This window comes from Shewanella psychropiezotolerans (assembly GCF_007197555.1).
GTDB classification, from domain to species: Bacteria; Pseudomonadota; Gammaproteobacteria; order Enterobacterales; family Shewanellaceae; genus Shewanella; species Shewanella psychropiezotolerans.
The window spans coordinates 917,672-975,342 of record NZ_CP041614.1 but is presented as its reverse complement, the minus strand read 5'-3'; the positions used below and the strand labels follow the sequence as shown (position 1 = coordinate 975,342).

The following is a 57,671-nucleotide window of genomic DNA, read 5'->3' as shown; positions in this document are numbered from 1 at the left end:
GCCCAATCTTTAATCAGACCTGGGTAAAGCTGAGTCAGCTCTTTCTTCTCGATTAACGCTTGCTTGAGAGATAACGCATCCTTGCCCACTGTTACAGCTTCATCGCCGTCGAGGGATAATTTAATCAGTAGCTCTTCGACTAAAGTTGCTGTATTAGTAAACCAGACTCCCAGCGCATCACCGGCTTGATAGCTCAGCCCTGACTCACCTAAGTCGATTTCGACGTGTCGTACGTCACGATCCGATCCCCGCCCTGTTAACTTCTGGCTCACGAGAAGCTCTGCTGTATAAGGTTTTTGCTTGGTGAACTCACTCACTACTGCGCCTGGTATGCCTGTACCAGATAGTGAAACAACACTCGCACCAGAGGTTTCGATCAACGGCTTAACGGCCTCTAAAACACTCTCTTGCCACAATTCAGAGGCAGATTCATAGTCGACATCACATTCAACCAGAGTCTGGAGTGGCTTAGCGCCTAATGCTGATAGGCGATCATCGAAGTCCTTACCTGTCTGACAGAAGAATTCATAACTCGAATCCCCCAGAGCCAACACCGAATAGTTTAGGTTTTCTAATTTAGGCGCTCGCTTAGATGCCAGGAATTTATACAATTCGATAGCATCATCGGGCGCTTCGCCTTCACCGTGAGTACTCACGACAGCCAGTAATATGGTTTCTTGCTTCAGTTGACGGACCTTGTAATCCCCCATGGAAGCAAGGTTAACGGCGTACCCTTGGGCTTGAGCCTTCGCTGCCAATTCGCTTGCAACCCCACGACCATTACCGGTTTGACTACCGTATAGTATGGTGATGGTTTGTGCCGGAGCGCTTTGAACGGCAGTTTCGCTACCAAGAAGATTGGATCCTTGCTCGGCGGTAGCAGATAAATATCCGCTCACCCACGCAAGTTGCACGGCACTCAGCTCAGCGGTGAGCTGCTTTAACTTATCCACCTGCCCTGTCGACAATGGCGAAGCGAGTGATGAAAGCTCTTTTAACAACATGGGTACGGCCCTATATCAGTGTAATGTCAGTTAGCTTAGCCCCTATAAAGAAAAGCAAAAAAGAATAAAATCTGATTTTTAATACCTTTTTGGAATATAGGACGGTTTATTATTGAACTATTGGGGCCAAGGAATCGATAAACAGCAGTATTTATAAGGATATTAACTTGAGTCACCCGGCTAGACCAAGACTGGATTATCTTCGATAGCCAGAGCACTTTTCTGAAGTTGAGGCGAAAATCAGTGATTGCATTCAGCATAGATACAGATAAGTTAAGAGATAATAAATCTTTTAACTTTCTGTTTTCATTTTATACTGACCAAATAAAGACCTCTAAAAACAACCCTATGAATAATCATTCTCAGCTCCAATCGTCATCACAGCTATTTGCACAGTCCCTTGCCCTAACTCTCACGTTATATAGCGGGCTGGCACTATCATCAGAGCACAGTGATCCAGAAGCGGTGCAACCAGATGAGCCGCTACCTAAGATCTATGCCACACAATTCCAAACGGAAACCTGGGGACTAGGAATAGGCGTAAGAAGGGGCGACATTCCCTTTGCTGTAGAAGATGACGAAGTGTACGATGTGCTACCACTGATAAAATACCGCAACGATTATTTCTTCATCAACGGCATGGAAGCGGGTGTGCACTTTTGGAAGAATGATGAGCATCAGGTTAACCTCTATACTCGCTTTCGTTTCGTCGACATACCCCAGGAGCTACAAAACGAGTCGCAATCTCAGGCCTTCGATTTCGGCCTACAGTATCGATTCCTCCAAGACGCCTGGGAGTTTGATGTCGCCTTCATGTCTGATTCGAATAAACGCAGCTACGGCTACACCCGAACCCAATATCATTGGGAGTATGGCAATTGGTATCTTAACCCCTATGCCGAGTTTCATTGGAAGAGTGCCGATTTTAACCAACACTATTACGGCTTAGATCAGTATGAAGCCAGTGGTGGGATTGAATTTAATGCGGGTATTAAGACCCGATATCATCTCTATAGCAACCTATACCTATTAGGAAAATTTGGTGTGGGTCGCATCGATGACGAGACGGTTAACCTACCGACCATGGATACTCAATATCAATTTGAATCCTTTCTCGGTTTCGGCTTCTTTCCAGATTTCAGTAATAAAAGCACTAAGAATAAGGCAACTAAGTCCGAATCGAGAGCCCCTAATAGCAGCGATAGTGAGTTTATACGCCTTGCACATGGTTGGGCCACGCCTTCGAACCTGAACGCCATTTTCTCCTGGCAAACCCAGACAGATCCCTATAATAATCAATTCACCTCTGTATTCTACGGTACGCGTCTCACCGAGACCTTGTTTAACTTTCCTATTGAGCTCTACTTCACACCAGGCTTGGTTTGGCACCACGACTCTCAAGTACAGAGTAATCTGGCCGAAGGCGTCATTGCCATCAAGGCCTTCTACACCTTCGAATTTGGCCCAAGATGGCGCCTGGGTGTCGCAGAAGGTCTGTCCTATGTATCAAGCGTCACCTATATAGAAGGCTCGGAGCTGGAAGAGAAAGGTTATAAGCCTTCCAAACTACTCAACTATCTGGATTTTTCCTTAGATGTAAATATGGGTGACCTATTTAATAACCGCGCCATGGACAAGATGTGGATGGGTTACAGCATACACCACAGATCCGGCATCTATGAAAAGAGCTCAGCCTTTGGCCGCATCGGTGGCGGCAGTAACTATCAGACCCTATATCTGCAATGGCATTTCTAATATAAAACAAACCAGCAATAGACGATTGGTTTATCTGGTATGAATCAAAAAACGCAAACCAGCTTGCATAAAATATCAGCATCTGGTTATATATTGCCAGATTCAAGAATATTCATGAGTGAGTAACAAGGAGTTGTTAATATGCAAGCATCGGCCATCAGTTCTTTCGCAGGTTTCGATGATAGAAGGATCACTCAGCCAAACATAAACCAGCACTGGCACAGACTATCTACAGCACAAAGATTCGCGTTCTATACCTTAGCAAAACTGGGCTATCAACTGTTATTCGTCAGGCAATCCAAGAACGAAAAGACAGCAGTGGCTAGGCAAGATGGCCAGCTGGTAACCATAGACAGTGAAGGTGATATCGACTTTAATCCCAGTCTGGTGTTACGTGAGAATAGATAATTAGAGTCTATAGATATTTTTAGACACAAAAAAGGAGCATCTAGCTCCTTTTTTGTGTCTGACTAAATTTTTTCTTATGCAGCATCAGCTTCAATACCATAGCCTCTGGAGAGCAATACCACGGCACTTCTTCCCAGCAGGTCATTGAATACGCCCTCCCCCTGTGGCCCCAAGTTTGATATTGCCGTATCTCTAGCCATATCGATCGCCTTAAACATGGTGATATCTTTACTCGAATAACCACACAGGCTAAAAAACAGACGCAAGATTGCACAGAAACGATGGCTTTCAATGGCTTTCATCCAAGATTTCTCTAATGCCGCTGATGTCGAAAAATCCAAGTCATTAATAAAGAGGCCTGCAATATTGGCATCTAATCGAATCAGGAACTCAGCTTTACGAGGAAAATGATGGCTGATGCCAGTGCGACTGATCCCGGTCGCCTCAGACAAGGTAGTATAAGACATGGACTCATAGCCGATCGATAGTACCTGCTGTAACGCCTCATCCAAAATCTGCTTTATGGTTTGTTCCGTTTGCGCTTTTGAACGTTTGGCCATGACAGCTCCCCCAATCTTGTTTCAGTACTTAGTACCCTAAAGTCCTGATAGATGCTATCAAACCAGATAGGCGAATACCTGAGTAACTCAGTTTATCAGCGAGATATCGGATACTTGTTCAGCTAAGGTTCAGCTTAAAAAGCGGGATTTACAGAATCATTAACATACTTAGCGCTTGTCGCCATATACTGAAACTTCTAACGATTTAAGCAAGAGAAGTAGAAGAGTAAGCAGGAAAACTCATCCAGAGTATCTCGAATCACTTGTTCAAATTAAGGCATTCAGCTTAAAAGTGGGATTTACAGAGTCATTAACATACTTAGCGCTTGTCGCCACATACTGAAACTTCTACCTATTTAAGCAAGAGAAGTAAAAGAGTAAGCAGAAAAACTCATCCAGAGTATCTCGAATCACTTGTTCGAATTAAGGCATTCAGCTTAAAAAGCGGGATTTACAGACTTTGCTCTTGTAGCCATAGATTGGCGCCATCTCTTCCGAGTAAACTCACTAAAGTCGACTCAAAATAGCGACGCAGGGCAGGCTTGCGCCAATACATATAGCTGGGAAGATGCAGCGATGCCTGAGTGCTGAAGCTTCTATGTATTAAGCTGGAGAATTCATCCAAAGTATCTTGGCTAGCTTGCTCGAGTTGAGGTAAAAAATCACCCATCAAGGCGTCGAATGTTTCAAAACGATTTAACTCCTCCAGGCTGTAGCGGCTTAATAGCTGAGATAATACAGGCACAGTCCAATGAGACATGAAAGACACATCTTTCATCACATCGATATTTCTTCTGTGATATTGCTGCCAGGCTAAATCCAATCTTAGTCTCTCTTTCGCCGAGCGCCAGACCAGATAGCAGTCCGCCACCCATTCATGTTGATAATCAGTCAATCCCTCCATCAGCCCCCTATCCACTAAATCTGCTGCTTGCAGATGACCGAGTTCATGCCATAGGGTCAATTTTCGTGGCTCAACTAAGGGAAAAGAATGCAGCTCACCAGAAAGATCCACCAATATGGTCTGCGGGATATGCGAGGGTGAAATTAAAATCAGGCCTGAGACTTGTGTGTCCACAAGAGGTAACACCATGGCGCCTCTTCGAGCCATTACGTGATTAAGGCCATCGATAGTTTGCGGCAATTGTTGCCTGACTTTAGGAGATAAGTTAGCCAAACAGGATTCCAACTCCGTCACCTGACACACCAGTGCTTGCTTCGCCCCAACATCGGTCCAATAAAAGCTAGCACTCAAAGCCAGTGCGAGCAAAATCACAGCTCAACCTTATTGTAGCCAATGATTTCAATGCTCAAATAGCCTCCACCAACCATAAGTTTAAATCTTACCAATTCGCCCAGAGAAACCTTCATAACACTCATATCTTAATCTGTAGAGCAGGCAAGTGAACCAGGCATGATTCCAACTCAGTTACCAGGCACACCAGTGCTTGCCTCCCCTCAACATAATCGGTCCAATAAAAGCTAGCACTCAAAGCCAGTGCGAGCAAAATCACAGCTCAACCTTATTGTAGCCAATGATTTCAATGCTCAAATAGCCTCCACCAACCATAAGTTTAAATCTTACCAATTCGCCCAGAGAAACCTTCATAACACTCATATCTTAATCTGTAGAGCAGGCAAGTGAACCAGGCATGATTCCAACTCAGTTACCAGGCACACCAGTGCTTGCCTCCCCTCAACATAATCGGTCCAATAAAAGCTAGCACTCAAAGCCAGTGCGAGCAAAATCACAGCTCAACCTTATTGTAGCCAATGATTTCAATGCTCAAATAGCCTCCACCAACCATAAGTTTAAATCTTACCAATTCGCCCAGAGAAACCTTCATAACACTCATATCTTAATCTGTAGAATTAATCTTCGATTGTACCCAACTTTATTGACCAATAGCAGTGAGAATATTTGGTGTTTTTCAACTTCTACTGGGGTAATTACGTTAGAATAAGTGCTCATTTTTCTCATGTTAGAGTTATTCGTGGTAGAAAAAGCCCAATTTTCGACACATCTATATCACCCAAAATACTGGCCACTCTGGTTCGGTATAGGCTTGATGCGCCTGACACAAATACTGCCCCTATCAATACAGATGAAACTAGGAAGTCTTATCGGGCGCTTAGCCAAAGCCGTCATGGGCAGTCGAGTCCACACTGCCAAGCGTAATTTGGAACTTTGCTTCCCCGAAATGAGCCCAAGTGAACGACAAGACTTACTGAAACGTAATTTTGAAGAAACCGGTAAGGCCATCTTCGATACCATCAACGCCTGGTGGTGGTCAGATGCTAAGATTCAACGCCACATGAGTATAAAAGGCCAAGAGCATGTCGAAAAGACACTCGCTGACGGCCATGGAGTGATCCTGTTCGCCGTGCATTGTCTGCCGCTGGAGATGGGGGCACGAATTTTTGGCCAATTTCAACCCGGGGTGGGCGTCTATCGTCCCCATAACAATCCAGTGATGGAATACCTGCAGGTCAAGGGGCGCTTGCGCTCCAATAAGGCTCTGGTGTCTAAACGAGATCTACGAAAGATGGTGCGTTGTCTGAGAAGTCCAGATGTTATCTGGTATACAGCGGATCAAGATTTCGGCCGTTCCAGTGCCACCTTCATTCCCTTCTTCGCCATGCAAGAAGCGGCAACTATCACAGGTGCCACCACCTTGGCTCGCTTGGGCAAGGCTAAAGTATTGCCCTTCAGTGTGGTCCGTAACGCCGACGATAAAGGCTACACCATAGAGATCATGCCAGCCCTCGATAACTTCCCCGGTGAGGATGAGATTGCAGATGCTAAGCGAGGCAATAAGATCATCGAAGGGATCATCGAGCGAGAACCCAGCCAGTATATGTGGCTACATCGCCGCTTCAAGACTCGTCCTAACAAGGATGACCCTTCGGTTTATTAGCCTCTGTTCTCAGTAGTTTCCACGCTCTGAGAACAACTGAATATCACCACAAGTGATCCCTAGGAGCAGATATGGCACTGAGTCAAACCGAACTTACACAGATAGCACTGGATATTACCTCGGGCTTGTCCAACCGCGATCGATTTTCCAGGCTGCTCGATACCATAAGGCAGAATCTAGATTGTGATGCGGCGGCGCTACTCGCCTTTCAGGGCGGGCAATTTACTCCGTTAGCCATAGATGGACTCAATGCCGATGTACTGGGAAGACGCTTCCTTGTGGATGAACATCCAAGATTAGAAGCCATTGCTCGTGCAGGGGATATTGTCAGGTTTCCCTCCGATAGCACACTCGCCGACCCCTATGACGGCTTGATCCCTAATCAAGGTGATGAACTTAAGGTCCATGCCTGTATCGGTCTCCCCCTGTTTGCTAATGAAAATCTTATCGGCGCCATCACCATAGATGGCTTCGACCCCCGCCAATTTGATCAGTTTTCCAATAGTGAGCTTAGAAGTTTAAGTGCCATCGCCGCAGTCTCACTCAGTAATGCCCTGATGATCGATAGATTAGAGAAACTTGCGGTGCAATCGCAAGACTCGTTACCTGCGATGCGGCTAGGCATAGACACCAATACAGATGTGGAGATCATAGCTCAATCCGAGATAATGCAATCACTCCACAATGAGATTGAAATGGTCGCCGCCACAGATCTCAACGTGCTTATCTTAGGCGAGACGGGCACAGGTAAGGAACTGGTTGCCAAGGCAGTACACCAGGGCTCCGAGCGTAAGGATACGCCACTGGTATACCTCAACTGTGCGGCTTTACCTGAATCGATCGCTGAGAGTGAACTGTTTGGCCATGTAAAAGGCGCGTTTACCGGTGCCATAAGCAATCGAAGTGGCAAGTTTGAACTCGCCGATAAGGGCACCTTGTTTCTCGATGAGATAGGCGAGTTACCTCTCACCTTACAGTCCAAGCTCCTTCGAGTATTGCAGTATGGCGATCTGCAGAAGATAGGCGATGATCGCAGTCGAAAGGTAGATGTGCGAATTATTGCCGCCACCAATAAAGATCTAAAGCAAGAAGTGTTAGCCGGACGATTTAGAGCCGATCTCTACCACAGACTCAGCGTCTTCCCCTTGATGGTGCCACCGCTGAAAGAGCGAGGCAATGATATCATCTTGTTGAGCGGCTTTTTTGTAGAGAGGTGCAGGCAGAAGCTAGGCATTAATAATCTCAGTTTAAGCCCGGCAAGCCTGAGCCAGCTCAAACAATACTCATGGCCTGGTAATGTCAGAGAGCTAGAGCATGTCCTTCATCGAGCGGCCGTACTCGCTAGAGCGCAATCTCGCGGTGGACTATGTCAGATATCGCCTCATCATCTGGAGCCAATAACCCAAGCCGATGAACCAAGAGTTTCCCGCCAAACCACCAAGGAGATCAACAAGTTTCATATAGGCGATAACAGCCTAAAAGATGCAACTGACGAATTTCAATCTCAATATATCAGGCAGGCATTAGCCGAAAATAACGGACAATGGGCCGCCACAGCCCGCAAGTTAAAGCTAGACTCTGGCAATCTGCACCGCTTAGCTAAGCGATTGAGGCTGAAATAAACTGGAGTTCAGCATAGAAGGCTAGATCTACTGGATAAAAAGCTGTTATAAAATAGCCTATAACAGCCAGATTAAGCGATAACATGAAAACGGAATTCAGTCTAAAATATTGTCTGCTAGCTTACTCTTTGTGCCTATACGCTTTTATCAGCCCGAACACCTTGGCTGAAGAGTTGAACCTGGAGCAGCTGGCTGCGCCTCTTTACCATCTAGAGCAGAAGATCAGTTACCAAACGTTAGACAATGGGCTCCAGATCAGATTACTCCCCATGGATAACACCTTGAGTGTGTCTATTGCCAGCCAGTTCAGTGTCGGCTCCAGGGATGAAGCGCCGGGACAAACCGGTTATGCGCATCTCTTTGAACACATGCTGTTTAAGGGCAGTAAAAATGCCCCCGGCGACAGCTACGCCCAGACGATGAGTTCACTCAGTGGGCAATTCAATGCCTCCACCTTCTTCGATTTCACCAACTACTATCTGACTATTCCATCTGCAGCACTCGAGCTCGCCCTATGGCTAGAAGCCGACCGCTTCATTCGCCCAGCCTTAACTCAAGAGACAGTCACAAATCAGCAGGCGACCGTGTTAGAGGAGATGGCTACCAGCATAGATAATCAGCCCTATGTACGCCAAGCGATGGAGTTTCTCTTAAAGCAAGCCCAAGGCACGCCCTATCAACACGCGGTCATCGGCTCTAAACAAGATATAGCGCAATCGACGCCAACCAGCCTGAACCAGTTCCATCAAAACCATTATCGCCCCGACGCAATGCAGCTCAGCATAGTCGGTGGCCTTCCGCCGCAGACCACAGAATGGATTCAATCACTCTTCGGTGACTGGGCTAAAGCTTCCACACCCATTAACGCTCATCAAGAGTACATTTTTGACAACAAATCTGTTCGCGCAGAGATAGTCGATAACCGGGGTCCCTGGCCCGCATTACTGCTTGCCTGGCATACGGTAGGACAAGCTAATCGCGATGCCGCCGCCGTCACTTTACTCGAAGGCTACCTGTTTCAAAATCGAAATAGCATCATCAAGCAGAGTGGCTTGAAGGATCCGGAGCAACTACTCACCTACTCGATACCCTTGTCCATGGAGCATATGGGAGTCACCAACCTGGTCATAGTGCCGAGGGCAAAGACCTCCCTAGACAAGCTGGCGGGGAATATTGAGCAGATGATAAATCAGCTAAGTAGCCAAGGAATAAGCGAGAGTGATTTGGACCACTTGAAGGCCGAATGGCTCAACCTTAAACTCAGGCAAGTCGATAGCCCTTCAGCATTAGCAAGAGCCCTATCGGCAACATTACCTCAAGATCGCCTTGTTCCTCTAACTGGCCCCTGGGAACGCATCAATGCGGTGACAACGGCCGATATGCAGAGGGTAGCCGGTCGCTACTTTAATCATGGCTATGTCAGGCTAGACCTGCTACCACCTTGGTATGTCAGATGGGGTAAAACCTTACTGGAATGGCTTCCCGGTGGGCTAACCGACAGCTTAGAGGATAGCGTCTTATGATCTGCTTTAATAAACATAGCATTAACTCGCCAAGATACCTGCTTAGCATCTTGCTGTTACTGCCGCTTCTAGGCTGCCAACAGACCAAGTTAGTGTTCACCGACGAGCAAGCACCAGTCACACCGACATTTAACCTACTCGAAGGAGCGCCGCAGCTACATAGAGTCAAACCTGAATTGAACTCGGGTACCGAGTCATGGGCACCTCAAGTTCATCCTCTGACGACTGATTTTACCCTGCACCTCTTCCCGCCTAGCCCATCAGAGCTTAATTATGTCGAGCTGGTACTGATAAATTCAGACCAGCCCTTTAATAACATAGATATTCTCAATACCGCACTCAATGAGCGCGCAATCTGGTTAGCGTCTCAGCATCCAATCTCATGTATCGAGAGCCTTCGAATAAGAGCGGGAATGCACAGCATTAGCATAAAGATGGCCTGCCCAGCTGAGGAATTACCACAATCACTGAGCATACTCAATGATAGTTGGCAGGATTCGGCATTTGAGCATGTTGATATCGATAATGTCCGTAGAAAGCTAAAGCTCAATAAGCATATCAATGCCTATAGCGGTGCAGAAATTGATAAAGTATGGGCCAATATAATATTAGGAAATAAGCATCCTTATAATCAGGCACTCAACAACTTAGTACTGCAAGATGAGCTAAGCCTTAGCAGGCTATCAAAGCTACAGCGAGAGATGCGAGCAGGCGCTAGATGGCATCTGTTTATGTCGCTGCCCGCGAATCATCGAGTATCCGATCTTGCCCAATCCAATATTCTTACTCAGGAATTCTTAATAGAAGGGGCTAAGCGGCTTGCTAAACTGTTAACCAGGTCTTCTCCTGTTGCAGCTAAAGACGGGCATGCAGGAAGAGAAGATGCTGCGGCTTTAGTCAAAGTAGCACAAGCGACAGATACAGCTGCAGAGTCTTTTATCAACACAGACAAGATAATCTACTTGATAGATGCGCCTGGAGCCGTGCAGACGCAGGTGAGAGTGGGATATAGACTGCCACTTTCAGCTTCGAGTTCTGGCTCTAATTCTGACACAATGAAGAATGACTTCTCGTCTAGCCATCCTCTAAGCTGCCAGTTACTCGCCGATTGGTTAGGTCGCAGTTTTTCCGGTCGCCTCTACTACGACTTAAGAGAAAAACGAGGGCTGACTTATGGCATCTATGGCCGCTGTTTCGATAACCCTCAGTCGCGTACACTCAAATATTATGGCAGCACACAACTGCAACACACAGGTGCATTTGTAGCTGGTATTTTAGCTCACCTTCAACTCACTACCGAACAAGAAGTTACAAGCGCCGAGCTAATGGCGTTGAAGACCTATGAAAAAAGTAAGTACACGCTAACCATGCAGTCCCAGTACTCGAGTAAGATACAGTATATTAAACAACTGACACTCAAACGCAGCAGCCAAGACTTAGCTAATATTCAGATTCAGATAAAAGAATTGACCGGCAAGCAGCTAATGCAGATGTCTCAGTCTATTTTCGACTCACCTCCCTACATCTTACTCAGAGGCGATGCCGATAAAATTAGTGGCGATCTAAAAGATAAATTACCCGACTGGCACATTGAAAAGGTTGAACCTTAAGCTACTTTGAGTAGCTCAGCTGCTATCGGATAACAGATAATGCCAATCGATATAAGAGCTAAACATTAACAGAATCAAGTCATATCAGTTGTCCCTACTTTAAAACGGCACAACTGATATACTTGCGCCCACCCCAATCGATATATCCAGTCAATATGAGCCTCTCTCCTCTCGTTAAATATCGGCAGAAACTCACTCAGCTAGATTTTAGCTTCGACCCTCAGCAAGAGCAGGCGGTGGCTTTACTCAATACCCTGTTCGAGCAACTCACCACACCTCAAGGCATAAACCCGTCTGACTCAATTAAAGGAGTCTATCTCTGGGGGGATGTGGGCCGAGGTAAGACCATGTTAATGGATCTTTTCTGCGACGCACTGGATGATGAGCTGACGCTTAGGCTGCACTTTCATCGGTTTATGGCGCGGATACATAAAGACATGTTAACCGAATCAGGTAAAAGAGATCCCTTAGTTCGCATCGCTAAACACATTGCCAAAGAGTGCAAGGTGATCTGTTTCGATGAGTTTTTTGTCTCAGACATAGGTGACGCCATGATCCTCGGTACCTTGTTCGAGGCCCTATACAAAGAAGGGGTTATATTAGTCGCCACCTCCAACATACCTATCCCCCGCCTTTATGAATGCGGGCTGCAGAGAGACCGTTTCCTGCCTACGATTGCTTTGCTACAGGCCCACTGCACCGAGTTTCACTTAGATGGCAAGGAAGATCATCGACTGCGTTCCCTGGAATTTAAGCAGATCTACTTCTTGGCTCAGCATGCAAAATTTAATGAGTTATTTGGCTCGAAAGCTGACGAGAACACCTATAGCAATGAATCGATACAGATCTTAGGCCGCAGTATTCCAGTCATCAAGGTCAGTGATAATCAGGCCTGGTTTAGTTTCGATGCCTTATGTGACGGTCCCAGATCTCAGCTGGACTATATTGAGCTGGCCAGTCGCTTCGATACCCTGTTTGTCAGCGATATTCCCGTGCTCGGCGGTCTCCCCAAGTCCTGGATCCGCGCCAGGGGCACAGAAGATGGCGCTATCGCCACCGAAACAGGCGAACGTCAACTCTCTTATGCTGTGGGTGATGACCCGGCCAGACGCTTTATCGCCCTAATAGACGAGCTTTACGATCAGCGAGTCAATCTCTACCTGTCAGCCGAAGTCCCCCTGGAGGAACTGTACAGTGAAGGCGCATTGAGCTTCGAGTTCAGACGAACTTTCAGCCGCTTACAGGAGATGCAGTCCACAGAATATGCGGCTAACTCGAAACGACTAGTGGCTTAATACAAACCAGGCCCCACATTTTCCCGCCTACCCAGCCCAGAGAAACAAGGTAAAGGTGTTGGTTTAATGCTATTTTTCCCTTCCAAGCCCCGAATTCAAGATAGTGAACTAGTATTGAAAGGATAGATTTTATCCAAGGGGCCACAATGATTCAATTTTCCAGTATCCGACACCAGATCTTACTCTTCGGTACCGCGAGTTTACTCGCGGTAACCTTGGCAATCATAGGCTATGGCTACCTGTCGAATCAATCACTGCGCCATGAAGTACACACCAGCGTACTCAATCAGGCTCAGGAACAAGTCATTGAAAATATTAATTTATCGGCGCAGCAAGAGGCGCTGAAAATCAATGCAGCCTTCGACCATGCCATGGATATTGCCACCTCAGTTGCAGGCGGCTTGTTCCCTGAAGCACCAGGGCTTAGTCGCGCCCAAGTCAACAGCATGCTAAAGAATTTAGTGGAAAATAATCACGACATCTTAGGTATCTATACAGGTTGGGAAGCCGATAAGTTCGATGGTTCAGATGCTGATAATACTGACAATAAATATTCACAAGCCGATGGAAAGTTTGCCCCCTACTGGACACGTTCGCCCTCGGGTAAGATCGATATCCAGCCTCTGAGTGACTTCTACACCGAAAAATTAACTCCTACCGGAGTGAGAAACTCCGAGTGGTATCTGTGCCCTATGGAGAGTCGTGCGCCCTGTGTTATCGATCCCGCCTCCTATAAGGTCCAGGGGGTAGATACCCTACTCAGCTCATTTGTTGCACCTCTCATTCGTAACAGTCGTTACGTTGGTATGGTGGGGGTCGATTACTCACTCAACTTCCTGCAGCAACTGGCAACTAAAGCGGCCGAAAATCTTTATGGCGGCGCAGCCAGGGTGATAATACTCAGTCCCAGAGGGCTCGTCAGTGCCGACAGTACCAATAAGGACAACATCAGTAAGGTCGCCACTAATACAGACATTACCGGCCTGATATCAACCAGACAGAAACAGCAAACATCTATCAGTGACACCAGTATCATCGCCAGTAAAACATTTGCGGTGACTGGGACCAATGCTCAATGGGAAATACTAATACAGGTGCCAAAAGAACTGGCACTGAGCAAGGCTTATGACATAGTCGAGCAGCTGGAAACAGGCTTTGCCTCTAACCTAAACGGCCAACTCGTCGTGGGCTTTATCTCAGCTCTTTTTGGCATGCTACTCATCTGGTTTATGTCCGGCTCTATCAACCGCCCCATTCGTGAGTTGGTTGATGTGGTCGCCAAGTTGACCCAGTCTGGTGGCGATCTAACTCAAGAGATAAAAATTAAACGCAGCGACGAAACAGGCCAGCTTGCCACACACCTCAATACCTTTATTGCTAATGTTCGCTCCATCGTCTCTGATGTTGCCAACAGCATGACCGAGCTAACCCTGAGTTCCGAGCGCAATGCCGCCTTGTCTGAGTCCGGCAGAGAGCAGATAAGCAAGCAGCAGATGGAGATAGAACAAGTCGTTACCGCAACTAATGAGATGTCGTCGACCGCCCACAGCGTCTCCGATAATGCTCAGGTCACGGCCGATTCAGTGTCTACGACTCAGGAATCTGTTTCCAGAGGCCAGGAGGTAGTCAAAGCCAACGCCGATGGATTACAGTCTCTGTCCGAGCATGTGAACCATGCATCCAATGAGATAATCGATCTTGAAAAACAAACCGAGAGTATCGGCTCAATATTAGATGTGATCCGCAATATCTCAGAGCAAACCAACCTATTAGCACTCAACGCGGCCATTGAAGCCGCCAGAGCCGGCGAACAAGGTCGAGGATTTGCCGTGGTCGCAGACGAAGTCAGAGTCTTAGCAACCCGAACCGCAGACTCTACCGACGAGATCCAACAGATGATAGATTCCCTGCGCAGCAAGAGTAAGCAAGCGGTGAATACCATGTCACAAAGCAGAGAACTCAGTCAGACCTGCCTAACCCATGCTAAGCAAGCCGTAATTGAACTTGATGAAGTCAATAATCAGAGTAGTAAAATTCAGGATATGGCACATCAGATTGCCAGTGCGGCAGAGGAGCAAGCAGCAGTGACAGAGGAGGTCAATCGCAACATAGTGGCCATCAATGACGCCGCCGAATCTCTGGCTCAAGGAGCGGTTTCGGCCCAAGAGGAAAGCAGCAGCTCTGCCAGACTGGTAGACGAAGTCAACGAAAAAATAAACCATTTCCGTTACTGATCCCCTCTACGCCCCGTCACCAAAGGGCTCGCAATATGAGCCCCTATCCCCGTAAAGATATTGCGTTCATATACACTATTTTTGTGAATTTTGTTTTAGATTTTTTCTAAACTATTTTCAACATAATTGTTGCTTTTTTATCGAATCGAACAAGACTTAAGAGGAGAACTACATAAGGAAGGGAGTTAGAAATGAGCAGAAAACTCTTGATATTATTATTTGTTTTAACAAGCATTTTAACCGCCTGTGGGCAAGATCCCCTGGTAAAACGTCAGGTCATTGCCATTGCGCCTATGGATCAAGAAAACCTATTTTTACAGGTAGATAAGCACATAAGCCTCACTCCAAGACCCAGAGAAACCTTCCCTTTCCCAATCAAACTCGGTGAAGTTGGCCCAGCCGATAGTCTCTACTCAGGTAAGCGCCAATACCCTTTCTACTGTATGACAATCGATGCTGGTTTGGGTCAGCCCCTTGTTGATAATCAAGAAGGCTATGGCGTCACAGTTTACGATGAAAACGACGAGATAATTGGTTATAGCAAAGACTGTATGGTCACCTCAAGAATAGACTATTTTTATACCTTAACAGGCACAGATAAAATACGAGCCTACGATCTCGACAACCCACCAGCAAGGGCTGAGATTGCGACAACTGAGATCGACGGTAAGCCAGTCCCGGAGATCTTCCGTTTAGAGAGAGGTAGCATCAACCGCTATATCTATTTTCTCACCATGCTAGTGTCCGAGACCAGCTTAGGAGTCAGAGACACTAAGCAATATTGGAATAATAAGCTCATCTATCAATTCAAAGGCGGAGCCAGCATAGGTTTTCGACAGGGACGTATGGGGGCTGAACGCCTCATTAACAGACGCCTCACTTTGCTCAGACAAGGCTACGCCGTCATAGCCTCCAGTGGCAACAATACCAGCTACAGCTATAACATGTTGCTCGCCGAAGATACAGCTAGAAGAGTCAAGGCACAGTTCACCTCCCTCTATGGCGATCCCCTCTATACCTTAGGCATTGGCGGCTCGGGTGGCGGACTCGCACAATACCTTATCGCTCAAAACAGCACTGGGGTTTTAGATGGGTTAATGCCAATTTATAGCTTTCCGGATATGGTGTCACAATCGATATTCCTGCTCGATTGCGACCTGTTACAGCACTACTTTAACGTCACAGATAACGCTAATAGTAAGTGGAAAGACTGGGAGCAGAGAGAAAATATCGAGGGTATGAATGGTATTAATGGTTTCGACCATCCCTATACCTTCTTAGTCCCTCTCAATCAACTGTTTGCAGGTGCCTGGCCCTCCATGCCCAATGGCAGCAGCGAGTGTGTTTATTCTTGGTTCATCGCCGCAACTTTCTTCTACAACCCTAAGCAAGGTTTCGTCAAACCTTACTTCTCCGATAAGGTAAAAGAGCAGGTTAACTGGACCTATTGGCAAGATTTAGCTCAGATTTATGGCACTGATCGTCATGGATTTGCACGAACAACTTGGGGTAATGAGGGTGTTCAGTATGGCCTGAGAGCCATGCAGAGGGGAGATATCAACATCGAAGAGTTCATTCACCTCAATCAGTATATCGGTTCCTGGGTGCCACAAGATAAAATGCGTAAAGAAACGGCATTTACTCCTTTTGGCATGAAGTTCCCCATCTGGCTAAGCCTGTGGAGTCGCAATAATATCACGGAGCCGAAATCCCATATTGCTAAACGAAAACCATCCGATCCACAAGCGATCGTCAATGGCTATAAATATGGACAGATATTCATAGGTAAGGCGGAGCTTCCTATCTTGGAGATCCGTCACTATTTAGAAGACGATCTCAATATGCACCACACCTTAGCCTCCTTCGAAACTCGGCTAAGAATCCAGGAATATCAAGGGCACAATGAAAATCAGGTGGTTTGGATATCCCATAAAGATCATATTCCTATCGATAAGGGCATAGCGTTTCTTGATCAATGGCTATTGGCCATAAGAGCCTCCGAAGATAAAGATCCTATCACCAGCAAACCCGCAGATTTAGCCGATGCCTGCATAGATTATCAGGGAAAGGTACAATTTGAGGGGGAAGATGTGTGGGATGGCGAATGGAACAATAAGCCATTAGGAAAATGCAGCAAAATATACCCCATATACAGCAATATTCGCGTACAGGCTGGGGGCCCTTGGGCCGGCAGTATCTTCAAGTGTGGTCGTATTCCTGTTGGCGATGCCATAGAGCGAGGTTTATACGGTAATGTCTCCATACAGGCTTACCAGGGTCAATTAGAAAATATATTCCCCGATGGAGTATGTGACTATAGTCAGGGAGATATAGGCAAGCCAGATCTCGGTTTAACGCCGACGTTACAGGCCCATAAGAATAAGCATTCCAATCAGTCATCTCTGCTTGGCAGTGGACAAAAATTGGAACGCTAATTGGATATTGATGTCATTGTTATTCTGCGGTTGATCTTAGTACTTCATGATAAGCCGCTTTGTATAATTGCTTACTTTGGGCTAGCTTACTCTGGGTAAAGTAAGCTTTAGGAAATAGTTCAGGGTCACATTTTACAGATTTCATTAAACATGGGGCAACTTAACCATACTCAGGTTCCCGCAGCCAAAATGTGGTGTATAGCGACTCAAAACTTAAGTTACCTACTCCTGATGGGGGGTAAAATTAGTGCTTAAATACTGTCGGCTATAGAGTACGGCTAAGCCTATCAAGGGCATTAACATGGTGAATTGGCCACCAATAAACACAAAATCGATTAAGATTAACGCCGACAAAAATATCATCTTCTCATCGAACTCCCGCTTCTGATTATCCCCGCTAAGTGTCAATGAAATAATGGCAATACCTAAGAGGAAGATAGCCGTATTGAGCACACTGGACAATCGTCTCTTCTCAAGCTCGACCTTGTAATTAGGGTCCTTGTGTAGTTCCCTCAAGGCTTCGAGCCTAGCTGTAACACTCGCTCGCGTATTCACGTTATTACTGCCTTTAATATCACCAGTTTTAATACTACTGGTATTGGCCAGATTAGCTTTAACACCCCGGCCTAAATTATTTGTACCTACCTCGGCCATAGCTGGATTAGTCACACTGGAAAACTCATTGTAACTACTTATAGTGATTATATTTTTTGTTTCATATGGCCTTTCTATCTGCCCTTGAGCCACTTCACGAATATCAGACAATGAAACTCTGTGATCTACTACGGCTCTGCCATAGGCCTGTTCAGTACCATATACATGGGCCTCATCAGACAGGGACACATCTTCAAGTTTTCCGGTGTAAAGGGTGACAGCTAGGTAGCATAAGACAATGGCTAAACCTAACACCAGGTTTCTTCTTATAAAATACATACCACCTCCATAGCTTTCGCTAATTATCCCAGATAAAAATACAGCTAGTCACCGTTAGCCATAGTATAGTCAAAGAAAACGAAACCAAACAAACCAGCAACCAAGTAGTAACATATTGATATCCTAACCTTAGAAAGACAATCTATTATGGCTGGAGGTAACAATTTGATGCATTGGTTGCATTAATCATAAATAGGTGGAATTCAGCTAGCCGTACACTAGATGACTATGGCAGCACTCCCTTAGCGCTAAAAATAATGGCAGCAAACAAAAGATAAAAAATAAAACCCTTTTCTGTTTTCCTTGCGTTTATAACTTCAGAACTCGTATTTAACTTTTTATTTCTAAGATTGGAGTCGAAAACCATGAATAAAACACTTTTAGCCGCACTGGTATCGAGCAGCCTTATCTTTGTCTCTCCCCTCATTCAAGCTGCAGAGCTAAGTTTCCCTCATTTGGAAACGGTGGGAAGTAGCCAACTCCAGGTTGATGCCGATATGGCTGAGATCAATGTCGAAGTCACAATTAAGGAGAAGACTGCCAAGGCCGCGAAAGACAGCTCAGACCTGGCCGTTGCCAAATTTATTGCCCGCTTAAAGTTGGCTGGTATTTCGAGAAACAAGATCCAGAGCGCCAACCTGAACCTGCAGCCACAATATCATTATCAGAAAGACAAGCCCGCCGAGTTAACAGGCTATAGCGCAAGCCGTAGATTAATTGTCACAGTCGATGATCTGTCCAACCTCAATAAGATCTTAGACTCGGCGCTCGAAGAGGGCATCAACCGAATAAATAACATAGCGCTCAAGACAAGCAAGGAGGAGGAATATATAGATAAGGCTCGTCTGGCAGCCATCAAGGATGCTCAGCAGAAAGCCAAGAAACTCGCCGAAGGGTTCGGTGAAAAGATCCAGGGGATCTGGGAGATCCGTTACTTAGATCAACGCCCGGTTCAGCCTGTGATGTTACGCATGAACGCCGGTCCTAGCTATGACGTAGCCGAAAGCTATCAACAAGGCCAAGTCACCATTCGAGACAGAGTCGAAGTGATTTACAAACTAAAATAAAAGCTAATACCCTCCTACTTATATAAAATTAGTCATCAATGAGCCCATGAATCGATTTTCATAGGCTCATTATAATGATCTTCCTTGATAGGTTATTTAAAAAAGGTCAGGCTATTACTACCCTCGACACCACTGAGAACCACATATTGCCCACTAACTAAAGTCAATCCCTGTGGGTTTTCAATCTCAGAGAAATCCATTGCAGCTTCCAAGTTATTATTTTCCATATCCATAACCAAAATCTGATTGCCACTGTGATTAAGCAGGTACGCCTTATTCTCAGCTACCACTAAACCTGTGATCATAGGATATTCACCAGCAGTATTACCTATTTTCGCTTCACTATTGAGTTCAAAATCTTCACCACTTAATCGTGAAACAATAAAGTTATTACGCACCTTAACTGGCAAAGTGATAGTGAGATACTCTTGCTTTTGTACATCCCACCCCAAACTACCAATGTAGTTATACTTAGCTCTAACCGTTGCAAATCGGCTACGCTTAAGCTCTTTCACACCGTCAGTACCATCCATAAATAACCAATAGCTATCTTCAAATTTTGCAGTTTCATCATAGGCCAGACGAACAAAACTCTTATGATCTGTGATAATTAGTACGCTCGAATCACTATCGAACACGACGCCAGTAAGGTTAGAAATCTCTACCGAGAAGGCGCCATCGATCAATACTGATGCCAGTACATTTTTCAAATCACCACTTAAGAAATAGACCCAGTTGTTGCTAGTCACAACAACGTACATATCACGAGTCGGACTATAGCTGACCCCGGTTGCAAGCCCTTTTATCTCTTCAGGCAAGATCACTGACTCTGAGGCGGCTAGACTCGCCATATTAGCAAATATTGGCGTATTACTGGAAACCATATCGGCAAAGTCGGGGCGCTCAATCGCGTAACTACCACGAGCAGAGAGGGATGAAAGCTTAGGCCAATGATCCATTGACCAGACGATCCTATCTTTATCGAAAGACATTCGGTACGGATCGCCTTGCCCTATGAAAGGGAACGGGCCCGTTTGGGTAAAAGCCTGCACAATATTAAAGCCAATCACCACCAAAAATACCATGACAGTCGTCTTGTTAAGGCCCGTCCAACGATGCTTATCCTCTTTTTCACTAAGCCGATCTCCTTGCAACACCAACAGCACAGAGGCAAACAACAGGACAACGATGAATACGACCATGACCCAGACATAGGTATGCACACCAAAAATTGCCGGACCGAAGCCTTGACCAATATCCCTAAGAATATGATTTGAACTGTGGCGGTAGCCTGCCCACAAACCATAAACAGATGCAAAGACCAAGGCACCTAAATACTTAGGTTTAAGGCCGTAACGCATGATAAATATTGCAATCAAGGATACTAACACCATGGCGGTACGTTCTTGCCAACATAAAATACATGGGTTATCTCCGAGGCCGTAACCCAGCACGATGCAAGCTATCCCCACGGGTAGTGCAATCAGAGCCAGCGCCGCTAGTGACACAATTTGATTCACTGTTGTTTCTTTCATTTTCATCATCTTATAAGTTCCCAGCCGGTACTAACATATCCCAGGTACCGAGTAACCAGATCAATACACTCATCGCAATACTCGCAAACAAGCAGATATTAGCCATGCCCTGTTTATGGGGTTTGAAAGCCACCAGAAAGGCGGTAAAAAAAATGAGACAGAAGAGCAGAAATTCCATAAATGTATCCACTTTGGTTTCAAGATTAATGAGCCGCGCAGGCTAAGCTGTCGACACTATGTTTCCAAACTAAGATAACAATTCATCCAAGACATAAATGAGACGCTGAGCAAATAAATATCCTGTAAAATCAATGCACTTTTAAAACTTGAGAGGAATATTAGATTTGACCAGATTTCGTGATCAGGCCATCAATAACAACATAAGTAAGTGTGATATAAATTTTAATGCTATCAGGTGTTTACTCAATAAAATCTCAACTAACAATGGCCATACATATGTGACAAACTAAAGAGGCGAATAAAAACGAGAAATAACCATTAATAAGGGGGTCTATGTGAAACTTCTATCGGTAATATTACTTAGCCTCTGTCTGACTAGCGTGGGCTGCAATAAACCCATAACCAAACAAGAGTCAGACTCGATTCATCGATATGTCGCAGACAATCTCATCGATGCCGAACTGTCAAAGGATGCCAAGCTTGCAGTCACCTTGAGCCGCACCCGTGAGTTATCGGTGTGGAATAACGCCTCAAAATCTCTGTTGCATCAATGGCAGGTAGAAGACTTCGATGAGCCCACTTACCTAGTGTCACTCTCCGGAAATAATAAGTATCTGGCGGTAACGGGAAAGCATCAAGTATCGATATTTGATCTCAAAAGCGGCCGACTCGAGGTCTCCTGGCTTGCACAGGGCTTTGATAGTAGTGCCAGTATCTCCAGCCTGTATTTGAGTCAAAGCGGAAGGCGAATTTTACTCGGTATGAATGAAGGTTCGGTGATCACAGTCGATCTCGAAAGCAACCAATTATCTATGTTTCAGCTCCATGACGGGCCTGTCAGTCATGTTGAATTTCTCTCTTATGGCGAGCGAATATTGTCGTCAGCCTACGATGGACATGCACTCATTTGGGCCAGTAGCAATGGACAGGTTATTAAGGACTTTAGCTTGGCCCAGCGTATCACCAGTATTAGCTTCGATGAGGCCGAACGTAGGATATTTATCGCCGATGTCTTAGATAAGCACATCATAGCCGACTCACATTCTGGTGAAAGTATCAGTCAATTAAGTTTCCTGGGACGCTATCGCTATTTTAGACAAGCGTTATTTGCCGACCGGGGCAAGACGCTCATCACAGCTAGCTCAAAACAGAAGATAATGAGCTGGGATCTAAACACAGGCAAGGAAAAGAAGCACTGGAACATCACAGTTTTTACCGCCGGAACCACAGTGCTCGATATGACCATCAACTCCAGCGGCCAGCTAATGACCCTAAGCTCGGATGGGGCACTGGAAATATGGGACTATTAATCCCATTCTCATAAAAATAGCAATCTAATTGAATTTAAGTGAATTAAAACAGATTTAAACCGAACGCTTGCTTCACGGAAGTTAACACTCGATGTGACTCTTCCTGAGCCTGCTCGGTTCCTCGCTTTAATATGTCAATCAGCTGCGCCTTATCATCGATAAACATAGCTCTGCGTTCACGAATAGGTTTCAAGGTTTCCTGCAGACACTCCTCCAAAATTTTCTTGGTGGTGCCATCCCCTAGCCCACCACAGCGATATTGCTCTTTAAGCCTAAGGATATAATCGATATCAGAATGAAACGCATCTAAATAAGTAAACACCACGTTGCCTTCCACCTTACCGGGGTCTTCCACTCGCAGATGGCCTGGATCGGTATACATGGACTTAACCGCCTTAGTTATTTCCCGCTCACTGGCACTAAGCATTATGGTGTTGCCCATAGATTTAGACATCTTGCTGCGACCATCGGTACTGGGCAAACGTGATACCTTACTCAGCAGGGGCTTACACTCGGTCAAGATGGCGCCGCCAGCTATATGATTCAGCCTTCTGACTATCTCATTGGTTTGTTCCAACATAGGTAATTGATCTTCCCCAACGGGAACCAGAGTGGCATTAAATGCCGTGATATCGGCCGCCTGACTGATAGGATAGGTTAAGAAGCCCGCCGGAATACTGCGACCGAATGACTTAGATTGGATCTCATTTTTCACCGTGGGATTGCGCTCTAACCTGGAGATAGACACCAGATTAGAATAATACATAGTAAGTTCAGCCAGAGCCGGGATGGCGGACTGCAGACAGATCCTGGTCTTTAGTGGATCGATACCAACCGCGAGGTAATCAGCCACCACATTAAGAATATTTGATGCGACCTTCTGCGGTTGATGACCGTTATCGGTCAAGCCCTGCATATCTGCCACTAAGATCGTCTGATGATACATATCTTGCAGTTTGACTCTCTGCTGCAAGGAGCCAACATAGTGGCCTAAGTGTAACTGACCCGTGGCACGATCTCCCGTAAGGACTTTCTCTTTTTCCGTGCTTAAATCGGCTTCGACCTGAACCGATTCATGTTTATCCAAACAGCTTGGTTCGACCGAATCGACTCGTTTAACCTTGGGATTAACATTTGATTTTACTTGCATAATTGACTCCTGATTAACACCACCGGAGACACTATGACTGAGATCAATTAGCTACCATCCGGCGGCTAATGAACATGATGAGATGTGCCGCTCTAAAGAAGAGAGCGCCACCAAGATAACTGAGGATTGTAACTAAGAGATATGGTTTTCATTACCGCAGGTTACCAAGCTCATTCAACGTGAACAAGCTAAACAGAGATTAAAGATCATTTACTTCTCTTTAATCTGTTCCTTTGCAGAATTAACTTTTTTATTCAGTTTTAACTTATTGGCTAAGGGCTCTATGGCGCCGCCTTGGAGTACTATCGAAAACAGCACGATAAAGAACACCATATGCACCAGGTCTATCGCCCCTTCGACGCCAGCGGCGGCTGGAATTAAGGAAAACACTATGGGTGTAGCCCCTTTGAGACCAATAGATGAAATAAACAAACGCTTGCGCCAGCTCGCTCCCCTAAAGGGCAGATAGCAGAGTTGCACCGCCAAGGGACGAGCCACTAACATGAGTAAAGCAGCAGGAATAAGCGACAGGAAGAACACAGAGAACAGAGTCTGAGGAAAAATCTGTAATCCCAATATGATAAACATCAACGACTGAGCCAGCCAAGAGAGGCTATTGAAGAAGTGCTTATTGACCTCCCTTCCTCGTTTAATGCCGTTACCTATCACCACGCCCACCACATAGGAGGCGATTAAGATGTTGCCACCGGCCAAATCGCTGCCATAGGCCGCGATGATAAAACTCGCCAGCACGAATACAGGGATCAGGCCATACTCCTCTAAGTGTATGGTGTTGAGCAGATAGACCGCGAGCCTGCCCACCAAATAAGCAATGACGACTCCTGCGCCTAACTGGATCAGCAGAGTCTGAGCTATTTCCCAACCCGATATCGCCTTCTCTGGTGCTAAAGCGATGCCAGTGAGAATGACCACCATGACTAGAGCTACCGGATCATTAGTCGCCGACTCAAATTCGAGCACAGTATCAGTCTTCTCTTTTAGCTTAAGCTTCTTAGATTCTAAGATTGAGAACACGGCGGCGGCATCGGTAGATGAGACTATAGCGGCAAATAACAAGCAGATAACCAGGCTCCACTCGGTCAGCGGATATAACAGGGCCGCTAGGATCAATGTGGTGAACAATACCCCGAACGTCGAAAGCACCCCACCCTCTTTATAGGCTAACTTGATGCTCTCATTTGAAGTGTTAATGCCACCTACAAACACGATAATATTCAGCGCAACTGCGCCAACCATAGAAGTGACTGCCAGGTTATCGTAAACGAAATCAAACTCACCATTGCCAAGTGCTAAACCCACACCCATGAAAATCAATAGAGAGGGGATCCCTAAGGTTTTCGAGGGGTGATGCAATAGAATGCCTATTGCGATCAACAGGGCGATTCCCAGCAGGAGTATTTCGTATGACATATCTATCCGAGTCCTCTAAGTAAAAAAATAAGAGTGAGAATTCAGACGACGGTAATACCAGTCTAATTCTATTTTACGTTTATGGGGTAATAGGTTAAGAGTGAAAACCTGAGTATAGGTTAACTTTTTATTAATAATACGAACAAAACAGTGATAAAAAAATGATGAAGACCTGTCACCAGTCAGTGACTTTGAGACGGTTATTCTACACTATTTATCGCCATTTTTTAAGATGTTAACCAGTAAATTAACGATCTATAATGTATCGTTTTTGGCGATTATAACCACACGGTAAACAGGTATAAGCTAAAAAAGGCGCCAGAAACTCATGTCTCTGACGCCTGATGATTCTAAAACCAATAGATATAAGTTCCAATAACTCGGTTAAGCCTTAACCTTCTTATTCAGGTAAGGCATGACCAAGAGCACCACTCCAACGATGAGGAATGGCACACTCAGCCATTGACCCGCACTCAAGGTCATCTCGTCGGCGTAAGCCGCCTGCTTAACCTTGACGAACTCTATGGCAAAACGAGCACTGAAAACAAGTACCAGGAACAGGCCGAAGATAGCGCCTTCTTTCTGCTTCATCTCGGTGAATTTGTAAATTGCCCAAAGGCCGATAAAGATAGCCAGATAAGCGAAGGCTTCGTATAGCTGGGCCGGATGACGAGGTAACATATCGACGCGCTCGAAGATAATTGCCCAAGGTACATTGGTCGGCAGGCCTAATATCTCAGAGTTCATGAAATTAGCCATGCGCACGAAGAAACCAAAGATTGCAGTGGCTATGGCCAATCTATCCAACAGGAATAGGAAGGGCATATCCACCTTACGGCGGTAATAGTAAAGCGCCAGAATTGCGCCTAAACCACCACCGTGGCTGGCGAGTCCTCCTTCCCAGATGGCAAAAATCTTCAGTGGATTACTGAAATAATAGGACGGGTCATAGAAGATAACGTGAGCCAGACGAGCGCCGACGATAATGCCTATTACACAATACATCAGCAAATTATCTAACGACTCGACGGGCAGCTTCTCCTTGATATAGATGCGCTTCATCACCTGAAAACCACAGGCGATAGCCGTAGCGAATAGGGCACCATACCAATGCACTTTAAGCCCCATGAAGGAGATCAATACGGGGTCGACGTTCCAAACAAAATGGTCCAAAATTCAGCCTTCCAGTTTCTTTTTAAAAGTAGAGAGATTTAGGTTGTTTGGGCAGTTTTACGCTGAACTTAGTGACTTGGCAAGTTTTCTTAAAATATCTCCATGGCTATTTGAGCCAGATGGGAGATTATGACTAAACTTCGATACCTTCTACTTGGCTTCTGCGCTCCAATAATGTCACATTTCTCCAAATGCCGTTCATCTTGCCTAACCTATCTCTGGTGCCTAAAACGCTAAAGCCACACTTCTTATGAATATGCAGACTCGCTTCATTTTCAGGAAATATCCCAGCCTGAAGCGACCAAAGTCCTGCGACTTCAGATTGATCAATCAACTCAAGTAGCAGACTAGTTCCCACTCCCATCCTCTTAGCCGAACTACTGATGTAGATACTCACCTCAGCGACACCAGCATATACCGCACGGTTTGAGACACTAGACAAGGCCGCCCATCCTACCAAGTTGCCATTTCGCTCTGCAACTAACCGACACTCCTTCAGCATAGCCTCATCCCACTCCGGCCAGCTTTTAACTTTTTTCTCAAACGTCGCGTTACCAGTTTTGATCCCTTGAAGATAAATACTCTGCACTTGCTCAAAATCGCTTTCAACAAATTCTCTAATCTGGACCATTATCTATGTTCTTCCTTCTGACCTTAATTAAACACAGCTTTATAATTCTTTATAGAAGAGTACTGTGGTATCTAGTCCGCCCGTTGAACTCAGCGCGAAACCTGGAATTTCACCCACTTTCACATATCCAAGCTTAGAGTACATGCTTTCTGCGATATCCCCCTTCTTGGTATCGAGTACCAACAAGCTCCGGCAAAGCGTACTAGCTAACACCTCAGCCTCCTGCATCAAGCGTTTTGCCACTCCTTGCCCCCTTGCTAAAGTGTGCACCATCAGCTTTTCTATTTCTGCCCTATGCAAGCCGTTCGCCTTATTGCAAACTGAAACTTGTACCGTGCCCACCAGCTTTCCACTCAAGTTCGCTACCAGTAGATAGCGGGTGCCCTTAGTGATATCTGCTTGCACTCCATACCAGTATTCTTGTGACTCTCGTTGAGAAAATGGACCAATAAAGCCCACCGATGCACCACTATCGACACAGTCACAGAGCAAAAGAACTAGCTGACTTTGAATGACGCTATCACTCACACCTTGAGTCATATCTATAATTTCAATAGTTTGACTAACACCACAAGCTTCACCCACTCAATATCTCCTTGTTAATAACCTCTACTCGATACTTGCTTCAGCAAAAAATAAGCCAACTAATACTAATACCAACATCAGAAAATAAGTGAGCGAGCGCAGGATGCTAATGCCTATTATTAATCGATAAGAAAATCCAGGAAGGGGGGAGATGTAATGAGAGCTGATTCGAATCAGGTGACAGCGGCTGAAACTAGAGTTAGTGGAGCTTAGTGAGCCAAACGTGATTCGGCTCACTATATTTTCAAAGTGATGTCAGTTTAGCGAGCAAGAGCACTAAATAGCTGATTAAACTTTTCTAAACCTTCGTAGATTAATTCATCAGATATGGTCAAGGCTGGCAAGAAACGAATAACATTACCGTAGAAGCCACAGGCAAGCAGAATGAGGCCATGCTCGGCCGCCTTACCTATGATCGCTTGGGTCAAGGCGGTATTAGCCTGCTCGCTATCACCGTCTATAACCAGCTCGATGGCGATCATGGCACCTTGATTTCGCACTTCACCGATCAAGTTTGGATAGCTGGCTTGCAAAGCAGTCAGCTGCTCATTGAAAATTTGACCTATTTGATCTGCACGATGAATCAGGTTTTCCTCTTCGATCACCTCAAGCACCGCAAGTGCAGCAACACAGCCAACAGGAGATCCACCATAGGTACCGCCAAGGCCACCAGGCAGGGGCGCATCCATTATCTCACTCTTACCCACAACCGCGGCGATTGGAAAACCGCCGGCAATCCCCTTAGCCATAGTGATCAAGTCAGGCTCGACATCGGCATGCTCGAAACTGAACATCTTGCCGGTGCGGCCAAAACCCGTCTGGATCTCATCGGCGATCAAGACGATCCCATGTTGATCGCACAAGGCACGCAATGCCTGCAGAAACTCGGCTGGTGCGGCATAGAAGCCACCTTCGCCCTGAACTGGCTCGACGATTATCGCCGCCACATCGCTTGGGGCGATATCCACCTTGAACAGATTTTCAATCGCCTTTAGTGAATCTTTTATCGCTACATCATGAAATGCCATCGGAAATGGTGCATGAAAAATATCACCGGGAAACGGTCCGAAAAGATGTTTATAAGGGCTAATTTTCCCCGTCAGCGCCATGGTCAAATTTGTACGACCATGAAAGCCACCATTGAAGGCAATAACACCGCGGCGGCCAGTATGCGCCCTGGCTATCTTGACGCAATTCTCTACCGCTTCTGCGCCAGTTGTGACAAAAATAGCCTTCTTCTCGCTTGGTCCAGGTGCAATCTGGGTCAGCTTCTCCGCCAACTCCACCGCAGATTCATAGGGGTTGATCATCACGCAGGTATGACTAAACTTATCCAGCTGGTCCTTGACCGCAGCGACAATCTTGGGATGACTATGACCGGTATTACACACGGCGATACCCATGCCGAAATCAATATAACGATTACCGTCCACATCCCAGAGCTCAGAATTTTTTGCTCTATCAACATACACAGGATAGACATTACCCTGACCACGGGCGATAACCTTAACCTTTCGTTCTTGTAAGCTACTGTTTGTCATTATTATAATCCTATTTTTTCAACCCTAAGTCCGAAAGCTAAGATGACGGCCTTTGCCCTATCGCTTCGCCTGTTCGACGGGCATAGCCCTAGTAGCACAGCGTCATCTCAGCCACACCAGCGCAGCGTCGTCTCAGCTGTTACTTATCTATTCCACCCATACACAGATACTTGATCTCCATATAGTCGTCTAAACCATACTTAGAACCTTCGCGGCCATTGCCCGACTGTTTAACCCCACCGAATGGTGCCGCGGGGTTGGAGATAATGCCTTCATTGATACCAACCATGCCGTATTCAAGCCCTTCGCCTACACGCCACACCCGGCCAATATCGCGGGAATAGAAGTAAGCCGCTAAGCCATATTCGGTGTCGTTGGCTAATGCAATGGCTTCCTCTTCGGTATCGAAGCTGATAATTGGCGTCACAGGCCCAAATATTTCATTAGCTGCCAAGGGCATATCATTGGTGACACCAGTCAGGATTGTTGGCTCATAGAAATTGTTACCTGCAGCGCTGCGTTTACCACCGGCAATAATTTTTGCCCCGGCGGCGACGGTTTCTTCCACGAGCTTATGCACGCCATCGACCGCTTGTGATGTGATCATCGGGCCTAAGTTAACGCCATCGGCCAGGCCATCGCCAATCTTAAGCTCGGCCACCGCACTGGCAAACTTATCGGTGAACTCCTGAAGCACGCTACTCTGAACGAAGATGCGGTTAGTACAGACACAAGTCTGGCCTGCATTACGATATTTAGACACGAGTGCGCCTTGGACTGCGGTATCGATATCGGCATCATCAAATACGATAAAGGGCGCGTTACCGCCGAGCTCCATCGACACCTTCTTAACCGTAGTGGCCGTTTGGGTCATCAATATTTTGCCAACCGCTGTCGAACCGGTGAAGGTGAATTTAGACACGTCCGGATGCTGAGTCAGTACCTTGCCCATACCGGATGAGTCCAACCCCACAACCACGTTGAACACACCGGCTGGCACGCCAGCCCGCTCGGCAAGTTCGGCCATGGCGAGCGCCGACAGCGGCGTAGACGGTGAAGGTCGCACCACGAAGGTACAGCCCGCTGCCAGAGCCGCTGCCGCTTTACGGGCGATCATGGCATTAGGGAAATTCCACGGCGTAATAGAGGCGACGACGCCCACTGGCTGCTTGATAACGATAATACGTTTATCACCGGCTGGTGCCGGAATAGTATCGCCATAGACTCGCTTACCCTCTTCGGCGAACCAATCGATGAAGGCTGCACCATAGGCAATTTCACCTTTAGCTTCGGCTAACGGCTTACCTTGCTCTAAGGTCAAAATACGGCCCAGGTCATCCTGACTCTCCATCATCAAGTTGAACCAGCGACGTAAGATAGCAGCACGCTCATTGGCCGATTTTTTTGACCAGGCTGGCAGGGCTTTTTTTGCGGCAATAACGGCCGCTTCCGTCTCGGCAATCCCGGCGTTACATACTTGAGCCACGACTTGGTCATTGGCTGGATTAATGACATCGAATCTCTCACTCCCACCATCCAACTGGCTATCACTCCACTGGCCATCTATGTAAGAGCTGAGCTTCACTAATCCTGAATCGTTAACTTGTTGCATAATCACTCCAGTGTGCTGTCATCTTGTCAATGGCACCCGTTTCTTCTCCAAAAATGAAACTGGTACTAAAAATTCATATAGCTATTGAATAGCAAATTTAACTCGGGTTAAATACAAAACAATAAACCTTATGTTTTATGTCTGTAAAACTATATGCGGTTAACTAGGTGGCAATTTGAAAAACATTAGCAATAAAATTAACAGTAAGCGCTCCATCATCCCAAAAGCTGTCACCGAATATGACCTACGCCTGCTGAGAATTTTTCGTACTGTGGTCGAGAATGGTGGCTTCTCTGCATCTGAATCAGAGCTCGGGGTGACCCGCTCAACCATCAGTGTGCACATGTCTAACCTAGAGAGCCGCATGAAGCTCAAATTATGCAGTCGAGGACGCGGCGGGTTCGCGCTGACTGAAGACGGTCAGGCGATCTACCATGCCTGTATCGAACTATTCGACTCGCTTAATGATTTCTCGAGACTCGTTAATAACTTAGGTGAAGAGTTGAGCGGCGAGTTAATCATACTGTGCGCCGATCAGCTCGATACACGTATGCAGCTAAAACTAGCAGAGGTAGTGAAGAAGATACATAAGGCTCAGCCACAGCTGCATCTGGTACTCGACAATGAAGCCCTGAAACACATCGAAAAATGCCTGCTTAAAGAGAAGGCCCACATAGGATTACTCCCCAGTTATCAGCAGATCGAAGGGCTGGATTATCAGACCATTTATAACGAACCCATCTACTTATGTTGTAGCCATGCTCATCCATTTTTCCAACTTAAAGATGATGAGATTAGCCTTGAGATGCTAACGCAGACACCCGCCATTCATCCCGGCATCGATATAGATGCAGAGGGCAGAGAGCAGTTAAAGCGACTCAATCTATGTGCCAAGGCTTATCAGTTTGATACCCGTAAAACCTTAATTCTCTCCGGCTGCTATATTGGCTATTTACCACTGAGCTACATTCAACAGGAACTCGAAGCCAAACAACTAAAGATTATTCATCGAGATAGCGCCTGTTATCAATTTAATCTTTCACTGGTGTCTAAACACAACCCACGCGAAACCAGTAAAATTGAATTACTCAAAGCAATATTCGATGAAGTATTTAATCGAGAGTAATCAAGAAACATAAACGCTTGCAGTAGTGACTCAGGCCAATAGACTCAAAAATAGGTGAGATGAAAGCTAGACCTGCTCGCTAAACGCTAACTTGATGCCGAAACAGATGAAGAGTCCACCGGCGAGCCTATTGAGCACATTAGAGATTCTGGTGCTTTGTTTCACTTTACGGCTCAATGACGATGAAGACCAGGCCAGAAAGTGGCACCAAAGCATGCCGTTGATATTAAAAATCAGGCCTAAGACAATAAAAGAGAGCGCTTTATTCGGTGCATCATGGGTAATAAATTGTGGCACGAAGGCTAAGAAAAACAGTGCGACCTTAGGATTAAGTACATTTGTCATAAAACCCTGATAGAAGATCTTCTTCAATGGCGCCTGACTCTGTTCTCTATTTTTGACCGCTGGCCCAGCTTTACTGAGCAGCATAGAGACCCCCATATAGATAAGATATCCACAGCCGAGGATCTTGATGATAGTAAAAGCCATCGCTGATGTCGCCAAAATAGCAGATAAGCCAAAAGCTGCCGCAAAGATATGCACTAAGGTTCCACTGGCTATTCCGCAAGCCGCGGTCGAACCCGCCCTAAAGCCTTGGGAGGCACTACGGCCTATGATGTATAAAGAGTCAGGTCCGGGAATGATGTTTAACATGATGCCTGAAATGACAAATAGCCAAAGTTCATTAATACCTAATTCCACAATATCTCCTTCCCCCGAAACAAGGTCACAGTCTAACTCAATATATGACAGCTATCATCAGCAGGTTTTCCATCATTTATGATCCCTATCAAAAAGAGCACTAGCTCAAAATAGATAAGCCATCGACAGCCCGTTACTTTATATAAAAGATGGGCGATATACGCCTGATAAAACCGCAATTATTTGTCATATTTTTGACGCGCAAGTAAACAAGAAGATGGACTTAATCTTATGATTATCAGTTTTTTGTTCGAAAAACACTCCATTTGATAGGTTTTCGCACTGGCCAGCATAGCTTGAAAATAGTGTTCATTTACAAAGTGATCAGACTCAAAGAGCTGTAAAGAAAGAAGTTACTTAGTCTAATTAACTGAAATGTAGTACCCCTTTGCTACCCTTTCGTCAGTCAAGTCACTTACATTAGCCCACCCTTTCATTATCGGCAGTAACTTTTGACTACGGGCACAAATATGATCAATGTATTGACACGCTTTAAGGCACAAAGTGGCAAAGAACAGGCGCTTCTTGAGCTCCTCAAGAGCTTAGTTCAACCGACTCGAAATGAACTGGGTTGTGTCAAATATGAACTTCACCAAGAAAATGAAAAGCAGGGGCGTTTCATTTTCATCAAGAGCTTTGTCGACCATGCTGCATTCGAAAAGCATCAAAATACCGGACACTTCAAACGTCTAAAAAAAGAGATGCCTGAACTCATTGCTCAAGAACCTGAAATTATCATCTTATCCCAACACGCATAACCGGATAATAAATCATAAGTTGTGGTTACTAAGTAAATTAGAAAGTTTGTACACATCCCTGAATGGTAATAAAGACGATGAAGATATATAATACCTTAAAATTCAACATATTAAATAACGTCAAGTGTGCGAATCAAAGTTATGGATAATCTGTTTTTCGACAACCCCACCAGCCATTACTTGCCTATTCAGAAATCCATCCGAATCCAGGGGCATGTGACCAGCATCTCATTGGAAAAGCTGTTTTGGGATCTGTTAGATCAGATTGCAGAGAGCCAAGGTGTGAAAAGAAACCAATTTATCGCGAGCCTATACATAGAAGCACTAAACCATCACGGTGATGTAAAGAATTTCACTTCATTGCTTAGATCGGCCTGTGTCCAGCATATCTTGTCGAAGGAGAATGTTTAACTGTAACGCCATACACAGGTTCACCTTAGACTCAGTAATTCCATGTCTAATAATTCCATACCTAGTAGCTTCGTATCGATCACCACCATTCTCTGTGGTAGGTTTTAGGCCATAAGTCATATTACAAACTAATCGATATTAGACTGTTTCCACTCTTGGATGATCTGCAGATAACTGCCATCTTGCTTCATCTGCTGTAAAGCCTGGTCAAATTTATCTCTGACATGGCTAAGGTGACTCTTCTTAGAGAAGGTCATATAGGTCGGCGTCGATTGCACCTCTTTTGTTAATCGCTTGATGTTCTTACACCGCTTTAGCGAACCACTCTGTATCGTTTTTATCTCTTTATCGACATAAAAAATGGTATCTTTCTCGGCGATAAGTATATCGATGTCTCCGGTACACAGCTTAAGTAACAAGGTTGAAGATTCTACATCGACACTCACCCGCTTGATCACCTTGGTCTCCACCGCATTATCGAAAATAGTCCCATAACTAAAATCTTTCCTCATACCAAAATGGTAATCACTAAGTGCTGTCAGGTCACCATCGAACTCAATATCAGAATCTTCCGCCACGAATAGCATCACCACTTCCTGCATCAATACCTCCTGACTATAATCGGCATAGACTTGCCGTTCAGGCCTGATGAGTACCTCAAATAAGCCGTCGATCTTGCCCTCTTTCAACAATTTAAGCGCTCTGGACCAGGGAAGAACCTTAAAAGCTATTGGCTGCTCAATGCGCCTAAAGACCTCCTCAACCAATTTCACCGAAATGCCATCGAACTGGACTCCACCTTGTGGATCGTCTCGGGTGAACTCATAAGGGGGATATTCGACGATGGCAATGTCGAGAGCATGATCGGCTCTCACTTGCAGGGCAAAGAGGTTGCACACAAGCAGTATGATTACCATGGTGACACCCATGATGGCTTTCTTCATGATTCACCTTAGTCAGCAATAAGCTAGATCACAGTGAGGTTTATGGATAGTAACTACAAGTTTAGACCAAATCCTTCTGTTACTATCACATACTGCTCTAGGCGGTCACATACCTTTCTAGGAAAAATAATCCCTCAGAAGTAATGAGGCTTCACTGTCTCTAATAAAGCCATCGATGAAGATCTAATACCAAGCCTATTTAAACTTGTTAAGCAGTTCGGCGTTAAAGTCCTCAATCGATACGATCAGGTTATGCTCACTGATTGCGGCTTGAAGATCATTAATATCTTTCTCCAATTTTCTCAGGGTAAGCGTATTGTTATCAAGCTGATAGACCTGTTTCTGAGTCTGATAATAGAAACTTAATATGACCAAGGCGTCGATATCATAGTTAGCAGCGGCGGCCTTGATCTTCTTCAGTCGACGATAGACACGGTTATGCAGCGCTTTGAGCCGCCAAACATAATAGACCTCTGCCAAATAGGGTTTGTCTTTGACCTGCATAAGCACCACAACAGAAATAATGGCAGCCATGACAACACCTAGTAAATTTAAGTGAAAATTCCCAGTCGCCTCACCGCTCATGTCCTTAGCATCAGCAAACAAGGCAATGAGCCCAGTTCCAAAAGCCAAGGATAGTAAGATGAGACTGGTAACCAGCGCGATTGTGACGACATTCAAGTGCTTACGATATACAACTTTATCTATCTCTTGTAACTTCATTATTTGACCCTTTATTTTTCAGGCTTAAATTTTAAGTTGTTAACCCTCACTTGTATAGCTTGAGCTTGCACCTTTTAACTCACTTCTATTAAATGAAATGCAGATGTCCACAATCGGTTTCGGAGTTCCCATGCAATACTAAATCATCGCCATGTTCAGCGTCCTCATATTGAGCGTTACAGCCAACGCGAGCGAGCAATATATCTGTGCTCTAGACAATCAACAGAGAATTATTGAGGTGATCTACAGCAATCCATCTGAGGCTGTCCCCTGTCAGGGGAAATACCATAAGCATAACCAGATAGCGAGCCTAAAGAGATAAACAAAAGACTCGCCTTCTCCCCAACATCTTGTTAACAATAACTATCTAGTAAAATATGTGTCCCAAGATCATGTCATTAATCTTGATTAAACAATGGGATAGTGAAAACGCATGCTGAGCGGACAAGTAAAAACAAAATGGAAGTAAAAACATCTAGACGTCTAAATTGACAGACGTCTATTTATCTCATATCCTGCCGACTAATGAGATCGACCATTCTGCTTATATCGACTGCTTTTGAGCTTAAGAATTAACAATTCACTCAAATTCTGGTCAGGAATAGACAGCGTGTTCCAGCTAGGAGGCATGGGAACTAATGGTTCATTTACGTGACTGGATGAAATTGAGTTAGAACCCCTCCAGCTTACGAGTAATAGTTTAAGACTAAACGTTTTAAAATAAGTGACTAGATAAGAGAGAAGACTTTGACCACATCGACCAATGCCTCAGCAAGCGCTCAAACAAATAGTACCAATACACCAACGGCCTCATTTGTTGCCCTACTGCCGTTATTTCTATTCCTCGGCCTATTTATCGGCGCCGGAGTTTACTTTCAAAGTCAGGGCGTTGATTTTGCTTTCTATCAACTTCCAAGCGTCGTAGCCATACTGCCTGCAATTATCTTTGCCTTAATCATCTCTAAACAGAAGCTTAACCAGAGCATAGAGACGTTTATTGCCGGCATAGGTCATGCAAACATCATAGCCATGTGTTTGATTTACTTGCTTGCTGGTGCATTTGCTGCCGTGGCTAAAGCCACTGGCGGTGTGGATGCCACTGTTGCTTTAGGTCTGTCACTTGTGCCATCTAACTTACTCTTACCCGGCTTCTTCGTCATCGCAGCTTTCATCGCTACCGCCATGGGTACCTCTATGGGAACAATAGCTGCAGTCGCGCCTATCGCACTTGGTGTAGCTAACGAGGCTCAGATAGAGCTAGCCCTGATGGCTGGCGCGGTAATTTCTGGTGCACTTTTTGGTGACAACCTCTCTATCATCTCCGACACGACCATAGCGGCGACACGTACCCAAGGCTGTGAGATGAAAGATAAGTTCAAAGAGAACCTTATTTTCGCGATTCCAGCGTCGATTATTACCCTGATAGCCTTCACCTTCGCGGGTCAAGGTCAGGCCGATGTGGCCGCTCAAGAGATAGACTTTGTTAAGGTCATACCTTACCTAACCATCTTAGTATTAGCCGTCTCAGGCCTGAACGTATTTGTAGTACTGACTATCGGTATCCTGCTTGCTGGTATCACAGGTTTGGCCACTATGGATTACGGCGTCATCCAATTCGGTCAGGATATCTACACAGGTTTTGGCAACATGCAGGAGATCTTCATCCTTTCTATGCTAGTGGGTGGTCTAGCGGCACTGATGCAGCAGCAAGGTGGTCTGGCATTCGTCAGTAAACAAATTGAAAAGTTAATCGCGAAATTCTCCAAGGCCAAAGGTGGCGCTTCGACTCGTGCATCTGAATTAGGCATGGCAGGCATCGTTGCCCTAACTAACACCTGTGTCGCCAATAACACGGTATCAATCGTGGTAACTGGCGGTATCGCTAAAGAGCTGGCACAGAAACACGATGTAACCCCTAAGCGTGCAGCCAGCATCATGGATATCTTCTCCTGTATTATTCAGGGACTTATTCCTTATGGTGCTCAGGCCCTGCTTATCGCATCGACCTTTAGCATCTCGCCACTGGAAGTAGTAACTCACGCCTGGTATTGCATGATCTTGGCCCTAGTTGCTATCTCAATTGTCATCTTCCGTAAACGTGCCAGCTAAACCCGCTATGCATCTTAAAAACGGCTACAACTTATGTGGTATTGCAGATGCAGCTTAAATAGGGCAAATTGATATCCAGTTAAGCTAAACTTAATATTGCTCCCAAGAGCTTGATTTAGCTGAAACGATAGGGATATTCAATTTCGACGTAATTTGTAAACGTCGATAAAAGTAAAGGAGTGCAGCTTACTGCGCTCCTTTTTTATTTTTAAAATCCATATGCCGTACTGAGAAAAGCTGAAAACCGATGCAAGGTGAATTAAAAACACATTCAACCCATTATGACCTACACAGATTAGTGGTACTGATGATCTTAGTCGGTGCCTGTGTCACATCGGTGGGGATCTCCATCTCTGTCTGGGCTGAATATCAAGATATCGGCATGCAGGTCTTCTTCAGACGTTCAGACTTACTCGGTGATTATGTTCACTCCCCTCTAGCCTATGTCTTTAACATGTCACTGATTATCGCAGGCTCTTGCATACTGCTCGCCATGTATGGTCTGTATTTGCTTAAGCTAGGTGACTTTAGCCACTTTTTATCGATCACAGGCTCTTGGGTCGGCCTGTCTATTATGCTGATAGGCGTCTTTCCCATTAATTATTTAGACGAACATAGACTAGTGTCCACCAGCTTCCTATTGGCCACATTTGTTCTACACCTAGTTACTATTTCCACTAGATTTACCCATAAAGAGATCTGTTCAAGACCCCTGTTTATATTGGCCATCTTTGGTTTTATCAGTGCATCTGGCCTAATCTATCAACTGGACTGGAACATCTTAGACTTCGCCCCTTGTTTGCATGAAGAAGGCGACGTCTGCTGGGTAGCGCTAAATATGTGGTTACAAACCAATATCACCATGCTCTGGTGCGTGTTACTGGCGCTAAATATCAGAAAGTTGGCCATTAAGCAGCATGATGTCGAGTCACAGAAGCAGATGTCAGGTTGGTAGCCCCCTATAAAGGTATTAAGCTTTAGGCTGCCAACCTTGAAACATGTTGGCAGTTAAGCTGGTTTAGGTGCTAACCTTGCGACTCAACTCTGTTTACACCATCACGACACGGATCAATGACACAAGAGAAACCCACTATTCGTCTGGCTAAATACCTTGCCATGACAGGGCTCTGCTCCCGCAGGGCTGCGACTCGTTATATCAGAGACGGTCATATCACCATAGATGGACGCCTCGCCAACCATATAGATACCATCAGCTTAATCGACAGCGGCTCAGGTTTTATCAGCCAAGAAATACTCAAATTCGATGATGTGTTTATTCAGGGAATCGAGTCTAAACAGTACTGGATGCTCAATAAGTCTGTCGGTACAGATTGTCGTCTCTTGCCCGATGACCCCTGCTCTGTGTTACATCTACTGCCAGCTAACCCCAGGCTCTATCCTGTTGGACGTTTAGACAAGGACTCTCGTGGTCAGCTGCTATTAACCAACAATGGTGAATTAACCCAGAAGTTGATGCACCCGGATTTCGGCCATAGCAAAACTTATCAGGTGCAAGTTGATCGCAATTTCGATGACAGTTTCTTAATCAACATGGCCCAAGGCGTTAGCTACCGGGACGTCACTACCCTCCCCTGTAAGATGACCCGTCTTGATGATGACAAGTTTGAGATCATACTCACCCAAGGGCTTAACCGACAAATCCGCCGCATGAGCCAAGCATTAGGCTATAAGGTGATAGATCTTAAACGGATACAGATACAGACACTTAAGCTAGGTGAGCTTAAGGAGGGAGAGATGAGGCAGCTGACGGCTTCTGAGCTAATCAAGCTTAAATCAGCCTTGGAATGAAGGCTGGTTTCATTTTTTGTTTAGCTTCTGGCTGAGTTTTATTGAGTGTAGTTTGAAGGTCGCCCCTTCATTGTAACCTAACGCCTCTCCGGCGAGTATTGTGCACTCTTTATTTTGAAAAGGTTCTGCGAGTCGCTGGTTCTTGATTTCATAAAGAGTCAGTCTGACCTCCAGGGTCTTAAGCGTTCCAGACGCTTTTAAGACATTTCCCATATCCCTATGGATCAGCGGAGGAAATGCCAAATTTTGTATGGAACAAAATTGGCCATGTGAGCTCTGCCAAATCATCCTTGTTTTGGAAGCTAGCAACCGCATCTACACTTAGTTCTTCAAAAGAAGGTTCTTTATTTAACCTTGCCTGTAAACAATTTTAATCATGAGAACTACCTAATTCGCTACGGCCCCTTTGTTCCTGAAGTGACTTGGGCATCCCACATTATTGTATCTTCGATAGCCCCGTCACTCGTCCCTAGTGTTGTGCGGAAGTAACAGTATTTGCATTATGAAATATTGTAATGTGTACTTTGCTATATGCATTGCAAATTACACTCTTTATCGTTTGTTGAGAACACTTCTAAACCGAATTTACCATCATTCCACATTGAGACCAGCTACTTTTCTCTTTAGCCAACAGTGACTTCCTGTTCTTATTGGTTTTAGCTTAACATCTTGTTCATTAATGTTTTCCAGTTGGCTTAAACATTGCTATTTAGAATTGAAGATTGGTTTTCGTGAAGCTATAAACGCTGTGCTTACCGAGTACTAACTCAAATTTGCTAAAAGGATATCGAGCAATGGGTAATCTAAGTCGATTAATAATATGCTGTTATGCAGTGTTGTTTATGGTGCTCTTTATGGGGTGTTCTAACTCAGATGTAGAGGAGGAGACTGAACCAGATGTAGAGGTACATACTGAACCAGAGCCTGTGTTATTACCATCTTTTGACGATGTTGTAATTAAAGATGGCTTTACGTTTGATATGCAAAGAGCTGTAAAAATTGATATTTCTTTTAGTCAGATGCAAGGATTTACGGTTATTTCAGTTTATTCAGCAACGGATCCTGATACTAATACGCCGATCAATCTGCTAGAAAAAGCTGAAATTCACAATGCGATGAAATATACCAGTTTGCTGCCTGTCCCCAGTTATGCAGAATCAATGGTAGTCGTTATTAATGGCGATAGTTATGCAGAGCTTGAGCTACCAATAGATAAAACTAATCATATTCACTACCTAGTTGAGTAAACGATTATGCTTAATATAAAAAAATATTCAGACGTACTTTTATTTATCTTATTGCTAATGATCAGCTTTTGGCATCTTTCTCTTAATGCTGAACCTACGCTGCAGGGCCAGCTTGCTAATGGTGCAACTAAATCATTTGCTAATTTTGGCACTTCAGTGGCTGTTACTGAGTCTTTTATCGTTGTTGGAACGCCAGGAAAACAAAACGATCAGGGGGAAGCGTGTATTTTTTTACGAAATCAATCCACTTGGACTATGACGAGTTGCCTAAACCCTATCTCAGGTACTCAGAAAGCAATTAAACAGTTTGGTAGTGCAGTGGCGATTTCAGATCAGAGTGTCATTGTTAGTGCTGAGCTTCAAGGCGGACAAACTGGTGCTGTTTATATTTTTAATTATGAAAATGGTAACTGGAATCAGCAGGGAGAAATGACGAAACCGGGGACAACGAGCAATGATTTTTTCGGTCAGTCAGTCAGTATATCGGGCGATCTTGCGGTAATAGCTTCGCCAGGAGGCTCGAATGATGATGGTGTTGTTTATGTTTATAAACGTACTGGATCTAATTGGATCTTAAATACCACTATCACTCCAGACTCAGAGTTCAAGAGTAAAAAATTTGGAGCTGCTGTTAGTATATCTGAAGACTATTTAATCATTGGCGATGGTGAGTCAGGTAAGACTAAAGAAGGTTCTGCTTATATTTATAAATATGATGATTATGATGATACTTGGACTAAGCAAGCAACACTAAAAGGAGGCTTAGTGACTCGTGCTGCCAATTACGCATTATCAGTGGCTATTTCTAAAGATTATGCGGTTGTTGGTGCTGGGATGGAAAATAATCCCCATGGAAATAATGAGATTAAAAAGGGGGCTGTTTACGTATATAAACGCAAAGATGATGTATGGACTAATCAAGCCAAGCTAACCGCTAGTACAGGAGTTTCTGGCGATCAATTTGGTAATTCAGTCGCGATTGTTGGCGAGCATATAGTGATTGGCGCTGAAAATAGGAATTCATCATCAGGAAGCGTTGTTCTGTTCCATCTTGTTGGTGATGTTTGGCTGGAGCAATTTTCATTTACAGCGGCAGACGGTGCCTCACAGGATAATTTTGGCCATGCTGTGGGTGTTTCTAAAAGCTATGTTAGTGTTGGGGCGCATAATAAAAAGATCAAAAAAAGTTTACCTGGTGATGTTTATGTATATGCATTGAATGTACAAACACAGCAAACACAAGCTGAAATAGATTTAGAAAATACCTTAGCAACATTGAATAATCCCACTGAGGAAGCGGTTGTAAATCCAGATGATCTTGATGGAGATGGATTATCTAATAGTGATGAAACTGATATTTTAAATACATCACCGACAGATCCAGATACTGATAATGATGGATTAAATGATTTTGAAGAGGTGACTATTTACGGTTCAGATCCGCTTTTAAGTGACACAGACCAAGATACGCTGACCGATTTAGAGGAAGTAATATTTTATAATTCGGACCCAACTTTATTGGATACGGATGGGGATGGGTTCTCAGATGAATATGAAGTAAACATACTTAACACTGACCCAGGATTAATTGATACCGATGGTGATGGATTATCTGATGAAGTTGAAGTGAATGAGTTAGCAACAGACCCGATACTGGCCGATACCGATGGTGATGGCTTGACCGATAATGAAGAACTTAATCTTCATCTTACAGACCCACTCGATGCTGATAGTGATAAGGATAATTTTAGTGATGGTCTTGAGGTTAATCTTTATGATACTTCTCCGTTAGAAGTGGCCGATGTACCAGTGCCGTTAGTCAGTAGCACTGCTTACTCACCCGCGGAGAATCAGATGGGGACAATGGCTTTTGAAGATTTTTGGCCCAGTAAAGGTGATTATGATTTTAATGATGTTGTGATTAATTATAATACGATAGAGACGAAAGTTGATGGACAGATAAGTAAAATCATCCTTAAACTTCAACCGGTTGCGAGAGGGGCGTCATATAAAAACGCACTTCAGGTCAGTATTAACACCCCCATTACGAATATCGAATCCGCAACCATGGGGCCGGTTTCTAATGCTGTACCATTAACGCCGATTGCAGATGGTAATCAGACTATGTTTGTAATTATCGATGACATTGAAGATGCTTTACCGACCCCAAATGGGTTTAAATTTGCTAATACAGAACCGAATAGTCCTAAAGTTACAGGTGCAATGTTTACTGTAACCATCAACTTAAAAAATCCAGTGGATGAGAACATTTTTGGTTCAGCACCTTATAATACGTATATTTCACGAAAACTGGGTAATGGTGAAGTTATTGAAGTACATTTCCCTGGTTATCGACCAACCAAGTATGCATCGAAAAGACAATTTGGTTCAAATCATGATGATACGGATAAAAGCACAGATAAATTTTACCAGACAGAAGATAATTTACCTTGGGCGATGATCATTCCGCAAATATGGGAACATCCAAAAGAGAAAGTGGATTTATCGCATGATTATCCTGAAATTTTAGACTGGGCTTCAAGTCGTGGTAAGAGTAAAAAAGACTGGTACAAACATAAAAAGAATAAAGGAAAATAACTTCGCTGCCGGAGTGAATAACACCTAAGTAGGAATCAGGGTATCAAATATATATTTGATACCCTGAATAACATGGCCATATGTGGCTGAGTTAACCGCTTGTAGCGCCACTTTTAACCCATAAGGCACGCAATCTGCTCGGTGCCAATAGTGGACTGTTTGGAATAAAGGGGTCGTAGTCTGAGGGATCCCACGAATTTAATAGCATGCTTGGGGAGCCATCACTAAGCTTTGCAAAGTTCTAATTCCTGCTAAACCTAGCAAATACAGCATGAACTGAGATAGGCTGGCGATGAGTAGCAATACGCCAAGTCTGTTCGCAATTCTAGTGCCGCTATCATTCATCTTGAGGCCAGTTTTCACATCCCTAAAGCTTTCCTCAATTTGCATTCTTGTCGCATAAATTTTAACGGCTCTCTTAGCTGTGTCGGTAGACTCACATAATGATGTCGCCAGTAACCAAGGCTCTTTTTCTCGCGCAGCGCTGGCACGAGACCTTTTTGTCTTTTCTAGTATCATCGCCCATGGCATTTTTGTCTTTTCGCCCTTTGGCGATACGTTTAAAAATGACTAAGCGAGTTTTAAAGCTTACCTTTTCACCCATGTGAAAAGTACCCAGGGTCTTGGCGCGTGAACTCGCTAAACCATATAGATTTTTGATCGGATGCCAGTCATTTTCTGCAGCTTCTTGCAGTGAGTGCGGTTTCTGACACGGCCAACATAATCCCACTCAAGGGACAAAACTTGCTTAAACCAAGGAATACGAAAACCGGCATCGGTTACGATGATGGGCTTGCAGTCATTAGGTAACATGGCTTTGAGCTTCGTCATAAATTCTAGGTGAACCTTAGGCTTTTCCTTCAGGTTTAAAGGGAAGATCTCTTCATATAAATAAAGGGGTCGTAGCTAATTAGGGGTAATTACTAAATTTAGGTATTTTTCTTATCCTCACCTTTCTCAATAAGAACCTAACACCTTGATACACAAGGCCCCCCTATCTAACAAAGCTTAAATCGAAGAGATAAACACTCAGGTGTGAATGCGGCTGTGACCTTCGGTTTCAAGGATGAAACCGCAGAGCGCCCATGGATGGGTCCACAGCGTGTCACAGAAGTGTTCACACTTAAGCCCACGGCAGGTGATAGATATCAACGAAGTTAGGCTTACCTAAAACTAACCAAACATCAGCTAAGCCCAATGAACCAATCAAAAAGATATTTGAAATTTGTTATCTGACAAATAAAAAAGCGGCCATCTAAGTGACCGCTTAACTTCAACATTTAGCCCTCGACACGAAGTGAGCACCTAGGTTCAAACTCCTAGGACTTTCTCCTAGAAACTAGCAACCTCGTAGCTAAATGCTAATAAACAATGTCCATCTCTTCTAACAAGTTATCTGCATTATCCAGATACTTCATCACCCAGAGCATGTAACGGCTATCAACCTGAATAGAACGGTTAGACTCAGGGTCGTAACCCCAATCACCGATAATACTCTCGTAAACACCATCGAATAACAGACCTACTAGCTCGGCACGACCATTTAAAGTCGGTGAACCTGAGTTACCGCCAGTGGTATCTAACGTCGACAGGAAGTTAACCGGCACAGAGTCGATAGATTTCATGTAGAAATCACCGTACTGCTTCTGCTTGATGAGCTCCAGCTGCTTAGACGGTGCATCGAATGGATCCGCGCCAGTGTCTTTAGCCAAAATACCTTCTAAACGCGTAAACGGCACAGCCTTCAAACCATCTTGAGGTGAGTAACCTTTCACATGACCCACAGTCACACGCAGACTTGAGTTTGCATCGGCATAAACCGGCTTACCCTGCTGCGTGTTGTAAGCGATAATCGCGTCCATATACTGAGGGCGCACCTTCATCAGCTTACCCGCCAGCTCCTTGTCCTTCTTCTCAATTTTCATGTCTGTATCATACATGGCCACGGCAAACTGAATGAAAGGATCGTTCGAGGCGTTAAAGTCGGCAACCGACTTGTCTAACCAAGCCAGGCGCGTATCCATATCGCCTAGTGTCGTCTTGGCATACATCTTATCCAGAGTTTTAGACAGCTTCTTCTCATCTAGCTTTTTGCCGATGCCAAATACCTTGTCCAGAGCTGCAATACGCTCACTACTCGGTAATACGGCGTAGCGCTTAAGCATGTCAAACAGCATTGCCTTATCGACACTGGCAGCATAACGACGGTCGATACGCTCCATGCTCGACTTGAAACGGATCATGTCACGTTCCTGGTAACCAGGCTCACGTGCCATATCATCCAGCTGTTTCTCATTAGCCAAACGGTACAACTTACGCGCCGTTGGCACCATAGTGGTGTAGCGAATATAACCTAAGATAATATCTCGAGCCTGATGATCTTGACCTTCGGCGATCAGCTTATCTAGCTCAGCCAGCGTCTTACCGTATTTTACCTTACGCTTGCTATCTTTATTGATCCAGCTAGCCAACTCAGACTCACGACCTTTACGATCATCAAGCATGGTCGACTTACCGTAAAATTCGATCATAGAGGTGAAGTTCTTGGCATAGTTTGCCAAACCAGCGATCAGGCTTTCATACTTGATACGCTCATCGCTGCCTTCAGGTGCTGTCTCCTTGATGATCTCGATGAAACGCTCTCGCAGCACCTTACCTTCCGGGTATGCCCACTCGAACTGGTTCTCGACTTCATTGGCTGTGCGGTAACGGTTAGTGCGGCCAGGGTAACCTGCCACCATAACGAAATCGCCGTCACTCACACCTTTAGCCGAAACCTTCAGGAAACTTTTTGGTTCGTACGGTACGTTGTCTTTGTCGAAATCTGCAGGCTTGCCATCTTTAGACACATAACCACGGTAGAAGGAGAAATCACCGGTGTGACGTGGCCACATCCAGTTATCTATATCGCCGCCATACTTGCCTACACTAGCTGCAGGGTTATACACCAGACGTACATCGCGGATCTCTAGTTGCTTAACCAGATAATATTCCAAACCACCATGGAAACTGTATACCTGACAGCGATAGCCATCTTCGGCCTCACACTCGGCCACTAATGACTTTTCTCTCTGCTCAATGCCCTGATAGAAGGCGTGACCAAGCTTGCTCTCTAAACCTTTCTTGACCTTGCCAGTCACATCTGTCACTGCTTCAGTCACATAGATACGTGAACCCGGTGTAGCCTGTAGCTCCTCGCCATAAGACTTAGCCAGGAAGCCATCTTTAAGCAGGTTTTTTTCCGGCGTCGAGTTATATTGAATCGAGCCATAGGCGCAATGATGGTTAGTGACCACCAGCCCCTTTGGTGAGACGAATGATGCCGTACAACCACCTAGGCTAATGACGGCATTCATTGGAAATTCGGTTAATTTAGAGATAGATTCCACATCAATCTCTAATCCCTTAGCCTTTAATTCATCGGCCATTGCGGGCAGTTGGTATGGTTGCCACATACCTTCGTCGGCCTGTGCGCCAAAAGTGGCAGCTACAGCGACAGTGAGAAGCCATTTCTTCATTTTGTTAAATCCATTTTTTAATTATTAGTGTGGTAATTCTTGTTCTGCTTTGCTTGTACTTGTTTATGTAGCAATAGCATTTAGCCATCTTGCTAAAACTCAGGCAATAAAAAGCCGAGCCAAATATTACTATTCGCGCTCGACCTTATCATATGCCACTGCCATTAAGACAGTCTTTGAATCAATCCCTTACAAAGCATGTGTAAAGGCAATCTGTTGACGTTTACTCTATAACGCAACCAGTAACTGAGCCGTAATAATTACAGCGCCTAATACACCTGCAACACCGAGTGCAGCTGTACCACCAGAGACCTGATAACCTCCCAGATTCTGTTTACGCTGCTTCAGTGCCATGGCAATCGGTAAGAAGATGATCATGATCACCAAGGGAATGGCCGCAAAACCTAATACTTTGAAGAAACCATCGGGATAATAAAGCGCACATAGCAGAGGCGGAATAAAGGTGATCAGCCAGGTCTTAGCTCGACCCCAAAAATCATCTTTAGCTCGTGTCAGTTCGGCCACATAGTCAAACAGACTCATGGTCACACCCAGGAAGGAAGTGATAAGCGCCAAGTTAGCGAAGAGATCGATACATTGCTTCAAGATCTCTGAATTTGCCAGACCTTGTAAGGCCGTGACCAGCAGAGGCAATGAACCTTCGAAGCCATAAACCCTGTCGCCACCTAAAGTGCCTAAGGTCACCATCAACCAGAGAATATAGCTGACAAGCGGTATGGTTGAACCAATAATTAAAATTTTACGTAGTGATACGGCATCGCCATCTAAGTAGCGCACTATGGTCGCGATACACACATGGAAACCAAACGAGGTGAATACGATAGGAATAGCTGCCAACCATAAGTTGTTCAGTTCGCTACCAGAAACAATCTCACTACCTGTGCTGGTTAGCAGAGCAGACATATCCACTTCAGGAAGTAAGAAGGCCACCACGATCACTAAGAGTACGACCATGGATGTAAAGAGGACGCGGGAAACCTTATCGATCCATTTGACCCCAACTGCTATCAAACCGCCGAAGAAGACAGTGAATAACAACACAGCGACCTGGTTATTCATGGTGATACCCAGAGGCTCGAAGCGAGTCTCGAGCAGAGAAGAGCCGCCCATCAAATATACCATAGTCAACGCAAACAGTAGGCTCATAAATGATGCCCCCTGAATTAACTGACCCACTTTCCCTAAAATTTTGCCAGTAATAGCATGGACGTTATCGCCCACTCCAGTGCGTAAGTTGATCTCTAACATCAGCAGAGATGTATAGATGGAGATCCCCCAGATCACAACGAGCAAGAGAAACGCGGGTAATGTACCCAAGGAAGCAGTAGCTAAAGGTAGGGCTAACATACCACCACCGATTGCAGTTCCCGCAACGATAGCGATGGAGCCGAGCATTTTTAAATTCACAAAATTGTCCTGTTTGATATATTTTTATTCTACATTTTTGGTAGGTCAGATTTAGAACGACTTTGAAGGAGAGATCTTCCTCTAAAATGACTGCTAGGGACATTAACAGCTACAAACCTAGTGAGCAAGCCATCTATGGCAGCTGTAAACAAGTTTGAACACTGGCTCAATAAGTTTCCAACAAGAGGGAAACACTTACGTTACCTGAGGTTTTTCCACTCAATAAAATCACCAATTCGAGAACTCAGAGATTGCGACTCGACCCTCAAAATGTATAATGTTCGCCTCTACTTCAGGGGAGTAGCGAGCAATCTTTGTTGTCTGAATCGATTTACTTCGAGGCAAAGATTGAGTGAGTGTCAACATACTTGGCCACAACGCCATGGTGCTCACAACAATATGACGTGATGACTCATATTGTTTTGCAAGACCTGAGTGCAGTGACCGCCCATAAAAAAGGGGGGCCGGTCTTCTGTACTCGGATTTTTGCCCCCCTATAAGGAAGTCTCTTGGAAGCACTACTCGCATCAACCTTTACGGTTGCTATCGCCGAAATCGGTGACAAAACTCAGCTGCTCGCCCTCATACTCGCCGCCAGATTTAGCCACATAAAAGGCAGTAAAACGGCAATTATTCTCGGTATTTTTCTGTCAACTCTGATCAACCACTTTGGCGCCGCCTGGCTAGGTAATTGGGCCGTTGGCTTGATTAGCCCGGAACTAGCCCGCTACTTAGTCGCCGCTTCATTTTTTGCGATCGCTCTGTGGGTATTGATCCCGGACAAGGTCGATTGTGAAGAGAGCCGCTTCTACAAAATGGGGCCTTTCATTGCCACTTTCATTCTGTTTTTCATCGCCGAGATGGGCGACAAAACTCAAATTGCCACTGTGGTATTAGCGGCGAAGTATGATGCCCTAGCTATGGTAGTCATGGGCACAACCTTAGGCATGCTTATCGCTAACGTTCCTGTGGTCATAGCCGGCAACTTCAGCGCAGAAAAATTACCCCTTACCCTGATCCATCGAGGATGCGCCGTATTGTTTGCACTACTCGGTGTAGCAACACTCATGTTTTAATCATCTAAATTAGAAGAATAAAAAAGGCCCTGGTTCCTAGGAACCAGGGCCTTTTTTATAACCTTCTTTTATTACAATCCCAATGCCTGCTTGATACGCTTACCGTAATCCGCATCCGCCTTGGTGAAATGCTCGACCATGGTCTGCTGCACATCCATAGTCGTCTGACTCAAGCTGCCACAGATAGTGGTGATCAATCTAACCTTCTCATCTTCAGGGAAAATACGGTACAGGTTGCCCGCCTGAGCAAAGTCATCCTGATTATAACGGCTGTATCTATCGGCTTCACCATCGAGACCCAGTGCTGGCTCGGCAAAAGTACTCGGCTCTACTAACGCAGACTCTGTGCTGTTCGGCCCGTAGTTTGGACTCGCATCGCCACCGGTTTGGCTGCCGTTATAGGGACATTGAGTTCCCGCCATGGCACCGGCGCGTTGGTGGTGATTAGCCTTAGTAGCGTGCGGACAATTCACTGGCAGCTGATTATAGTTAGTGCCAATTCTGTATCTCTGTGCATCTGCATAGGCAAACAAGCGAGCCTGCAACATCTTATCCGGTGAAGCACCAACACCCGGTACTAAGTTACTCGGTGCCAATGCGACCTGCTCTACTTCGGCGAAGTAGTTCTCAGGCATGCGATTAAGTTCAAGTTCACCAATCTCAATCAGTGGATAATCGGCGTGTGGCCATACCTTAGTCAGATCGAATGGATTGATATGATATGTATTGGCATCGGCTTCCGGCATAATTTGCACCTTAACCGCCCAACGAGGGAAGTTACCGTCGGCAATGGCCGCGACCATGTCACGTTGAGACGAATCAGGATCGATCCCTTTAAGGATGTCGGCCTGCTCAGGGGTCAGGTTAACTATGCCTTGCTTAGTCTTGAAATGAAACTTAACCCAGAAACGCTCGCCTTTATCATTCCACAGCGAATAGGTGTGTGAACCATAGCCATTCATCTGGCGATAGTTAGCCGGAATGCCGCGATCCGACATCAAGATTGTCACCTGATGCAGGGCTTCAGGATTCAATGCCCAGAAATCCCACATGGCTTGTGGATCTTTCAAATTAGTCTGCGGATTACGCTTCTGGGTATGAATAAAGTCCGGAAACTTGATGCCATCACGCAGAAAGAAGGTCGGGGTGTTATTGCCTACTATGTCGTGATTACCACGGGCCGTATAGAAACGTAGACCGAAACCACGGGGATCACGCTCCGCATCGGCCGAGCCCATCTCACCGCCTACGGTAGAGAAACGAATGAAAGTTTCAGTTTGTTTACCTACGCCATTGAAGTGGTCGGCAATAGTGTAATTGCTCATGTCTTTGGTCAGGGTAAAAATACCGTAAACACCCGTGCCTTTGGCATGCACTACACGCTCAGGAATACGCTCACGATTGAAATGAGCAAGTTTTTCTAACAGATGAAAGTCTTGTAATAGTACAGGGCCGCGCTCACCTGCCGTCATTGAATTTTGATCGTCCGCAACAGGCGCGCCATTTTGGCTGGTTAAGTAGTTAGCTTGATTAGTCATATTGTTCTCCAATGCTTTTTATTTGTTAATTTTCTAATTCAGTCGTACTGGTCGATTAGTTCAACCAGTCTTCGATAACATCAAATATTGTAGCCATAGTTATTGATCCGTTTCGCTTTCGTTAAGCCGCTTAGCTCTAGAAGCCTTCACATAAACCCTGTCGATGAATAAATACTAGTTCAAAAAAGAGATGAATAAAAACGATTAAACTAGATTAACCTAATTCATTTTAAAGATTAAAGGCGTGAGAGGTAACTCACAGATACCTACAAAGAAATACATTATTGCTATTGGAGGTTACGCCTTTCATTGGCGTGAATACTGATTTGAATCAACACAACACCCATACAGAGTTAAGCTCTACTGAGAAGCTAGTCTCGTGGAGAGATATGTTGTTCAAGATGATAAGACTAGAGGTTAAACGCAGGGGAATGAACACTATTACTATCAAAACAGTCGATTGAAAGCAAATAGTTAAAACCGAAAATGACAGATGTTCATTAAAGATAATGAACATCTGCAATACAAAAAGAGCCAGCTAACCTCTACAGTTAGCTGGCTCCTCTTATTCACCGCAAGACTTCTAATTAGCTCAAAACTGTCTATCTGACTCAGAACTACAGTTAACTCAGGGCTATCGATTCAACTCAAGGTTATCTACTAAGCTCTGGCTTATGCTAGCTCAAGGCTGTTGGTTAATCGCCTTTTCGGCTTTATAAATTTTGACTATGTAATAAGCATCGATCAGCACAATAAAGAAGTTTACCAAAGCCACAGGTAAGGCATCAATGGCCAAACCATAAGCGACAAAAAGGCCTGCACCGATCAAGTTCCACCAGCGTAACTTTTTAATATTCGACATCATCAGCGAGATGGCCACAACCACAGAGGCTAAATAGCCGACCCACTCCCAAACTGTTGCACTATCCATTTTACATATTCCCCACAGCTCACAATCGACTCAAACCTAGATAACAAGTTTAGTGCATTAAAGCCTGTAGCTCGCCATTAATAAAGGCGCATATTATGTAACAGATACCTACACATCTATAGTCTATTTACGTTAATAGATCGTCAATAATACTTGGCTTCCAACCTGTATCACTAACGCTTAACCACGGCTGCTGTCATGCGCGAGATACAGCAAAGATCACCGCCGCTGTTATGGATAAGTATCTCCCAAACAGAGCTTCGTTTACCTAAATGCACAGGCTTTGCCGTCGCGGTTAGGACACCATTTCTGGAAGCTTTAAGATGATTGGCATTGATCTCTTGGCCGACACAGTAGTAATTCTCAAAATCTACGGCGAAGTTTGCCGCATAGCTGGCAACCGTCTCAGCCAGTGCCACATTGGCTCCACCGTGGACGATACCTAAGGGATTATGTACTTCAGGAGAGGCTGGCATAGTCGCCACCATATAATCATCACCAATTTCGGTGATCTTAATGCCCATAGTTTGCATCAAGGTGCCCTTGCCATGCATACCCGAATCCATTTTAGCGCAATCTTCCAAGCTCACAGGTCTAAACCAAATACTCATCACTAGATCCATTCTTATAATAATTAAGCCACAGTCTACTGGCTAGCGCTGTAAGTTTAAACAGGTAAGAGGAGTTAAAAGCTATGGCTGGCCTAGTAGTAATACCATTCCATATAAGTATCTGGTCAATTCAGAGACTCTCAGTTTTTTCAATTCAAGGCACATTGATGAGAAAATGGTATCAAACCATTTCCAACAAACTGATGAAAACTTCCATACATTTTTTATCGATGAAATCATCAGATGTCGCCAGTTTATACAAATTTAAGTTTGTTATATAAGATCGGCATCATTTAATGAAAGTTAGATACTGTTTTTATAGGTTAGATAGTGTAAAAGCCAGCAACCGAGTGCGATGATAATAAAAAAGTGAGTCCCCCATATAGAACCGACAAAAACTGAGAAGGTGTTGGTGTAGCACCGAATAGAACAAGAAAAACTAGAATATGACCAAGTGAAAAGCAAAAAGCAGAACCTATAAACGGCTAAGATAAGATCGATTCATTACCGTAGAGAATAAAAATAACATATAAAAATAGCCAATTAATCTCGAATCCAGACCCAATTGATTTTTTCTGGCTTTCCTCATCTTGTTAAAGTAAAAATGGCATGAAAAAACCGCCTTTAATGAATTAAAGGCGGTTTAGCATTAACAATGAGTCATCTCAATAATTAGTGCTTACGACGGCGTAAACCCAGTAGTGATAATAGTCCCAGACCAAGGTAACCTAACGAACCACCATCATCTTTAGGAGTTGGTTCCGGCTTTGGCTGAGGCGCTGGATAGCTTAACGCAATGATCACAGGGTCATGATCCGAAGAGCTAAAGGCATTCTCTGACTTCTCTAAGTCACCCGAATATTTGCTAGGGTACTCGAAAAGGTTAGATTCGACCGAGTTGATGTTCCAGTCTTGAATAGCCACTAGCTTTTCAGCGACAGCTGTATTAGCCAATGCATGATCTAAGTTACCCAGCTCACCACTGTAGCTATAACCAAAGGTTGCAGGTCCATGTGCTTGGGTGTTTAGATTAATCAGACCAAAACCTTTCTCAATCTTACTGCCTTCACGCTCATAAACTTCACCATTGAGGGTCGTCCATGAAGCTGTAACAATTTCACGTTTCGCGGTGGCAGCATCATAATCTGTCAGTACAGCGATGGGATCTTCCATGCCATATGAGTTCATATCACCGATAACTAACAAGCCACCTTCAACGTCTTTGAGTGACTCGCCCAGTACTTTAGCTGCCGATACACGAAACTCATTACACTTGCCTTGCAAGTCTGCTGGATCTTTACTTTCAGAGAACTCGAGCCAATCTTCCAAACAACCTGAGCCCTTTGACTTGAGGTGGTTAACCACAACGGTCAACTTCTCATCATGGATCTGGAATGTCTGCGCCAAGCTATGGCGCTGATACTTGTTATAACCAGGGCTGATTTCAACATCGTCACCTTCTCCGCGAGTCACCACCCCTTCTGCGGCGTGCTGCTCAGGAGTTGCGATAACAAACGCATCTCCAGTTGGCTTTACTGTACTAAGACGATATAGCAGACCAACAGTAATCGCATCACCACCGATAAATTCACCTTTGTACTTATCTGCATCGCTGACTTCGATAAAATCATAGGCGTCTGCGGCAGGTAGCTCGGCATTAATGGCATTCAACAGATACTGAATCGAGCTATGCTCGCTGAAACCATTGTTTTCGATCTCCATCAGACCAATCACATCGGCATTCATCTCTTTAATCGCAGTAACTATCTTAGTACGCTGCAACAAGTAATCATCCAGAGAATGTGCACCTCGACCACAACCACGGCTCGCATCTGCATCGGCCTGATCTTTACAAGTTGGGTTTAGTGGACCACCAACTTCGCTATCGCTGGTAAACAGGTTTAACACGTTAAAGCTAGCGACGCGGATATCACCTTGACCCGCCGCTTCGGGAGATTCAATACGGTCATTGACGCGAATGAAGTCACCTGCTGTGATTTCGTTAGTTACCACCAGACGCGGAGCACCATAGCTGTAGCTCACGACACCAGTCATATTGGTAAGCTGATCACCAATACGGATATAACCCGTCTCGGCGTTGAACGTGGGGAAGTAAGGCACCTCACCATTCTTAGCCTTGTAATCAGACTCTACGTAGAGTTCATTACCACGATTAGATTCTTGTAGAGCAGTTGCCTCATCTGAGAGAGGGGCGAAAACTTGAGTCGGCTTCATCAATGGAGCTTTATGAGATAGCACCATGTTATTTCTTCTGCCGGCATAGTCATAACTGAAGCTACGAGTGATCTTCATGTCACTACCCGCGTCTAACACGATATTCATACCTTCATAACGATTAAGTGCATCGCCTAAAGACTCGCCATCGGCCACGTAGAATGCTGTCGGAGCCAGAATCTCGCCCATCTCGCCAACAGCCATCTTTTTATCGGCTTTGATATCGACCTGAGTCAGGCCATAAAAATCTTTTACTTTACCTTGAACACAAACCTCGACTCCGGGTTGGATCTCTTCACCTGGCGCTTCACCCAGATAAACAAATACGCCATCGGAGGTGTACGGAGAGTTATCACCATCAATATCTTGCAGATAGAAACCTTTGAACAAGCTCTCACCACGGGCAGTAACCACACCTGTAATAGTGACCTCATCGGTAGACTCAAATTTGCCCTCATCAATCAGTGGGCTGACTCGGCCAACACCTTGCACGTCATAAATAGGCGTCAGCTTCTCACCGACACAACTAAAGGTTGGTACTTCAGGTTCAGGTGCTCCCCCACCAAAATCACCTGAGCGTGCACCTAAGCCACTGAATAGATTTTTAGATTTAACTGTCCATTCATTTTCAACATAGCTGGTATTGGCATTCGTAACAGTGACTTTACGCTCAACAGTGACATCTTTTGCCCAATCACCTGTAGTACCGACTTCACCAAAGAGATCGACTAACTCAGCGCCTTTCAAGATGCCGACTTTATCATCGCCATTGAAATAGATACTGGCTTCCTGTGAATCGATGGACCCATCTAATGCGATAGCATTATCTTTGTGGTTGTTAGTGATGACCTTGATGGCGTTAGGTGCCAGACTTCCACTCAGATCCAATATAGTCTTAGGTGTTGAGTCACCTTTCGAGTAGTAAACTAGCGAGTAAGCTGTAAGATCGACGGCTGTCGACCCTGAGTTGTAGATTTCTATAGCCTTGCTATAGCCTGAACCTTCTACATATTCGCTAATGATCACATCGGCGCTTGCCATCATAGGCAGAGCCGCGGCGATAGACAGTGCAAGCACTGACATTTTTTTAACATTATCCATTTATTCAACCCCATTTTTATAATATTGCCGCTAATTTCTATTAACGTGCAGGGGGATTCTTACAGACTTGGATGATAAAAAAAAGATGCCTAAATCACATTAACGGTTTATAAATACTTGTAAAACAAAGAAAAAACAAGATTAACTTATCACAAATAAGAACAGGTGATTCTAGATTAGGTTTAAGCTTGTCAAAATCAAATACTTAATCAAGAACAGGCATTGAAATCAAGGCCGAACACCAATTTATCAAGCCGTGACAGATTTTTACAAAATCTGCATAAAAACCTCTAGATTAGAATGAAATTTATACAAGCCTAGTTAATTAGTATTAACATCAGGGTTTTGCAGGCATAAAAAAACGGCCATTGAGACCGTTTTAGCCTTTTCCGTTAATGACTATATACTCAAAATATCTCTCAGTAACAAGCTGTCATTAGCAGAGCCTCAATTATCAGTAGCTCGTTAACCTGTTAAGAACAGAGTTCGAAGTGACTCTGATAGGTCTGCGCCCATCTGAGTAACTCCACACGATTACGAGATTGCGTCTTCCTGAAAATAGAGGAGATATGTGCCTTCACCGTGTGTTCGCTGATGCAGAGTCGATGAGCGATCTCTTTATTTCTAGCGCCACTGGATACGAGCTGAATAATGGTACGCTCTCTTTTCGTCAACATCTGCAGCATAGCCACGGTATCTTGTGAATAATCCTTAGTGCTGTCCAAACGGCTCACCAGTTGACGGAACATCTTACTGATAAGCGTCCTGTCATACCAAAGCTCATCGGCCACCATCTTTCTTAAACCTGTTAACAATAGGTCCATACGTTGGTCCGCATAAAGCAGCCCACGAATTCCCAGTAACAAGGCAGATTCGGGCTCAAGTTTCTCGCGGTTAACCTGATAGAGTGCAACGGGTACATGGGGCACCAGACGAGATGCCAATAACGGTATCCCCTTACTGTCTAAGGCGGCTCCCTCCTGCTCGATCAGATAGAAACAGTTATTGTCTCTCTCAGGCTCAAGTTCAGATACCTGCTTCACTATGCGTGTTTTTAAACCAATAGATTCGGCCAGAATAGCCAAGTGGCATGGTGCAGCCACTTGATGCAAGAACACCAATTCATCAATCTTACTCATTCACTTTTCTCCCTGAAAAGTTTACTTGTTCTCTGTAAGGGGGTGGTCAATCTTCCCTATCAACCAGAATGATTACTATTTTGAATAGTTTTAGTAGATTTGAATAGTTTTAATTGTAATACCATAGTAAAAAAGTATTAATCAAATGTAAATGCGATGATAAATCGGTTTTTATCAGTTTTAGCTATTAAAACCTCATACAGCTAGACCTTTAAAGCATAAAAACCAGTAGACTTTATACAAGATAAAATAATTCACTAGTTAGCCATTAAATTTAGCCAGCTGTACATCATGAAACTTAACAAGTGTAACCAGGCAAATTATCGCCCCCACCAACGCCATGCCCATATCCGATTGGGTATCCCAAATGTAACCTTGGGTCCCTAAAAATGCTTCGGCATCCTCCCCCGTAAGCAGAGCAACCCACCACTCAATCAACTCATAGAAAGCTGAAAATGCTAGAGCGAAGCACAATGACAAGAAATTACACCAAGCGCCACGTTTCACCACATCTAATCGAATGAAGATTTCACGGGCTACTAAGGTAGGCACGAACCCCTGAGCAAGATGCCCCAGCTTGTCGTAATTGTTTCTGTCTGAGCCCGTAATTTCGGCGATCCAGTCAAAAAGAGGCACCTCAGCATAGGTGTAGTGGCCGCCAACCATAAGTATGATGCAGTGAACCAATATAAAAACATAAGCCAAAGGCGTCAGTGGAAAGCGCTCTCGAGTCAGAAATAAAACTGGCAAGACGACGAGAGCAGGTAGTACTTCAAGAAACCAGGTGAACAGGTCTTTAGGCTCGATAGCCGACCAAACCAGTACCGACAGAAAAATCACTAACCAAATAAGCTGTTTATTCAAAATAGGAACCTCATATACGGATAAACTCTATTGTTTTGATATAAGAATAATAACTTTAGCCATCTAGCCCTCCACAGTGCATAAAAAAAATGCTACTTTGGTCGGACAAGTATCAATAGAATACTAATAATACAAAAAATCAACTTAAGTTAACAAAATACCAATAACCGAAGAAGGTACCCAAATCATGGCGAAACATTCGCTGGACAAGGATAAGATCAAGATCCTGCTGTTGGAAGGCGTCCACCAATCTGCGGTTGATGTATTTAAGCGAGCAGGCTACAGCAATAT

Annotated in this window: 46 protein-coding genes and 1 pseudogene (2 of these 47 running past the window's edge); 21 read left to right on the top strand and 26 right to left on the bottom strand. The window is 44.8% G+C overall.

Annotated elements, in window-relative coordinates:
• Nucleotides 1-1,004, bottom strand: partial view of an assimilatory sulfite reductase (NADPH) flavoprotein subunit gene (locus FM037_RS04290; RefSeq protein ID WP_144044986.1) — the 5' portion only. It extends 799 nt beyond the left edge of the window; only the first 1,004 of its 1,803 coding nucleotides appear in the window; the start codon lies at nt 1,002-1,004; its stop codon lies beyond the left edge, outside the window.
• A 348-nt stretch (nt 1,005-1,352) separates the two neighbouring features.
• Here FM037_RS04290 and FM037_RS04285 point away from each other — a divergent pair, with 348 nt between their 5' ends.
• Both FM037_RS04285 and FM037_RS04280 read left to right on the top strand, forming a co-directional pair.
• A complete protein-coding gene (locus FM037_RS04285; RefSeq protein ID WP_229381081.1) occupies nt 1,353-2,759 on the top strand; it encodes a MipA/OmpV family protein in 1,407 nt (468 codons plus the stop codon).
• A 141-nt stretch (nt 2,760-2,900) separates the two neighbouring features.
• Nucleotides 2,901-3,167, top strand: coding sequence for a hypothetical protein (locus FM037_RS04280; RefSeq protein ID WP_144044985.1), 267 nt, complete (start codon nt 2,901-2,903; stop codon nt 3,165-3,167).
• Nucleotides 3,168-3,241: 74 nt separating this feature from the next.
• Here FM037_RS04280 and FM037_RS04275 read toward each other — a convergent pair whose 3' ends face one another.
• The gene (locus FM037_RS04275) at nt 3,242-3,727 is read right to left on the bottom strand and encodes a TetR family transcriptional regulator (RefSeq protein WP_144044984.1); all 486 of its coding nucleotides are present in this window, start codon (nt 3,725-3,727) and stop codon (nt 3,242-3,244) included.
• A gap of 451 nt (nt 3,728-4,178) precedes the next feature.
• On the bottom strand, nt 4,179-5,003 hold the full coding sequence (locus FM037_RS04270; RefSeq protein WP_144044983.1) for a hypothetical protein: 825 nt from the start codon (nt 5,001-5,003) through the stop codon (nt 4,179-4,181).
• Between the two features lie 718 nt (nt 5,004-5,721).
• Here FM037_RS04270 and FM037_RS04265 point away from each other — a divergent pair.
• From FM037_RS04265 to FM037_RS04235, 7 genes are all read left to right on the top strand, one after another.
• On the top strand, nt 5,722-6,645 hold the full coding sequence (locus tag FM037_RS04265; protein WP_144048814.1) for an LpxL/LpxP family Kdo(2)-lipid IV(A) lauroyl/palmitoleoyl acyltransferase: 924 nt from the start codon (nt 5,722-5,724) through the stop codon (nt 6,643-6,645).
• 71 nt (nt 6,646-6,716) lie between these two features.
• Nucleotides 6,717-8,267 (top strand): nitric oxide reductase transcriptional regulator NorR, encoded by a 1,551-nt coding sequence (gene norR, locus FM037_RS04260; protein WP_144044982.1) that lies wholly within the window; start codon nt 6,717-6,719, stop codon nt 8,265-8,267.
• Between the two features lie 83 nt (nt 8,268-8,350).
• Nucleotides 8,351-9,790, top strand: a complete 1,440-nt coding sequence (locus FM037_RS04255) for a M16 family metallopeptidase (protein ID WP_144044981.1) — start codon at nt 8,351-8,353, stop codon at nt 9,788-9,790.
• On the top strand, nt 9,787-11,400 hold the full coding sequence (locus tag FM037_RS04250; protein ID WP_144044980.1) for an insulinase family protein: 1,614 nt from the start codon (nt 9,787-9,789) through the stop codon (nt 11,398-11,400). The genes FM037_RS04255 and FM037_RS04250 overlap by 4 nt, the downstream gene beginning before the upstream one ends.
• Nucleotides 11,401-11,555: 155 nt before the next feature.
• A complete protein-coding gene (gene zapE, locus FM037_RS04245; RefSeq protein WP_144044979.1) occupies nt 11,556-12,695 on the top strand; it encodes a cell division protein ZapE in 1,140 nt (379 codons plus the stop codon).
• Between the two features lie 146 nt (nt 12,696-12,841).
• The gene (locus FM037_RS04240; protein WP_144044978.1) at nt 12,842-14,929 is read left to right on the top strand and encodes a methyl-accepting chemotaxis protein; all 2,088 of its coding nucleotides are present in this window, start codon (nt 12,842-12,844) and stop codon (nt 14,927-14,929) included.
• A 191-nt stretch (nt 14,930-15,120) separates the two neighbouring features.
• On the top strand, nt 15,121-17,364 hold the full coding sequence (locus FM037_RS04235; RefSeq protein WP_144044977.1) for a DUF6351 family protein: 2,244 nt from the start codon (nt 15,121-15,123) through the stop codon (nt 17,362-17,364).
• Nucleotides 17,365-17,586: 222 nt separating this feature from the next.
• On the opposite strand, the gene FM037_RS04230 is transcribed toward FM037_RS04235, so the two are convergent.
• Nucleotides 17,587-18,297, bottom strand: coding sequence for a hypothetical protein (locus FM037_RS04230; RefSeq protein ID WP_144044976.1), 711 nt, complete (start codon nt 18,295-18,297; stop codon nt 17,587-17,589).
• Nucleotides 18,298-18,662: 365 nt separating this feature from the next.
• Here FM037_RS04230 and FM037_RS04225 point away from each other — a divergent pair, with 365 nt between their 5' ends.
• The gene (locus FM037_RS04225; protein ID WP_144044975.1) at nt 18,663-19,364 is read left to right on the top strand and encodes an oxidative stress defense protein; all 702 of its coding nucleotides are present in this window, start codon (nt 18,663-18,665) and stop codon (nt 19,362-19,364) included.
• Nucleotides 19,365-19,456: 92 nt separating this feature from the next.
• Here FM037_RS04225 and FM037_RS04220 read toward each other — a convergent pair whose 3' ends face one another.
• Both FM037_RS04220 and FM037_RS28430 read right to left on the bottom strand, forming a co-directional pair.
• Nucleotides 19,457-20,908, bottom strand: coding sequence for a disulfide bond formation protein B (locus tag FM037_RS04220; RefSeq protein WP_227992657.1), 1,452 nt, complete (start codon nt 20,906-20,908; stop codon nt 19,457-19,459).
• Between the two features lies 1 nt (nt 20,909).
• Nucleotides 20,910-21,077, bottom strand: coding sequence for a hypothetical protein (locus FM037_RS28430; RefSeq protein ID WP_185976953.1), 168 nt, complete (start codon nt 21,075-21,077; stop codon nt 20,910-20,912).
• 337 nt (nt 21,078-21,414) lie between these two features.
• On the opposite strand from FM037_RS28430, the gene FM037_RS04215 reads away from it, so the two are divergent.
• A complete protein-coding gene (locus tag FM037_RS04215; protein WP_229381080.1) occupies nt 21,415-22,389 on the top strand; it encodes a WD40 repeat domain-containing protein in 975 nt (324 codons plus the stop codon).
• Between the two features lie 43 nt (nt 22,390-22,432).
• Here FM037_RS04215 and trpS read toward each other — a convergent pair whose 3' ends face one another.
• The 7 genes from trpS to FM037_RS04180 all read right to left on the bottom strand — a co-directional run bounded on the left by trpS (nt 22,433) and on the right by FM037_RS04180 (nt 30,512).
• The gene (trpS, locus tag FM037_RS04210; RefSeq protein WP_144044974.1) at nt 22,433-23,539 is read right to left on the bottom strand and encodes a tryptophan--tRNA ligase; all 1,107 of its coding nucleotides are present in this window, start codon (nt 23,537-23,539) and stop codon (nt 22,433-22,435) included.
• A 210-nt stretch (nt 23,540-23,749) separates the two neighbouring features.
• A complete protein-coding gene (locus FM037_RS04205) occupies nt 23,750-24,970 on the bottom strand; it encodes a potassium/proton antiporter (RefSeq protein ID WP_144044973.1) in 1,221 nt (406 codons plus the stop codon).
• A 384-nt stretch (nt 24,971-25,354) separates the two neighbouring features.
• On the bottom strand, nt 25,355-26,143 hold the full coding sequence (gene lgt / locus FM037_RS04200) for a prolipoprotein diacylglyceryl transferase (RefSeq protein ID WP_144044972.1): 789 nt from the start codon (nt 26,141-26,143) through the stop codon (nt 25,355-25,357).
• 133 nt (nt 26,144-26,276) lie between these two features.
• Nucleotides 26,277-26,774, bottom strand: coding sequence for a GNAT family N-acetyltransferase (locus tag FM037_RS04195; protein WP_144044971.1), 498 nt, complete (start codon nt 26,772-26,774; stop codon nt 26,277-26,279).
• Between the two features lie 39 nt (nt 26,775-26,813).
• Entirely contained in the window at nt 26,814-27,359 is a 546-nt protein-coding gene (locus FM037_RS04190; protein ID WP_229381079.1) for a GNAT family N-acetyltransferase, read from the bottom strand.
• A gap of 260 nt (nt 27,360-27,619) precedes the next feature.
• The gene (gabT, locus tag FM037_RS04185; protein WP_144044970.1) at nt 27,620-28,900 is read right to left on the bottom strand and encodes a 4-aminobutyrate--2-oxoglutarate transaminase; all 1,281 of its coding nucleotides are present in this window, start codon (nt 28,898-28,900) and stop codon (nt 27,620-27,622) included.
• A gap of 139 nt (nt 28,901-29,039) precedes the next feature.
• A complete protein-coding gene (locus FM037_RS04180; RefSeq protein ID WP_144044969.1) occupies nt 29,040-30,512 on the bottom strand; it encodes an NAD-dependent succinate-semialdehyde dehydrogenase in 1,473 nt (490 codons plus the stop codon).
• Between the two features lie 175 nt (nt 30,513-30,687).
• On the opposite strand from FM037_RS04180, the gene FM037_RS04175 reads away from it, so the two are divergent.
• Nucleotides 30,688-31,638, top strand: coding sequence for a LysR family transcriptional regulator (locus FM037_RS04175; protein ID WP_152829366.1), 951 nt, complete (start codon nt 30,688-30,690; stop codon nt 31,636-31,638).
• 66 nt (nt 31,639-31,704) lie between these two features.
• Here the strand turns inward: FM037_RS04175 and FM037_RS04170 are convergent, their stop codons facing one another.
• Nucleotides 31,705-32,343: a LysE family translocator gene (locus FM037_RS04170; protein ID WP_229381216.1), complete on the bottom strand. Its 639-nt coding sequence runs from the start codon at nt 32,341-32,343 to the stop codon at nt 31,705-31,707.
• A gap of 467 nt (nt 32,344-32,810) precedes the next feature.
• Between FM037_RS04170 and FM037_RS04165 the strand changes: the two genes are divergently transcribed.
• Both FM037_RS04165 and FM037_RS04160 read left to right on the top strand, forming a co-directional pair.
• Nucleotides 32,811-33,098 carry a putative quinol monooxygenase gene (locus FM037_RS04165; RefSeq protein ID WP_144044968.1) on the top strand — a complete coding sequence of 96 codons (288 nt, stop codon included), beginning with the start codon at nt 32,811-32,813 and terminating at the stop codon, nt 33,096-33,098.
• A 141-nt stretch (nt 33,099-33,239) separates the two neighbouring features.
• Nucleotides 33,240-33,509, top strand: coding sequence for a ribbon-helix-helix domain-containing protein (locus FM037_RS04160; RefSeq protein ID WP_040571566.1), 270 nt, complete (start codon nt 33,240-33,242; stop codon nt 33,507-33,509).
• 128 nt (nt 33,510-33,637) lie between these two features.
• Here the strand turns inward: FM037_RS04160 and FM037_RS04155 are convergent, their stop codons facing one another.
• Nucleotides 33,638-34,453, bottom strand: a complete 816-nt coding sequence (locus FM037_RS04155) for a substrate-binding periplasmic protein (RefSeq protein ID WP_144044967.1) — start codon at nt 34,451-34,453, stop codon at nt 33,638-33,640.
• Nucleotides 34,454-34,648: 195 nt separating this feature from the next.
• Nucleotides 34,649-35,176 carry a DUF3087 domain-containing protein gene (locus tag FM037_RS04150; RefSeq protein ID WP_144044966.1) on the bottom strand — a complete coding sequence of 176 codons (528 nt, stop codon included), beginning with the start codon at nt 35,174-35,176 and terminating at the stop codon, nt 34,649-34,651.
• 747 nt (nt 35,177-35,923) lie between these two features.
• Between FM037_RS04150 and FM037_RS04145 the strand changes: the two genes are divergently transcribed.
• From FM037_RS04145 to FM037_RS04135, 3 genes are all read left to right on the top strand, one after another.
• The gene (locus tag FM037_RS04145; RefSeq protein WP_144044965.1) at nt 35,924-37,285 is read left to right on the top strand and encodes a Na+/H+ antiporter NhaC family protein; all 1,362 of its coding nucleotides are present in this window, start codon (nt 35,924-35,926) and stop codon (nt 37,283-37,285) included.
• Nucleotides 37,286-37,532: 247 nt separating this feature from the next.
• Nucleotides 37,533-38,240 carry a DUF998 domain-containing protein gene (locus FM037_RS04140; RefSeq protein WP_185976952.1) on the top strand — a complete coding sequence of 236 codons (708 nt, stop codon included), beginning with the start codon at nt 37,533-37,535 and terminating at the stop codon, nt 38,238-38,240.
• 116 nt (nt 38,241-38,356) lie between these two features.
• Complete coding sequence (locus tag FM037_RS04135; RefSeq protein ID WP_144044964.1) at nt 38,357-39,094, top strand: pseudouridine synthase; 738 nt, start codon at nt 38,357-38,359, stop codon at nt 39,092-39,094.
• Between the two features lie 9 nt (nt 39,095-39,103).
• Here the strand turns inward: FM037_RS04135 and FM037_RS04130 are convergent, their stop codons facing one another.
• The gene (locus FM037_RS04130; RefSeq protein ID WP_144044963.1) at nt 39,104-39,307 is read right to left on the bottom strand and encodes a hypothetical protein; all 204 of its coding nucleotides are present in this window, start codon (nt 39,305-39,307) and stop codon (nt 39,104-39,106) included.
• Nucleotides 39,308-39,888: 581 nt separating this feature from the next.
• Between FM037_RS04130 and FM037_RS04125 the strand changes: the two genes are divergently transcribed.
• Nucleotides 39,889-40,341, top strand: coding sequence for a hypothetical protein (locus FM037_RS04125; RefSeq protein WP_185976951.1), 453 nt, complete (start codon nt 39,889-39,891; stop codon nt 40,339-40,341).
• A gap of 6 nt (nt 40,342-40,347) precedes the next feature.
• On the top strand, nt 40,348-42,939 hold the full coding sequence (locus tag FM037_RS04120) for an LruC domain-containing protein (protein WP_144044962.1): 2,592 nt from the start codon (nt 40,348-40,350) through the stop codon (nt 42,937-42,939).
• Between the two features lie 198 nt (nt 42,940-43,137).
• Here FM037_RS04120 and FM037_RS04115 read toward each other — a convergent pair.
• The 3 genes and pseudogenes from FM037_RS04115 to FM037_RS04105 all read right to left on the bottom strand — a co-directional run.
• A pseudogene (locus FM037_RS04115) lies at nt 43,138-43,842 on the bottom strand (IS4 family transposase); the annotation flags it as partial.
• A 458-nt stretch (nt 43,843-44,300) separates the two neighbouring features.
• Entirely contained in the window at nt 44,301-46,457 is a 2,157-nt protein-coding gene (locus FM037_RS04110; protein WP_144044961.1) for a S46 family peptidase, read from the bottom strand.
• Nucleotides 46,458-46,685: 228 nt separating this feature from the next.
• Complete coding sequence (locus tag FM037_RS04105; RefSeq protein WP_144044960.1) at nt 46,686-47,885, bottom strand: amino acid permease; 1,200 nt, start codon at nt 47,883-47,885, stop codon at nt 46,686-46,688.
• Between the two features lie 509 nt (nt 47,886-48,394).
• Here FM037_RS04105 and FM037_RS04100 point away from each other — a divergent pair.
• Nucleotides 48,395-48,961: a TMEM165/GDT1 family protein gene (locus tag FM037_RS04100; protein ID WP_144044959.1), complete on the top strand. Its 567-nt coding sequence runs from the start codon at nt 48,395-48,397 to the stop codon at nt 48,959-48,961.
• 71 nt (nt 48,962-49,032) lie between these two features.
• Here FM037_RS04100 and katB read toward each other — a convergent pair whose 3' ends face one another.
• The 6 genes from katB to FM037_RS04070 form a co-directional block, all read right to left on the bottom strand.
• On the bottom strand, nt 49,033-50,499 hold the full coding sequence (gene katB, locus FM037_RS04095; protein ID WP_144044958.1) for a catalase KatB: 1,467 nt from the start codon (nt 50,497-50,499) through the stop codon (nt 49,033-49,035).
• Nucleotides 50,500-51,181: 682 nt separating this feature from the next.
• Nucleotides 51,182-51,430, bottom strand: coding sequence for a YgjV family protein (locus tag FM037_RS04090; RefSeq protein WP_144044957.1), 249 nt, complete (start codon nt 51,428-51,430; stop codon nt 51,182-51,184).
• A gap of 173 nt (nt 51,431-51,603) precedes the next feature.
• Nucleotides 51,604-52,041 (bottom strand): PaaI family thioesterase, encoded by a 438-nt coding sequence (locus FM037_RS04085; RefSeq protein WP_144044956.1) that lies wholly within the window; start codon nt 52,039-52,041, stop codon nt 51,604-51,606.
• Nucleotides 52,042-52,713: 672 nt separating this feature from the next.
• Nucleotides 52,714-55,377 carry an extracellular exonuclease ExeM gene (exeM, locus tag FM037_RS04080; RefSeq protein ID WP_144044955.1) on the bottom strand — a complete coding sequence of 888 codons (2,664 nt, stop codon included), beginning with the start codon at nt 55,375-55,377 and terminating at the stop codon, nt 52,714-52,716.
• Between the two features lie 473 nt (nt 55,378-55,850).
• Nucleotides 55,851-56,516, bottom strand: a complete 666-nt coding sequence (locus FM037_RS04075) for a helix-turn-helix transcriptional regulator (protein WP_144044954.1) — start codon at nt 56,514-56,516, stop codon at nt 55,851-55,853.
• 261 nt (nt 56,517-56,777) lie between these two features.
• A complete protein-coding gene (locus FM037_RS04070) occupies nt 56,778-57,380 on the bottom strand; it encodes a DUF2238 domain-containing protein (protein ID WP_144044953.1) in 603 nt (200 codons plus the stop codon).
• 187 nt (nt 57,381-57,567) lie between these two features.
• Between FM037_RS04070 and serA the strand changes: the two genes are divergently transcribed.
• Nucleotides 57,568-57,671, top strand: the beginning of a protein-coding gene (gene serA, locus FM037_RS04065; protein WP_144044952.1) for a phosphoglycerate dehydrogenase. Its footprint extends 1,126 nt past the window's final position; 104 of the gene's 1,230 nt are visible here — the first part of the coding sequence; it begins with the start codon at nt 57,568-57,570; the stop codon falls past the right edge of the window.

Coding starts and splice junctions, on each gene's coding strand:
- FM037_RS04285 (WP_229381081.1), top strand. CDS start 1,353: ATGAATAATCATTCTCAGCTCCAATCGTCATCACAGCTATTTGCACAG.
- gabT (WP_144044970.1), bottom strand. CDS start 28,900: ATGACAAACAGTAGCTTACAAGAACGAAAGGTTAAGGTTATCGCCCGT.
- FM037_RS28430 (WP_185976953.1), bottom strand. CDS start 21,077: ATGGAATTTCTGCTCTTCTGTCTCATTTTTTTTACCGCCTTTCTGGTG.
- FM037_RS04120 (WP_144044962.1), top strand. CDS start 40,348: ATGCTTAATATAAAAAAATATTCAGACGTACTTTTATTTATCTTATTG.
- FM037_RS04240 (WP_144044978.1), top strand. CDS start 12,842: ATGATTCAATTTTCCAGTATCCGACACCAGATCTTACTCTTCGGTACC.
- katB (WP_144044958.1), bottom strand. CDS start 50,499: ATGACTAATCAAGCTAACTACTTAACCAGCCAAAATGGCGCGCCTGTT.
- FM037_RS04250 (WP_144044980.1), top strand. CDS start 9,787: ATGATCTGCTTTAATAAACATAGCATTAACTCGCCAAGATACCTGCTT.
- trpS (WP_144044974.1), bottom strand. CDS start 23,539: ATGCAAGTAAAATCAAATGTTAATCCCAAGGTTAAACGAGTCGATTCG.
- FM037_RS04075 (WP_144044954.1), bottom strand. CDS start 56,516: ATGAGTAAGATTGATGAATTGGTGTTCTTGCATCAAGTGGCTGCACCA.
- FM037_RS04280 (WP_144044985.1), top strand. CDS start 2,901: ATGCAAGCATCGGCCATCAGTTCTTTCGCAGGTTTCGATGATAGAAGG.
- FM037_RS04205 (WP_144044973.1), bottom strand. CDS start 24,970: ATGTCATACGAAATACTCCTGCTGGGAATCGCCCTGTTGATCGCAATA.
- FM037_RS04230 (WP_144044976.1), bottom strand. CDS start 18,297: ATGTATTTTATAAGAAGAAACCTGGTGTTAGGTTTAGCCATTGTCTTA.
- FM037_RS04090 (WP_144044957.1), bottom strand. CDS start 51,430: ATGGATAGTGCAACAGTTTGGGAGTGGGTCGGCTATTTAGCCTCTGTG.
- FM037_RS04140 (WP_185976952.1), top strand. CDS start 37,533: ATGCAAGGTGAATTAAAAACACATTCAACCCATTATGACCTACACAGA.
- FM037_RS04110 (WP_144044961.1), bottom strand. CDS start 46,457: ATGAAGAAATGGCTTCTCACTGTCGCTGTAGCTGCCACTTTTGGCGCA.
- FM037_RS04160 (WP_040571566.1), top strand. CDS start 33,240: ATGGATAATCTGTTTTTCGACAACCCCACCAGCCATTACTTGCCTATT.
- FM037_RS04150 (WP_144044966.1), bottom strand. CDS start 35,176: ATGAAGTTACAAGAGATAGATAAAGTTGTATATCGTAAGCACTTGAAT.
- exeM (WP_144044955.1), bottom strand. CDS start 55,377: ATGGATAATGTTAAAAAAATGTCAGTGCTTGCACTGTCTATCGCCGCG.
- zapE (WP_144044979.1), top strand. CDS start 11,556: ATGAGCCTCTCTCCTCTCGTTAAATATCGGCAGAAACTCACTCAGCTA.
- FM037_RS04220 (WP_227992657.1), bottom strand. CDS start 20,908: ATGATGAAAATGAAAGAAACAACAGTGAATCAAATTGTGTCACTAGCG.
- FM037_RS04255 (WP_144044981.1), top strand. CDS start 8,351: ATGAAAACGGAATTCAGTCTAAAATATTGTCTGCTAGCTTACTCTTTG.
- FM037_RS04085 (WP_144044956.1), bottom strand. CDS start 52,041: ATGAGTATTTGGTTTAGACCTGTGAGCTTGGAAGATTGCGCTAAAATG.
- FM037_RS04155 (WP_144044967.1), bottom strand. CDS start 34,453: ATGAAGAAAGCCATCATGGGTGTCACCATGGTAATCATACTGCTTGTG.
- FM037_RS04235 (WP_144044977.1), top strand. CDS start 15,121: ATGAGCAGAAAACTCTTGATATTATTATTTGTTTTAACAAGCATTTTA.
- norR (WP_144044982.1), top strand. CDS start 6,717: ATGGCACTGAGTCAAACCGAACTTACACAGATAGCACTGGATATTACC.
- FM037_RS04135 (WP_144044964.1), top strand. CDS start 38,357: ATGACACAAGAGAAACCCACTATTCGTCTGGCTAAATACCTTGCCATG.
- FM037_RS04180 (WP_144044969.1), bottom strand. CDS start 30,512: ATGCAACAAGTTAACGATTCAGGATTAGTGAAGCTCAGCTCTTACATA.
- FM037_RS04195 (WP_144044971.1), bottom strand. CDS start 26,774: ATGGTCCAGATTAGAGAATTTGTTGAAAGCGATTTTGAGCAAGTGCAG.
- FM037_RS04165 (WP_144044968.1), top strand. CDS start 32,811: ATGATCAATGTATTGACACGCTTTAAGGCACAAAGTGGCAAAGAACAG.
- FM037_RS04275 (WP_144044984.1), bottom strand. CDS start 3,727: ATGGCCAAACGTTCAAAAGCGCAAACGGAACAAACCATAAAGCAGATT.
- FM037_RS04225 (WP_144044975.1), top strand. CDS start 18,663: ATGAATAAAACACTTTTAGCCGCACTGGTATCGAGCAGCCTTATCTTT.
- FM037_RS04130 (WP_144044963.1), bottom strand. CDS start 39,307: ATGGGAAATGTCTTAAAAGCGTCTGGAACGCTTAAGACCCTGGAGGTC.
- FM037_RS04125 (WP_185976951.1), top strand. CDS start 39,889: ATGGGTAATCTAAGTCGATTAATAATATGCTGTTATGCAGTGTTGTTT.